This window comes from Streptomyces sp. 549 (assembly GCF_030124175.1).
In the GTDB taxonomy this organism is placed as follows: domain Bacteria; phylum Actinomycetota; class Actinomycetes; order Streptomycetales; family Streptomycetaceae; genus Streptomyces.
This window is the reverse complement of the sequence record NZ_JASKMT010000034.1, coordinates 1-54,383: the sequence shown is the minus strand read 5'-3', so window position 1 is coordinate 54,383 and position 54,383 is coordinate 1. Positions and strand designations below refer to the sequence as shown.

Annotated in this window: 49 protein-coding genes, 4 pseudogenes and 1 riboswitch; of the genes and pseudogenes, 23 read left to right on the top strand and 30 right to left on the bottom strand. The window is 72.4% G+C overall.

Annotated elements, in window-relative coordinates; all coding sequences use genetic code 11:
* Nucleotides 1–268 precede the first annotated feature (268 nt).
* From QNO07_RS25265 to QNO07_RS25250, 4 genes and pseudogenes are all read right to left on the bottom strand, one after another.
* A complete protein-coding gene (locus QNO07_RS25265) occupies nucleotides 269–691 on the bottom strand; it encodes a hypothetical protein (protein ID WP_283994745.1) in 423 nt (140 codons plus the stop codon).
* 90 nt (nucleotides 692–781) lie between these two features.
* Nucleotides 782–991, bottom strand: a pseudogene (locus QNO07_RS25260) (hypothetical protein); the annotation flags it as partial.
* 242 nt (nucleotides 992–1,233) lie between these two features.
* A complete protein-coding gene (locus QNO07_RS25255; protein ID WP_283994742.1) occupies nucleotides 1,234–1,677 on the bottom strand; it encodes a PIN domain-containing protein in 444 nt (147 codons plus the stop codon).
* Nucleotides 1,674–1,934: a ribbon-helix-helix domain-containing protein gene (locus QNO07_RS25250; protein WP_283994740.1), complete on the bottom strand. Its 261-nt coding sequence runs from the start codon at nucleotides 1,932–1,934 to the stop codon at nucleotides 1,674–1,676. Before QNO07_RS25250 ends, QNO07_RS25255 begins: the two co-directional genes overlap by 4 nt.
* Nucleotides 1,935–2,346: 412 nt before the next feature.
* Between QNO07_RS25250 and putP the strand changes: the two genes are divergently transcribed.
* The 8 genes from putP to QNO07_RS25210 all read left to right on the top strand — a co-directional run bounded on the left by putP (nucleotide 2,347) and on the right by QNO07_RS25210 (nucleotide 12,406).
* A complete protein-coding gene (putP, locus tag QNO07_RS25245) occupies nucleotides 2,347–5,925 on the top strand; it encodes a sodium/proline symporter PutP (RefSeq protein ID WP_283994739.1) in 3,579 nt (1,192 codons plus the stop codon).
* Nucleotides 5,926–6,269: 344 nt separating this feature from the next.
* Entirely contained in the window at nucleotides 6,270–6,518 is a 249-nt protein-coding gene (locus tag QNO07_RS25240; RefSeq protein WP_283994737.1) for a hypothetical protein, read from the top strand.
* Nucleotides 6,518–7,360 carry a serine hydrolase domain-containing protein gene (locus QNO07_RS25235; RefSeq protein WP_283994736.1) on the top strand — a complete coding sequence of 281 codons (843 nt, stop codon included), beginning with the start codon at nucleotides 6,518–6,520 and terminating at the stop codon, nucleotides 7,358–7,360. The genes QNO07_RS25240 and QNO07_RS25235 overlap by 1 nt, the downstream gene beginning before the upstream one ends.
* A gap of 527 nt (nucleotides 7,361–7,887) precedes the next feature.
* Nucleotides 7,888–9,651 carry an ATP-binding protein gene (locus QNO07_RS25230; RefSeq protein WP_283994735.1) on the top strand — a complete coding sequence of 588 codons (1,764 nt, stop codon included), beginning with the start codon at nucleotides 7,888–7,890 and terminating at the stop codon, nucleotides 9,649–9,651.
* Nucleotides 9,652–9,776: 125 nt separating this feature from the next.
* The gene (locus QNO07_RS25225; RefSeq protein ID WP_283994734.1) at nucleotides 9,777–10,196 is read left to right on the top strand and encodes a roadblock/LC7 domain-containing protein; all 420 of its coding nucleotides are present in this window, start codon (nucleotides 9,777–9,779) and stop codon (nucleotides 10,194–10,196) included.
* The gene (locus QNO07_RS25220) at nucleotides 10,193–10,552 is read left to right on the top strand and encodes a DUF742 domain-containing protein (RefSeq protein ID WP_283994733.1); all 360 of its coding nucleotides are present in this window, start codon (nucleotides 10,193–10,195) and stop codon (nucleotides 10,550–10,552) included. The genes QNO07_RS25225 and QNO07_RS25220 overlap by 4 nt, the downstream gene beginning before the upstream one ends.
* Nucleotides 10,533–11,144, top strand: coding sequence for a GTP-binding protein (locus tag QNO07_RS25215; protein ID WP_283994732.1), 612 nt, complete (start codon nucleotides 10,533–10,535; stop codon nucleotides 11,142–11,144). The genes QNO07_RS25220 and QNO07_RS25215 overlap by 20 nt, the downstream gene beginning before the upstream one ends.
* A complete protein-coding gene (locus tag QNO07_RS25210; RefSeq protein WP_283994731.1) occupies nucleotides 11,141–12,406 on the top strand; it encodes a cytochrome P450 in 1,266 nt (421 codons plus the stop codon). Before QNO07_RS25215 ends, QNO07_RS25210 begins: the two co-directional genes overlap by 4 nt.
* A 63-nt stretch (nucleotides 12,407–12,469) precedes the next feature.
* Here the strand turns inward: QNO07_RS25210 and QNO07_RS25205 are convergent, their stop codons facing one another.
* Complete coding sequence (locus QNO07_RS25205; protein WP_283994730.1) at nucleotides 12,470–13,696, bottom strand: cytochrome P450; 1,227 nt, start codon at nucleotides 13,694–13,696, stop codon at nucleotides 12,470–12,472.
* Nucleotides 13,697–14,223: 527 nt separating this feature from the next.
* Between QNO07_RS25205 and QNO07_RS25200 the strand changes: the two genes are divergently transcribed.
* On the top strand, nucleotides 14,224–15,909 hold the full coding sequence (locus tag QNO07_RS25200; RefSeq protein WP_283994729.1) for a ribonuclease J: 1,686 nt from the start codon (nucleotides 14,224–14,226) through the stop codon (nucleotides 15,907–15,909).
* Between the two features lie 125 nt (nucleotides 15,910–16,034).
* On the opposite strand, the gene QNO07_RS25195 is transcribed toward QNO07_RS25200, so the two are convergent.
* The 3 genes from QNO07_RS25195 to QNO07_RS25185 all read right to left on the bottom strand — a co-directional run bounded on the left by QNO07_RS25195 (nucleotide 16,035) and on the right by QNO07_RS25185 (nucleotide 18,909).
* Nucleotides 16,035–17,528, bottom strand: coding sequence for a DEAD/DEAH box helicase (locus tag QNO07_RS25195; RefSeq protein WP_283994728.1), 1,494 nt, complete (start codon nucleotides 17,526–17,528; stop codon nucleotides 16,035–16,037).
* 343 nt (nucleotides 17,529–17,871) lie between these two features.
* Nucleotides 17,872–18,075, bottom strand: a complete 204-nt coding sequence (locus tag QNO07_RS25190; protein ID WP_283994727.1) for a cold-shock protein — start codon at nucleotides 18,073–18,075, stop codon at nucleotides 17,872–17,874.
* Between the two features lie 489 nt (nucleotides 18,076–18,564).
* A complete protein-coding gene (locus QNO07_RS25185) occupies nucleotides 18,565–18,909 on the bottom strand; it encodes a MerR family transcriptional regulator (RefSeq protein ID WP_283994726.1) in 345 nt (114 codons plus the stop codon).
* Between the two features lie 557 nt (nucleotides 18,910–19,466).
* Here QNO07_RS25185 and QNO07_RS25180 point away from each other — a divergent pair.
* Nucleotides 19,467–20,297: an isocitrate lyase/PEP mutase family protein gene (locus QNO07_RS25180; RefSeq protein WP_283994724.1), complete on the top strand. Its 831-nt coding sequence runs from the start codon at nucleotides 19,467–19,469 to the stop codon at nucleotides 20,295–20,297.
* Between the two features lie 57 nt (nucleotides 20,298–20,354).
* Here QNO07_RS25180 and QNO07_RS25175 read toward each other — a convergent pair whose 3' ends face one another.
* Together QNO07_RS25175 and QNO07_RS25170 are read right to left on the bottom strand one after the other, a co-directional pair.
* Entirely contained in the window at nucleotides 20,355–20,747 is a 393-nt protein-coding gene (locus QNO07_RS25175) for a RidA family protein (RefSeq protein ID WP_502961935.1), read from the bottom strand.
* A gap of 56 nt (nucleotides 20,748–20,803) precedes the next feature.
* Nucleotides 20,804–21,913 (bottom strand): acyl-CoA dehydrogenase family protein, encoded by a 1,110-nt coding sequence (locus QNO07_RS25170; protein ID WP_283994721.1) that lies wholly within the window; start codon nucleotides 21,911–21,913, stop codon nucleotides 20,804–20,806.
* A 116-nt stretch (nucleotides 21,914–22,029) separates the two neighbouring features.
* Here QNO07_RS25170 and QNO07_RS25165 point away from each other — a divergent pair, with 116 nt between their 5' ends.
* From QNO07_RS25165 to QNO07_RS25155, 3 genes are read left to right on the top strand one after another with little or no spacing between them, the layout of a single operon-like run.
* Nucleotides 22,030–23,643: an AMP-binding protein gene (locus QNO07_RS25165; RefSeq protein ID WP_283994719.1), complete on the top strand. Its 1,614-nt coding sequence runs from the start codon at nucleotides 22,030–22,032 to the stop codon at nucleotides 23,641–23,643.
* 9 nt (nucleotides 23,644–23,652) lie between these two features.
* A complete protein-coding gene (locus QNO07_RS25160) occupies nucleotides 23,653–24,495 on the top strand; it encodes a PaaX family transcriptional regulator (RefSeq protein WP_283994718.1) in 843 nt (280 codons plus the stop codon).
* Nucleotides 24,492–24,746, top strand: a complete 255-nt coding sequence (locus QNO07_RS25155) for a DUF3099 domain-containing protein (RefSeq protein WP_283994716.1) — start codon at nucleotides 24,492–24,494, stop codon at nucleotides 24,744–24,746. The genes QNO07_RS25160 and QNO07_RS25155 overlap by 4 nt, the downstream gene beginning before the upstream one ends.
* 183 nt (nucleotides 24,747–24,929) lie before the next feature.
* On the opposite strand, the gene QNO07_RS25150 is transcribed toward QNO07_RS25155, so the two are convergent.
* Nucleotides 24,930–25,847, bottom strand: coding sequence for a S41 family peptidase (locus QNO07_RS25150; RefSeq protein ID WP_283994714.1), 918 nt, complete (start codon nucleotides 25,845–25,847; stop codon nucleotides 24,930–24,932).
* Nucleotides 25,848–26,079: 232 nt separating this feature from the next.
* Between QNO07_RS25150 and QNO07_RS25145 the strand changes: the two genes are divergently transcribed.
* Together QNO07_RS25145 and QNO07_RS25140 are read left to right on the top strand one after the other, a co-directional pair.
* Entirely contained in the window at nucleotides 26,080–26,487 is a 408-nt protein-coding gene (locus tag QNO07_RS25145; RefSeq protein ID WP_283994713.1) for a hypothetical protein, read from the top strand.
* 82 nt (nucleotides 26,488–26,569) lie between these two features.
* The gene (locus tag QNO07_RS25140) at nucleotides 26,570–26,887 is read left to right on the top strand and encodes a DUF6191 domain-containing protein (protein WP_283994711.1); all 318 of its coding nucleotides are present in this window, start codon (nucleotides 26,570–26,572) and stop codon (nucleotides 26,885–26,887) included.
* 271 nt (nucleotides 26,888–27,158) lie between these two features.
* Here QNO07_RS25140 and QNO07_RS25135 read toward each other — a convergent pair whose 3' ends face one another.
* The 10 genes from QNO07_RS25135 to QNO07_RS25090 all read right to left on the bottom strand — a co-directional run bounded on the left by QNO07_RS25135 (nucleotide 27,159) and on the right by QNO07_RS25090 (nucleotide 38,274).
* Nucleotides 27,159–29,441 (bottom strand): bifunctional salicylyl-CoA 5-hydroxylase/oxidoreductase, encoded by a 2,283-nt coding sequence (locus QNO07_RS25135; RefSeq protein ID WP_283994710.1) that lies wholly within the window; start codon nucleotides 29,439–29,441, stop codon nucleotides 27,159–27,161.
* On the bottom strand, nucleotides 29,420–30,253 hold the full coding sequence (locus QNO07_RS25130; RefSeq protein WP_283994709.1) for an enoyl-CoA hydratase family protein: 834 nt from the start codon (nucleotides 30,251–30,253) through the stop codon (nucleotides 29,420–29,422). Before QNO07_RS25130 ends, QNO07_RS25135 begins: the two co-directional genes overlap by 22 nt.
* Before the next feature lie 97 nt (nucleotides 30,254–30,350).
* On the bottom strand, nucleotides 30,351–31,352 hold the full coding sequence (gene argF / locus QNO07_RS25125; RefSeq protein ID WP_283994708.1) for an ornithine carbamoyltransferase: 1,002 nt from the start codon (nucleotides 31,350–31,352) through the stop codon (nucleotides 30,351–30,353).
* Between the two features lie 196 nt (nucleotides 31,353–31,548).
* Nucleotides 31,549–32,769 carry an arginine deiminase gene (arcA, locus tag QNO07_RS25120; protein ID WP_283994706.1) on the bottom strand — a complete coding sequence of 407 codons (1,221 nt, stop codon included), beginning with the start codon at nucleotides 32,767–32,769 and terminating at the stop codon, nucleotides 31,549–31,551.
* A 137-nt stretch (nucleotides 32,770–32,906) separates the two neighbouring features.
* On the bottom strand, nucleotides 32,907–33,944 hold the full coding sequence (gene mmuM / locus QNO07_RS25115; protein ID WP_283994705.1) for a homocysteine S-methyltransferase: 1,038 nt from the start codon (nucleotides 33,942–33,944) through the stop codon (nucleotides 32,907–32,909).
* Nucleotides 33,941–34,864 (bottom strand): LLM class F420-dependent oxidoreductase, encoded by a 924-nt coding sequence (locus tag QNO07_RS25110; protein ID WP_283994703.1) that lies wholly within the window; start codon nucleotides 34,862–34,864, stop codon nucleotides 33,941–33,943. The genes mmuM and QNO07_RS25110 overlap by 4 nt, the downstream gene beginning before the upstream one ends.
* Nucleotides 34,865–35,126: 262 nt before the next feature.
* On the bottom strand, nucleotides 35,127–35,504 hold the full coding sequence (locus QNO07_RS25105) for a nucleotide pyrophosphohydrolase (protein WP_283994701.1): 378 nt from the start codon (nucleotides 35,502–35,504) through the stop codon (nucleotides 35,127–35,129).
* A complete protein-coding gene (locus tag QNO07_RS25100; protein WP_283994699.1) occupies nucleotides 35,501–36,766 on the bottom strand; it encodes an AAA family ATPase in 1,266 nt (421 codons plus the stop codon). The genes QNO07_RS25105 and QNO07_RS25100 overlap by 4 nt, the downstream gene beginning before the upstream one ends.
* A 51-nt stretch (nucleotides 36,767–36,817) precedes the next feature.
* Entirely contained in the window at nucleotides 36,818–37,207 is a 390-nt protein-coding gene (locus tag QNO07_RS25095; RefSeq protein WP_283994698.1) for a cell division protein SepF, read from the bottom strand.
* Nucleotides 37,208–37,362: 155 nt separating this feature from the next.
* Nucleotides 37,363–38,274 carry a TVP38/TMEM64 family protein gene (locus QNO07_RS25090; protein ID WP_283994697.1) on the bottom strand — a complete coding sequence of 304 codons (912 nt, stop codon included), beginning with the start codon at nucleotides 38,272–38,274 and terminating at the stop codon, nucleotides 37,363–37,365.
* A 271-nt stretch (nucleotides 38,275–38,545) separates the two neighbouring features.
* On the opposite strand from QNO07_RS25090, the pseudogene QNO07_RS25085 reads away from it, so the two are divergent.
* Nucleotides 38,546–39,616: pseudogene (locus tag QNO07_RS25085) on the top strand (YihY/virulence factor BrkB family protein); the annotation flags it as partial.
* A gap of 282 nt (nucleotides 39,617–39,898) precedes the next feature.
* Complete coding sequence (locus QNO07_RS25080; protein WP_283994695.1) at nucleotides 39,899–40,363, top strand: GNAT family N-acetyltransferase; 465 nt, start codon at nucleotides 39,899–39,901, stop codon at nucleotides 40,361–40,363.
* 98 nt (nucleotides 40,364–40,461) lie between these two features.
* On the opposite strand, the gene QNO07_RS25075 is transcribed toward QNO07_RS25080, so the two are convergent.
* Nucleotides 40,462–41,340, bottom strand: a complete 879-nt coding sequence (locus QNO07_RS25075) for a sugar phosphate isomerase/epimerase family protein (protein ID WP_283994694.1) — start codon at nucleotides 41,338–41,340, stop codon at nucleotides 40,462–40,464.
* Nucleotides 41,341–41,419: 79 nt separating this feature from the next.
* Nucleotides 41,420–42,529 (bottom strand): LacI family DNA-binding transcriptional regulator, encoded by a 1,110-nt coding sequence (locus QNO07_RS25070; RefSeq protein WP_283994693.1) that lies wholly within the window; start codon nucleotides 42,527–42,529, stop codon nucleotides 41,420–41,422.
* 153 nt (nucleotides 42,530–42,682) lie between these two features.
* Here QNO07_RS25070 and QNO07_RS25065 point away from each other — a divergent pair, with 153 nt between their 5' ends.
* The 5 genes and pseudogenes from QNO07_RS25065 to QNO07_RS25045 all read left to right on the top strand — a co-directional run.
* Nucleotides 42,683–43,834 (top strand): Gfo/Idh/MocA family protein, encoded by a 1,152-nt coding sequence (locus QNO07_RS25065; RefSeq protein ID WP_283994692.1) that lies wholly within the window; start codon nucleotides 42,683–42,685, stop codon nucleotides 43,832–43,834.
* A complete protein-coding gene (locus QNO07_RS25060; protein WP_283994690.1) occupies nucleotides 43,831–45,009 on the top strand; it encodes a dihydrodipicolinate synthase family protein in 1,179 nt (392 codons plus the stop codon). The genes QNO07_RS25065 and QNO07_RS25060 overlap by 4 nt, the downstream gene beginning before the upstream one ends.
* A 29-nt stretch (nucleotides 45,010–45,038) precedes the next feature.
* A complete protein-coding gene (locus tag QNO07_RS25055; RefSeq protein WP_283994749.1) occupies nucleotides 45,039–45,833 on the top strand; it encodes a sugar phosphate isomerase/epimerase family protein in 795 nt (264 codons plus the stop codon).
* A gap of 254 nt (nucleotides 45,834–46,087) precedes the next feature.
* Nucleotides 46,088–47,206, top strand: a complete 1,119-nt coding sequence (locus QNO07_RS25050; protein ID WP_283994689.1) for an NADH:flavin oxidoreductase — start codon at nucleotides 46,088–46,090, stop codon at nucleotides 47,204–47,206.
* Between the two features lie 225 nt (nucleotides 47,207–47,431).
* A pseudogene (locus tag QNO07_RS25045) lies at nucleotides 47,432–48,004 on the top strand (carbohydrate ABC transporter permease); the annotation flags it as partial.
* 54 nt (nucleotides 48,005–48,058) lie between these two features.
* Here the strand turns inward: QNO07_RS25045 and QNO07_RS25040 are convergent.
* The gene (locus QNO07_RS25040; RefSeq protein ID WP_283994687.1) at nucleotides 48,059–48,472 is read right to left on the bottom strand and encodes a YunG family protein; all 414 of its coding nucleotides are present in this window, start codon (nucleotides 48,470–48,472) and stop codon (nucleotides 48,059–48,061) included.
* Nucleotides 48,473–48,704: 232 nt separating this feature from the next.
* Between QNO07_RS25040 and QNO07_RS25035 the strand changes: the two genes are divergently transcribed.
* Nucleotides 48,705–49,094 (top strand): hypothetical protein, encoded by a 390-nt coding sequence (locus tag QNO07_RS25035; protein WP_283994686.1) that lies wholly within the window; start codon nucleotides 48,705–48,707, stop codon nucleotides 49,092–49,094.
* 35 nt (nucleotides 49,095–49,129) lie between these two features.
* Here the strand turns inward: QNO07_RS25035 and QNO07_RS25030 are convergent, their stop codons facing one another.
* From QNO07_RS25030 to QNO07_RS25005, 6 genes and pseudogenes are all read right to left on the bottom strand, one after another.
* Nucleotides 49,130–49,546 carry a hypothetical protein gene (locus QNO07_RS25030; RefSeq protein ID WP_283994685.1) on the bottom strand — a complete coding sequence of 139 codons (417 nt, stop codon included), beginning with the start codon at nucleotides 49,544–49,546 and terminating at the stop codon, nucleotides 49,130–49,132.
* A 270-nt stretch (nucleotides 49,547–49,816) separates the two neighbouring features.
* On the bottom strand, nucleotides 49,817–50,602 hold the full coding sequence (locus QNO07_RS25025) for an ABC transporter ATP-binding protein (protein ID WP_283994684.1): 786 nt from the start codon (nucleotides 50,600–50,602) through the stop codon (nucleotides 49,817–49,819).
* Nucleotides 50,599–51,612: a FecCD family ABC transporter permease gene (locus QNO07_RS25020; protein WP_283994683.1), complete on the bottom strand. Its 1,014-nt coding sequence runs from the start codon at nucleotides 51,610–51,612 to the stop codon at nucleotides 50,599–50,601. The genes QNO07_RS25025 and QNO07_RS25020 overlap by 4 nt, the downstream gene beginning before the upstream one ends.
* Nucleotides 51,609–52,643: an ABC transporter substrate-binding protein gene (locus QNO07_RS25015; RefSeq protein ID WP_283994682.1), complete on the bottom strand. Its 1,035-nt coding sequence runs from the start codon at nucleotides 52,641–52,643 to the stop codon at nucleotides 51,609–51,611. The genes QNO07_RS25020 and QNO07_RS25015 overlap by 4 nt, the downstream gene beginning before the upstream one ends.
* 37 nt (nucleotides 52,644–52,680) lie before the next feature.
* A riboswitch (cobalamin riboswitch) is annotated at nucleotides 52,681–52,878 on the bottom strand.
* Nucleotides 52,879–52,964: 86 nt separating this feature from the next.
* Nucleotides 52,965–53,333: pseudogene (locus QNO07_RS25010) on the bottom strand (iron chelate uptake ABC transporter family permease subunit); the annotation flags it as partial.
* A 39-nt stretch (nucleotides 53,334–53,372) separates the two neighbouring features.
* Nucleotides 53,373–54,020: a TetR/AcrR family transcriptional regulator gene (locus QNO07_RS25005; RefSeq protein WP_502961934.1), complete on the bottom strand. Its 648-nt coding sequence runs from the start codon at nucleotides 54,018–54,020 to the stop codon at nucleotides 53,373–53,375.
* Nucleotides 54,021–54,383 lie beyond the last annotated feature (363 nt).

The following is a 54,383-nucleotide window of genomic DNA, read 5'->3' as shown; positions in this document are numbered from 1 at the left end:
GCCAGCGATCAGTCACACGATCGAGCGATCACGAACCGAGGAAGATCGGACTTAACGTCCACTGAGATCCCGTGAAAGTGGCGCCGCCACACCCCATCTGAACTACGAAAGCGCGGGAGTTGGGTGGCGCGGGGGCGTCTCTGGGGCTTTGAAACAGCCCTGCACGCCGACCTCTTCGCACCGCGTGTTTGTGTTCGTACTCGGCTGAGCACTGCGGGCTGCGGGCGGAGCGCTGCGGTGCCGAGTGTCACAGTGCGCCCCGACAACCCTACGCGCCGGTCCGGATCTCCCAGCGCCATGTACCGCCCCGGCAGGACAGGACGACGCCGCCGTCCCGTATATGCAGGACGTCGTCGTCCTCGTCCCACGCCATGCGTAGGACCTCGTCGCGCGGGTCTCCGCGAAGCACCCTCTTCCACACCGGGTCGGAGGGCGCTCCCGGCATGTGCAGCGCGATGGACCGTACGTCGTCGAGCGTCAATGTCACCTGCCCCAGAGGTCGGTACGGCTCCGTCTCCGACTCGGCGTACGCGGCAGCGAAGGCCAGCTCCACACGCAAGGTCTCACCCGTGGGGAGCACGGACAGCCGAAAACCCTCGGACTCGACGTCGATCTCACCGACGCCGGGAACTCGCCACCCCGAGATCGCCCGCCCGGCCGGGCTCGTCGTCGAGGACCGGTGTGCAGTCATGCCACATGGGGACGACCTTTCAGTTCACAGCACTCGGGCAGCGCGGGGCGGGAGGGTCCTGTCCGTCTGCCCCACGCTCCCCGAGTCTCACGACAACTCAGTCGTCAGGCTGCCGTCCTTGTCCGCCCACGTCGTCGAGGTCTCCGTCCGCTCCGACAGAGCCTCGACCCGCTTGCCCGACCGGGCCGCGACCTTCGCCGAGGCGATGTCAGCCGCCTGCGTCACAGCGGGCTTCGACTTCTCCGGCGCCGACTGCTGCGGCGAAGCCGCGCTCGTGCCCTCGACCAGAGTGACGGACATCAGCGGAGCGAGGCCGCCGCCAGTCCAGCGCATCCGCCTGCTCCCCGATCCTCAGGGGCTGGGGGACGGATTACCCGGCACTCCACGTGGTTCGTCATCGGAAGGTGTCGGCCTGGACGGGTTGCGGAAACCCCTGGTCAGAGCCAGTTGTTCTCGACTCATCGCCATTCGCGCAGGCGCCCAGAGCGTCAGATGCGCGTCACAGCCGGCGAAGACGACGCCTCAGGAGCGCGCCTTCGACTTCAGAGGGGAAGATCGTCTGGGAGAACCCGGAACGCCTTGTGGCGACCCAGCGGGTGCACCGCACGGAAGTCGCGGCGGTCGAGAGTGAGGACAGCGTCAGTGTCGTAGTCAGCGGCGAGGGCCACGTTCACGGCGTCCGCCAGATCCAGGTCAAGGTCCCGATAGCGGGCACGAACGGACTGGGCGACCCCCAAGTGGTCCTCCGTGACTTCAGGGACGACGATGCGACCGCGACGCATCCAGTTCCGCATGTCATCGACCGCGCTGAGCGCAGCTTCACGACCGAGTTCCCGAGTGGCTACATGATCGATCTCCGCAAGCAGCAGAGGCGACATCACCAGGAGGCCGGCGGCCATGATCGCTTCGTTGGACGCCTGGTGCTCGGGATGGGTGGAGTCGAGCGCCGCGAGGAGCCCGGACGTGTCCGCGATGACGATGATCACGCCGCAGTCGCGGTCCCGGTCTCGCGGCGCACGGCGTCGGCCACGGTGTCACGCACTTCGCGCTTGCCGGGAGTACGGCCGGCCCCCTCGAAGGTGCGGGAGAAGAGGGGTTCGTCCCAGACGCGATTGGCCATGGCCGCGAGATGGATGCCCTGCCGGATGATCTCGGCTTCGCTGATGCCGCGCCGCTTGGCCGCCTCCTTGATGATGGCGAGGTCCTCGGGGTCGGCGTAGACATTGGTTCGCTTCATGGACATGTACCAAGGTTAGCGTATGTACCAGTCTGATGTATACGCTGGCGAACGACGGTCGACGGTGCAGCAGTCCCGTCCCAGCATCAGGCTGTCCAGGTCAAAGGGGCGGTCTCTCCGTCGCACTCCCCGCCCGCGCCGGCAGCGAGGCGGGTCAGGAGCAGCCGGCGGCCCGGTGGCGGGACCTGGGGCGGCTCAGAGGCCCCGGCCATCACGAAGCCGCAGCAGGGCGCCGCCGCCCATGCGCAGTGCACCCGGACAACCCCGCTCTCACACGTGCGAGCACGTTCGAGGCGTCGTTCGGGGCCGGGCCACGAAGAGCAGGCCTGGACCCGAAGTCGGTACATTTGTAGCAGGGCGTGCTGCAGCTCAGCCGACGTTGCTGCCTGTGCTCACCAGCCTCCGGAGCGGGGAAGACATGTCCGACCTGAGTGCGCCGGTTCTGGCCACGTTCATCGTCTACACGGTGGCCGTGATCGCGGTGGGAGTCTGGGCCTACACCCGGACCCGCACCTTCGCCGACTTCGCGCTGGGCGGGCGGAGGCTCAGCGCGCCGGTAGCGGCGCTGTCCGCCGGCGCGAGCGACATGTCCGGCTGGTTGTTCCTGGCCCTTCCCGGGGCCGTCTACGCGGTCGGTGTCGGCGCGGGCTGGATCGCCGTGGGTCTGGCCGCCGGCACCTATCTGAACTGGCTGCTCGTCGCGCCCAGGCTGCGTACCTACACCGAGCGGGCCGGTAACGCCGTCAGCCTGTCGGCCTACCTGGAGGAACGTTTCGAGGACCGCACCCGGACGCTCCGGATGGTGTCGGCCGCCGTCACCGTCGTGTTCTTCACCGTCTACGTCGCCAGCGGCCTGGTGGCCGGTGGACTGTTGTTCGCCCAGGTGTTCGGGATCGTCTTCGAGCTGGGGGTGGTGCTGACCGCTCTGGCGATCGCGACCTACGCGTGCCTCGGCGGCTTCCTCGCCGTCAGCCTGACGCACGTCATGCAGGGCACCCTGATGTTCCTCGCCCTGCTGGTCCTCCCCGTGGTCGGTATCGCGACGCTCGGGGGCCTGGACTCCCTGGCGGACTCCCTCAACAGCAGGACGCCGGCACTGCTGGACGTCGGGACCGAGGCCAGCTTCGTCGACGACCGGTGGACGGCGGGCGGGTCGCTCGGCGCGGTGGCCGTCGTGTCGCTCCTCGCCTGGGGCCTCGGTTACTTCGGCCAGCCGCACATCCTCGCCCGCTTCATGGGGATCCGCAGCCCCCGGGCCGTCCCGGCGGCCCGGCGGATCGGAACGGCCTGGGTGCTGGTCGTGCTCACCGGCGCCATCCTCGTCGGCCTTGTGGGCATCGCACAGCTCGACACCCCGCTGGAGAACCCGGAGACCGTCTTCATCGTCCTGAGTGAGACCCTGCTCAACCCCTGGATCGCCGGGTTGATGCTGGTCGCGGTACTGGCCGCGATCATGTCGACGGCGGACAGCCAGCTCCTGGTGTCGTCCGTCGCCCTCACGGAGGACTTCTACCGGGCGTTCTTCAGGCGGAGCGCCTCGGACAGGACGCTGGTGTGGGTCGGTCGCGGAGCCGTGGTGGCGGTGGTCATGGCCGCCTGCCTGGTCGCGCTGGAGGGTGGCGGCGTACTGAACATCGTCGCCTACGCCTGGGCGGGCTTCGGCGCGGCCTTCGGACCCGTCGTCCTCCTGTCGCTGTACTGGCCCCGTATGACCTGGGCGGGGGCCATGGCCGGAATCGTGTCGGGCGCGGCCACGGTGCTCCTGTGGGACAGGATCAATCCGCTGCTCGGGCCGTTCGAGTCGGACCTCTACGAGATGGTCCCGGGCGTGCTGGTCGCCACGGCCGCCGCGCTGGTCTTCGGCAGGTTCGTCGGCCGGGCACCGCAACGTGCTTTCTGGCGCATGCCGGGAGGCGGGGTCAGCCAGCTGCTGCTCGTGCCGTTCCTGTCCGACGCACCGGTCGGTGTGGCCGTCCTGGACACCGATCTGCGCTACGTCTGGGTGAACAAGGTGCTGGGGCGGATGATCCCACCGGAACGACGGCTGGGGCGCCGGGTGAAGGAGGTGTTGCCGGGGCCCACGGCGGAGGCGTTCGAGGAGACGATGCGGACCGTCCTGCGGACCGGAGCTCCGGTGATGGACCACGAGTTCCGCGGCTTCGGCCATGGCGAGCCCTACCAGGAGCGGGCGTACTCGGCCTCGTTCTTCGGGATGAAGGACCGCCGCGGCCGGCAGGTGGGCGTCTGGTACATGATCATCGACGTCACCGAGCGCCGGCGGGCACAGGAGCGGCTCGCCCTCCTGAACGACGCCAGTGCCCGTATCGGCAGCGCGCTGGATGTGCAACTGACCGCGCAGGAACTGGCCGACAACGCCGTGCCCTCCCTCGCCGACTTCGTCGCCGTCGACCTGCTGGAATCGGTCATCAGGGGCGAGGAGCCCGCCCCTGGGCCGGTCGATCTCGGACCCGTCATCCGGCGCGCGGGACAGAGGTCGGTCCGCAAGGGCAATCCGGAGGCGCGCCTGGCCGTGGGGGAAGTGGTCCAGCGCGCGCCGTCCTCGCCCGTCGCCCGCTGCCTGCTGGAGAGCAGGACCCTGGTGGAGGACCTGGAGCACTCCCCCGAGGCGTGGGTGACCATGGACCCGTCGCTGGGACCCGCCATCCGTCGGTTCGACCTCCGCTCGGTGATGGTGGTGCCCGTCCGGGCCCGCGGCGTCACCCTGGGCGCGGCGACGTTTGTCCGGTCCGGGCGCATGTGCCCCTTCGAGGAGGACGACGTACGCCTCGCCGAGGAACTCGTCTCCCGTGCCGCTGTGGCCGTCGACAACGCACGCCGCTTCACCCGCGAGCGGACCGCGGCCCAGTCGATGCAGCAGTACCTGCTGCCGCAGGAGGTGACCGGAGGGTCCGCTCTGGAGGTGGCATCGTGGTACTGCCCCGCGGACGCGCCGACCGGCGTGGGCGGTGACTGGTTCGACGTGATCCCCCTTTCCGGGGCCCGGGTCGCACTGGTCGTCGGGGACGTGGTCGGACACGGCATCCATTCCGCGGCGACCATGGGGCGGCTCCGCACGGCGGTGCGCACGCTGGCCAACCTGGACCTTCCCCCCGACGAACTACTGGCCCACCTGGACGACCTGGTCATCGGCCTCAGCGAGTCGCGCGGCGGCGGCGAGCCGGCATCGGCTGAGAGCGAGCGTGTGAGCGCCGCGATGGTGGGGGCCACCTGCCTGTACGCCGTGTACGACCCGGTCACCGGGCTGTGCACGCTGGCCCGGGCCGGTCACCTCCCGCCTGTGATCGTCAGACCGGGCGGCGCCGCCGACCTCCTGGACCTGCCCGCCGGGCCACCGCTCGGTCTCGGTTCGCTGCCCTTCGAGTCCGCAGAGGTGGAACTGGCCCAAGGCAGCCTGATCGGGCTGTACACCGACGGCCTCGTGCGGGCTCCGGACCACGACATCGACATCGGGCTCTCCCGGCTGAGCAGCACACTCGCGGTGCCCGGCCTGTCGCTGCAGGAGACGGGCGACCACGTGGTCGACGCGCTGCTGGCCGTTCCACCGAACGACGACGCCGCCCTGCTTCTTGCCCGGACCCACCTGCTGGGCTCCGACCAGGTCGTGTCCTGGGACCTGCCCTCGGACCCCGCAGCCGTCGCACACGCCCGCAGCGTCGCCGGCCGGCAACTGACGGCGTGGAGCCTGGACGACCTGACGTTCACCACGGAGTTGATCGTCAGCGAACTGGTCACCAACGCCATCCGCCACGCGACCGGTCCGATCGTGCTGCGGTTGATCCGGGACCGCGCCCTGATCTGCGAAGTGTCCGACGCGAGCAGCACCTCGCCCCGCCTGCGCCACGCCCGGACCACCGACGAGGGAGGGCGGGGCCTGCTGATCATCGCGCAGCTCGCCCGGCGTTGGGGCACGCGCTACACCAAGACGGGAAAGATCATCTGGACGGAGCAGGTGATTCCGGATCCACCGCCGACATGAGTGCCCACCTCGTCTTCAGCCGTCAGCCGTCAGCCGTCAGCCGTCAGCACAGGAACTCGGGTCGCCTGCGCCCCAGGACGACAAGGGGGTTTCCCTGAACGGGTGCCTTTCCGCACGCTCACTCGGAAAAGGCCGATCAGTGAAATGCGACGTGTGCCGCCGCGCCCCGGGAGCGAGAACACGCCAGCCCGCGTCGCTGAATGGCCGAAGGCCTACCAGGCACGCCGCCGGGTGCCGAACCGGCAGCCTACGCGACCGGATAACCTGACGATCACCGGGCCGAACGCACAATGCGCACAGGCCCTTTGCTCGTCGCGACAGCAGAAAGAGGACTCGCTCACGTGATGCTTCTGGCCGAGTTAGTCTCCTACTTCCTCCCCGAGGAAGTGAAGACCCGGCGCGCTTACCTGGTCTCCTGCGCGGTCACCGCCGTCCTCGCGGGCCTTGTCGTCTCCACTCTCGCCCGGCACCTCGCGCAGCCGTCCACAGCGACCCTTCTGTGGTGGTTCACCGGGGCAGCCGGGTGCGTGGGTGCCGGATACCTACTGGCGTATCCCTTCGCGAGCAGGGCTCTGATGAGGGAGGAGAAGTGATGCGCACAGTGCCCATGTGCATCCTCTCCAGCCCTGGCATACAGGCCTCACGAACTGTCGGCGGCCATGACCCCGACGCCTTCGTGGAGATCGGCTCGCTCACCAAGGTCCTCACCGGTACCGCGGCGATGCGGTTGGCCGCCGAGGGAACACTGGCCCTGGACGACCCCCTGGAGCGCTGGCTCACGCGCACACCGCCCACCGGGATCACCCTGCGCCACCTGCTCGACCACACGTCCGGCCTGCCCAGACTCCCTCCTGGCACCGCGCGGTTCCGTGATCCCTACCGCTCCTTCACCGAGCACGCGCTGGACGGACTCATCCCCCGGCTCGACGTCCTCCTCGTCGGCGAACCGGGGCGCAGCCAGGAGTACTCCAACTTCGGATACGCCGTCCTCGGCGCCGCGTTGGCCGCCGCCGACCGGCAGCCCTACGAGCAGCTCGTCCGCGAGCGGGTGCTGTCCCCTCTCGGCCTCGCCGATCACTTCGCCGCCCATCCACCCCCGGACCGCGCCCTGAGGGCCACGGGGTTCCTTCGCCGCAGCCGCAGGACGTGGACCCTGGACGGCGCCATCCTGCCCGCGGGAGGGATGTGGGCCACCTCCGCGGGCGCGGCGGCCCTGCTCACCCGACTGATCGTGGACCGGGTGCTCGGCGACCCCGCACCCACCTGGCAGCGCGCCGGGAAGCTGCTCTGGCACAACGGAGGCACCCGCCACGCCTCCACGTTCGCCGGCGCCTTCCCCGGCGGGGAATGGATCTTCATCCACCGCCTGGGCGGGTCCGCCGACAGGACCGACCAACTCGCAGCCTCCTACCTCAAGGCAGTGCGGCGATCGTGAACCACGGTCCGCTGTCCGGCCGACCGGTCCGCTTCCCCTGGGCGGGCTCGGCAGCGGGGCCGGAACCGGCACCGCCGGCTTCCGGACTCCCCTGCCCGTTCAGCGCTCATCGTGTCGCCGGTGTCGTGGGACACCAGGCGGTCATGTGACGGCGGCACTTCCCCCGGTTGGCTGAAATCCACCACCCACAGGACCAGTTGCGTCCGCGAGTGGGCAGCAGCGGGCCCGTGCGGGCAGGCAGCAGAAGGGGTCCGGTCAGCGTACGGGCAGGTAGGGCGGGACTCGTGCCGCGGTGGCCAATACCACGCTGTTCCGCGTCGAGGGCGAGTTCACGACGAAGTCCTCCATTGTGCGGATCGCGGGTCGCGGTCGGCGGGTTCACGCCCTCCGACGTGACTAGCATGAGCGCCATACGAGGGGCCGGAAGATCACGTTCTGTTCGAGGGCCGGCATCCGACCATGCCGTGTCGCACAGATCGGCGGCTCCCTCCTGGAACGCACCGCACTCACGACCGAGGGACCGCGGAATGTCAGTGCCTGTCACCTCCCGCCCGCGCCGGACGACTGCGGCACGGCGCCTATCGTTCGCCGTACCCCTGGTCCTGCTGGTGGCGGTGGGAGCAGTCGGCGGCGCGGTGGTCGCCGCCGCCCCGGCCGCGTCCCGCGGCTGGGTCCTGGCGGTGGTGCTGGGTGCGTGGGCGTGCCTGGTCGCCGCCGTGCTGATAGCCGCCGTGGGCGTGCAACGCGCCCGCCGGGACGCGGTGTCCGCCCATGAACGAGCCGAATCGCTGCAGGCCCAGTGGTCGCGGCACGAGGCCGAGACCGCCCACCTGGTGCACGTCACGATGCCGGCGGTCGTCAAGCGCCTGCGCGACGGGGCGAGCGCCGGTGAGGCGCTGAGCGGCAACCAGTCACCCTCGGACGGGTCGCTGCGCCGCGTGCTGCAGTCGTTCGCCACCGAGTTGGCCGCCGGGGAGGACCGTGCGGCGTCCGCGGTCGCCGCGGCCGAAGCCGCCAGGCGCCAGGAGGCGTACCTGGCCGGGGAGCTCGACCGGCTGACCACGCAGACCCTGCCGAGCGCACTGGAGATCCTGCGCAGGGGGTCGTCCGCGAACACCGTGCTGGCCGGGGTGGAGTGCCCGGAGGACGAGCGGGTCCGCGTCCTGGTCGAAACCGTCGTCCGGGAGTTCGCGGTCAGTGAGCGGCGCGCCTCGGCCGCCCAGGCGGCGAGCGCCAAGGCACTGAGCCGGGTGCAGGCGAAGGCCGTCAACATGCTCGCCGACCTGCGCGAGATGCAGGACCGGCACGGCGAGGAGGTCTTCGGCGACCTGCTGCGCCTTGACCACAACACCTCCCAGCTGGGCCTGATGACGGACCGTCTGGCCCTGCTGATGGGCGGCCGGACGAGCCGGGCGTGGAACAAGCCGATCGGCATGGAGAGCATCCTGCGCGGCGCGGTCGGCCGCATCGCCGCCTACCAGCGGGTCCGGCTGCACTGCTCAAGCACCGCGGCGATCGCCGGGTTCGCGGCCGAGGGTGTGATGCACCTGCTCGCCGAACTGATGGACAACGCCGCGAACTTCTCGCCGCCCATCGACGAGGTGCACGTCTACGTCGAGGAGCGCACCGCGGGCATCGTGGTCACCATCGAGGACAGCGGCCTGAAGATGGCCGCCGCGGCGATGCGCCGGGCCGAGGAGTCGGTCTCCGGCCGGGTGACCGACCTGGCGGCCCTCCAGGGCACCCGCCTGGGACTGGCCGTCGTCGGACGGCTGGCCGCCAAGTACGACATCGGTGTCAACTTCCGGCCGTCCTCGCGCGGCGGCACCGGCGTGGTGGTGCTGTTCCCGCCGCAGCTGCTGGCCCAGCAGCGCGTCGCGCCGCACCTGCAGCCGCACCGGCAGCCGGTGACCGCGCCCGCAGCACGCGTGGCGGAGCCCGCGGCGCAGGCAGCAGCCCCGGCGGCGCCCGCGGAGCGGGCCGTCGAGCCGCTGCCGCAGCGGGTGCCGCAGCCGCAGCCCGCGCCGCGCGCGGAGACGACCGAGCCGCGACTGCCCGCGCAGGACGCCGGCTCGCAGACGCCCGGCGGCCTGCCGGTGCGTCCGCCGGGCCGGACGATGGCGTCCGCCGGGCACGAGCGGGCGCAGCGGCCCGAGCCGCCCGCCCGTCCCATCCGGCCGTCGCAGGCCGGCCGGGACGCGGGAACCCAGTTCGGCGCGTTCCACCGGGGGCGGAACGCGTCGGGTGACACCGCGGCGGCGGAGCCGGACGACGCACCGCCGCACGACTAGCGGCACCACAAGCTTCCACAGGGCGCACCCGGGGTTGCCCGCCCTACTTCCACGCACGAGAAAAGTCAGATTGGAGGCACGGGCAGACAGCCGCTTCCACGGCGCCCGTCTGTCCCACGCACACCATGCAGACCACTGACAACAGCCTGACCTGGCTCCTTGAGAGCCTGCTGGAACGCACACCCGGCACCCGGCACGCCCTTGTGCTCTCGCGTGACGGCCTGAAGCTCTGCTGGAGCGGCGCGCTCTCCCTGGACCAGGCGGACCAGCTGTCGGCCATCTGCTCGGGCATCCAGGCCCTCGCGCAGGGCGCCTCGGTGGAGTTCGGCAGCGGTTCGGGGGGTGTGCGGCACTCCATGACGGAGTTCCACGGCGGCCTGCTGTTCATCGTCGAGGCCGGGGACGGCGCTCATCTGGGAGTGGTCGCGGACGAGGGCGCGGACCCGAGTGTCGTCGGCCACCAGATGACCGAGCTGGTCGAGCAGATCGGTGAGCACCTGCGGGCGGAGCCGCGGACGGCACCGCAGGAAGGCCTGCCCTCGTGAAGCGCAGGCCGGTGGACACCGGCGATCCAGACCGGCTGTACACCGTCACGGGTGGCCGCAGCCGGTCGGACGACGGCACCTTCGACCTGGTCACGCTGATCGTCCGCGAGTCCGAGGCGTCGCCCGGCATGCAGGGTGAGCACGTGCGGATCCTGGACATGTGCCGGCATCCCACCGCCGTCGTGGAGATCGCCGCCGAGCTGAAGCTGCCCATCACCGTGGTGCGAATCCTGCTGAGCGACCTCCTGCTGACCGGGAAGATCACCGCCCGTCAGCCGCGCGCGGCGCGGTCGGTCGCCTCGATGCCCGATTCCGACCTCTTGAAGGAGGTGCTGCATGGACTCCGCAACCTCTGAGCTACCGGGCCGGACACCGCTGGACGACGCCGCCGAGACGGGGCTGAAGATCGTCGTGGTGGGTGGGTTCGGGGTGGGCAAGACCACCCTGGTCCGCTCGGTCAGCGAGATCCGGCCGCTGAACACCGAGGAGGTGATGACGCAGGCCGGTGTGGGGGTCGACGAGACCTCCGCGGTGGCTTCGAAGACCACGACGACGGTGGCCTTCGACTTCGGGCGCATCAGCCTCAACGAGCGCATGGTGCTGTACCTGTTCGGCGCGCCGGGCCAGGAGAGGTTCTGGTTCCTGTGGGACCGGCTGTTCTCCGGCACCCTCGGCGCGGTGGTGCTCGTCGACACCCGCCGGATGAGCGACTCCTGGTACGCGATCGACCGGCTGGAGCATCACCGCACCCCGTTCGTGGTGGCGGTCAACCGGTTCGACGACGCCTCCGCGCACTCGCTGGAGGAGATAAGGCAGGCTCTGGCGCTGCCCGAGCACGTGCCGCTGATCGACTGCGACGCACGGGTCAGGTCGTCGGGCAAGGACGTCCTGATCACCCTCGTGGACCACCTGTACGAACTGGCCATGGCCCGGGAGATGACACCGTGACCGACCCCACCGGCTCCTCCACCGAGCAGGACGCGCCCCCGGGCTGCCCCGCGCACGCGGGGGCGGTGCGGCTGAGCGGGCTGGAGTACCAGCAGGCGCCGTCCGAGCTGTACCGCACTCTGCGCCGGGAGCACGGCTCGGTGGCCCCGGTGCTGCTGGACGGGGACGTGCCCGCCTGGCTGGTGCTGGGGTACCCCGAGGTCAGCTACGTCACCAGTCAGGACCAGCTGTTCGCCCGGGACTCGCGCCGGTGGAACCAGTGGGACGCGATCCCGCCGGACTGGCCGCTCATGCCGTTCGTCGGCTACCAGCCGTCGGTGCTGTTCACCGAGGGCGACGAGCACCAGCGGCGGGCCGGGGTGATCACCGAGGCGCTGGAGACGGTGGACCAGTTCGAGCTGGCCCACGAGTGCCGGCTGCTCGCCGACCAGCTGATCGACGCGTTCGCCGGCAGCGGCCGGGCGGAGCTGATGGGTTCCTTCGCGCACGCGCTGCCGATGCGGGCGGCGGTCCAGATGTGCGGCATGCCCTCCGGCGCGGAGGACACCGAGGACCTGGTGCGCGACCTGCGCATGTCGCTGGACGCCGGGGAGGGCGACGACCCAGTCGCGGCGTATGTGCGGGTGCAGGAGCGCATCCAGCAGCTCGTCAAGGACAAGCGCCAGTTGCCGGGAGCGGACGTCACCTCGCACATGCTGCTGCACCCGGCGGAGCTGACCGACGAGGAGGTGGTGCAGGACCTGATCTCGATCATCGCCGCGGCACAGCAGCCGACGGCGAACTGGATCTGCAACACGCTGCGGCTGCTGCTGACCGACGACCGGTTCGCGCTGAACGTCTCCGGGGGCCGGCTCAGTGTCGGTCAGGCGCTCAACGAGGTGCTGTGGCTGGACACGCCGACCCAGAACTTCATCGGCCGCTGGGCGGTGCGGGACACCCAGCTGGGCGGGCGGCACATCCGGGCCGGTGACTGCCTGGTGCTGGGGCTGGCGGCGGCGAACACCGACCCGCAGATCTGGCCGGACTCGCATGTGGGCGCGGAGAACTCCGCGCACCTGTCCTTCAGTAACGGCGAGCACCGCTGCCCCTACCCGGCGCCGCTACTGGCGGACGTGATCGCGCGGACCGCGGTGGAAACGCTGCTGGAGCGGCTGCCGGACGTGGTGCTGGCGGTCGAGCCGGAGGAGCTGACCTGGCGGCCGTCGATCTGGATGCGCGGGCTGACGGCGCTGCCGGTGGAGTTCACCCCGGTCGTGCACTGAGCCGGCCCGGTCCGGCGGCCCCAGCGGGGCTGCCGGACCGGGGCACCGGACGGTGGGCGCTCGTCAGGAGGTGACGGGGGTGAACACGACCGGCAGGGACTGCGGGCCGCGGGTGAAGACGCCCTCCTCGGTCGGCTCGAAGCCCGGGGCCAGCCGGAGGTCGGGCATGGCGTCGAGCAGCTGGTCGACGCCGATCTCGACCTCGGCCTTGGCCAGCAGGGCACCGACGCAGAAGTGCCGCCCGAGCGCGAACGCGAGGTGGTCGGCGGCTGCGGAGAACGCGGTGGTGGTGGTCAGGTCGTCGCGGTGGATGTCGAAGCGGTCCGGGTCCCGGTAGCGCTGCTCGTCCCGGTTGGCCGCGCCGATGAGGCAGGTGACGGTGGCGCCCGCGGGTATCGTGCCGCCGCTCAGCTCCACCTCGCGGGCCGTCTGCCGCATGATCATGTGGACCGGCGGGGTGAACCGCAGCGTCTCGGCGAAGGCGCGGGCGATGAGGCTGCGGTCCTCCCGTACGGCGGCGAGCTGCTCGGGATGGGTCAGCAGGTTGGCGAAGATGCTGGCGATGGCCTTGTCGGTGGTCTCGCCGCCCGCCGCGAGCAGCAGGCTGCAGAATGCCTTGATGTCCTCGTCGCTCATCCGCACCCCGTCGACCTCGGCGCGGCAGAGTGTGGACAGCAGGTCGTCGCCCAGGCTGTCGCGGCGCTGCTGGATGATGGGGATCATGTACTCGGCGAACTCGACGCGGGTACGCTCCCCGGCGGCGGCGACCTGGGGATCACCGGCGAGGTTGCCCAGGAAGGCGATGACGGTGGTGTACCAGCCGTGGAACCGGGCGTGGTCGGCCTTGTCCAGGCCCAGCATGTCTGCGATGACGTTGACGGGGAAGCGGGTGGCGTAGTCCTCGACGAGGTCGACGGCGCCGGTGTGGCGGAAGGCGTCGACCAGTTCCCGCGAGTTGCGCTCGATGACCGGCAGGAACTTCTGCTGGAGGTCGCTGCCCCGGAAGGCGGGGGCGACGAGGGCCCGGCGCACGGCGTGTTCACGTCCGCTGAGCTGGAGGATCGTCTTGCCGTGGACGGGTTCGACCTGCCAGTCGTAGTTGTCGGTCGTGAACTCGTTCTGCTTGTCCTTGAAGACGCGTTCGACGTCCTCGTAGCGCGAGACGATCCAGCTGCTGGTGGCCTCGTGCCAGATCATCGGTGCGTGCTCGCGCATGATCCGGTAGGCCGGATAGGGGTTCGCGGCGAACTCCGGGGAGAGTATGTCGGGGACCTGTTGCGCGGTGGACATGGAGCTCCCTCGGTCGGTATCAGGCAACGCGCCCCAGGCTATTGATCATTCAATGGCAAAAACAGCCTCGTCCTGGCCGACCTCGTGACGCCCCGGCGGGGACGGGCGGGGCGGGGTGCCACCCCCGGGACGCACGCCACCCGGCCGCGCCGCTCGCCCCGGCCGGGCCGGTGTTGCGGGACGCGGCAGCCGCAGGGCCGAGACGCGCGGTTCGGCATGGTTTCTCCGACAAGCCGCTGGGTGCGGCGTGCTACGGCGCACGCCGCGCACGGTGACGGGCCGCCGCGGCCGTCTCCGGCCACGGTGGCCGACGAGGGCCGCGCACCGCCGCCGCGTTGGCCGAAAACCGCCCTGGGGCCCGGCGGCCGGAGCGTCCGGTTCCACCCGCGGGGGTGCGACTTCCGGCGCGAGGGACACGCTGCGGGGAGGCCGGTGGCGGTGCGGCGTCACCCGTCCCGCTGACCTGTGTGCCGCCGAGTGCAGGTGGGGAGTGGGGGACGGGTGGGACTCTCCGGTAGCGTCGTCGCATGAGTCATCCCCATCCCACACTCGGACCGCCGCCGCGACTGCCCGCCGGAGGGCTGCGGGTCATTCCCCTCGGCGGGCTGGGCGAGATCGGTCGCAACATGACCGTCTTCGAACACGACGGCAAGCTCCTCATCGTCGACTGCGGTGTGCTGTTCCCCGAGGAGCACCAGCCCGGGGTGGACGTCATCCTCCCCGACTTCACCGCCATCAGGGACCGCCTGGACGACGTGGTCGCCGTGGTCCTCACGCACGGCCACGAGGACCACATCGGCGGTGTGCCCTACCTGCTGCGCGAGCGGGCCGACATCCCCGTGGTCGGCTCCAGGCTGACGCTGGCCTTCCTTGACGGCAAGCTCAAGGAACACGGCATCAAGCCGCGAAAGGTGCAGGTCAAGGAGGGCGACCGCCGCAGTTTCGGACCGTTCGACTGCGAGTTCGTCGCCGTCAACCACTCCATTCCCGACGGCCTCGCCGTCGCGCTGCGCACCGCGGCCGGGCTGGTGCTGCACACCGGCGACTTCAAGATGGACCAGTTCCCGCTGGACGAGCGCATCACCGACCTGCGTGCCTTCGCCCGGCTCGGCGAGGAGGGCGTGGACCTGTTCCTCACCGACTCGACCAACGCGGAGGTGCCCGGCTTCACGACATCCGAGCGCGATCTGGTGCCCGCGATCGAGCAGGTGTTCCGCACCGCGCCCCGGCGGGTGATCGTCTCCAGCTTCGCCAGCCATGTGCACCGCATCCAGCAGGTGCTGGACGCCGCACACGAACACGGCCGCAAGGTGGCGTTCGTCGGCCGGTCGATGGTGCGCAACATGGGCATCGCCCGTGATCTTGGTTACCTGAAGGTGCCGCAGGGGCTGGTGGTGGACACCAAGGCGCTCGACAAGCTCGCGGAGAAGAAGGTCGCGCTCGTCTGCACCGGCTCTCAGGGTGAGCCGATGGCCGCGCTGTCCAGAATGGCCAACCGCGACCACATGATCCGCATCGGCAAGGGCGACACCGTCCTGCTGGCCAGCTCGCTCATCCCCGGCAACGAGAACGCCATCTACCGGGTCATCAACGGGCTCACCCGCTGGGGTGCCAACGTCGTACACAAGGGCAACGCCAAGGTGCACGTCTCGGGCCACGCCAGCGCGGGCGAGCTGGTGTACTGCTACAACATCGTGCGTCCGCGCCACGTGATGCCCGTGCACGGCGAGTGGCGCCACCTCCAGGCCAACGGCGACCTCGCCGTCCGCACCGGCGTGGACCGCGACAACGTGCTGCTCGCCGAGGACGGAGTGGTGGTGGACCTGGTCGACGGCCGGGCGTCCATCACCGGCAAGGTCCCGGCCGGGTACGTCTACGTCGACGGCATGACCGTCGGCGGCGCCACCGAGGCGTCGCTGAAGGACCGCCGCAACCTCGCGGAGGAGGGTGTCATCACCGTCGTCGCCATCGTCGACGCGGACACCGGCGCCCTGGTGGAGCCCCCGGACTTCCTGGCCCGCGGCTTCGTGCACAGCGAGGACACCTTCGCCGGCGTGGTGCCGGTGATCGAGAAGACGCTGGCCAAGGCCGCCGAGGAGGGCGTGGGCGACGCGGTGCAGCTGGAGCAGCTCATCGTCCGCTCGGTGGGCAACTGGGCGTTCCGCACGTACCGCCGCCGCCCGATGATCATCCCCGTGATCATCGACGCCTGAGTCCCGCACGGCACCACGGGAAACGGCAGACGCCACCGGCCCTCAGGGCCGGTGGCGTCTGCCGTCGGTGGTGTGAGCGGGTTCCGCCGCCCGGTGGTGCCGGGCGGCGGCTGCTCAGCCTCTGGTCAGGCTGCGCCGGTAGCGGTGGTGCGGCGACGGGCCTGCGAGGGGCGGCTGCGCCGGCCCCGCGAGGAGGAGGCGCTGCGCTTGGGGCGGTCCGCCACCGGCACCGTGATGGTCACCGGCACGCCGGACGGCGCACGGGCACCGGTCACGCGGCTCAGCTCGGCCTCGCCGGAGCGGACCTGGGCGCTGGAGGGCGTGATGCCCGCGTCCATCATGAGGCGCGTCATGTCGCGGCGCTGGTTGGGCAGGACCAGCGTCACGACGCTGCCGGACTCACCCGCACGGGCGGTGCGCCCGCCGCGGTGGAGGTAGTCCTTGTGGTCGCTGGGCGGGTCCACGTTGACGACCAGGTCCAGGTTGTCCACGTGGATGCCGCGGGCGGCGACGTTGGTGGCGACCAGCACGTTGACCAGGCCGTTCTTGAACTGGTCCAGCGTGCGGGTGCGCTGCGGCTGCGACTTGCCGCCGTGCAGGGCCGAGGCCCGCACACCGGAGTTGAGCAGGTCGCGGGTGAGGCGGTCCACCGCGTGCTTGGTGTCCAGGAACATGATCACCCGGCCGTCGCGCGCGGCGATCTCCGTGGTCACGGCGTGCTTGTCGGCGCCGTGCACGTGCAGCACGTGGTGCTCCATCGTGGTCACCGCACCGGCGGAGGGGTCCACCGAGTGGACCACCGGGTCGGTCAGGTAGCGGCGGACCAGCAGGTCCACGTTGCGGTCCAGGGTGGCCGAGAACAGCATGCGCTGCCCCTCCGGGCGCACCTGGTCCAGCAGGGCGGTGACCTGCGGCATGAAGCCCATGTCGGCCATCTGGTCGGCCTCGTCGAGCACGGTGATGGCGACCTGGTTGAGGCGGCAGTCACCCCGGTCGATGAGGTCCTTCAGCCGACCCGGCGTGGCCACGACGACCTCGGCGCCACCGCGCAGCGCACCGGCCTGGCGGCCGATGGACATGCCGCCGACGACCGTGGTGAGCCGCAGGTGCAGCGCACGGGCGTAGGGGGTGAGCGCGTCGGTGACCTGCTGGGCAAGCTCGCGGGTGGGCACGAGGACCAGGCCGAGCGGCTGACGGGGCTCGGCGCGCTGACCGGCGGTCCGGGCGAGCAGCGCCAGGCCGAAGGCGAGCGTCTTGCCCGAGCCGGTGCGGCCCCGGCCGAGCACGTCGCGACCGGCCAGCGAGTTGGGCAGCGTGGCGGCCTGGATGGGGAACGGCTCGACCATGCCGAGGCTGGTGAGCGTCTTCATCAGCGCCGCCGGCATCTCCAGGTCCGCGAAGGACGCGACCGGGTCGAGTGCGGGCGTGGTCGTCACCGGGAGAGCGAACTCACCCTGCGGGGCGGACGGGCGCCGGCCGAAGCGGCTGGAGCCACCGGAGCGACCGGAGCCGCCGGAGCGACTCTGGGGCTGGGCGCCGAACCGGCTGCGGCCGGAGCCGGACGAGCCGCCCGAGCGGGTGCGGGAGTAGCGGTCGTTCGTGCGAGTGCTGCGGTTCATGCAGAACCTTTCCTCGATGCGGCACGTATCGAGGAACTCTCTCGGCGGTGGTGAGCCGCAAGAGGAGCCGCAAGAACGAGCCGGACAAATGAAGAACGAAGCCGGGCGGCAAGCCGCAGCCCGGTGTTCGAAAGGGAGAGTGGCGCCGACCGCGCCGTGTGGGGCGGTCGTGCTGCCGGGCCTCCGGGGCCGGGGCGGGCGCAGACGTGCCAGCCGCGGGGCGGCGCGCTGCGCCGCCGGTCGCCGCCGTCGTGGCGGCCCTCGGCCCTCCGGAGGCCAAAAAGCAGCGAGCTGGGGCCCGCACCCAAGGTGCGGGCCCCAGCTGCTGTGTTACGCGTCAGCGTCAGGCAGGAGTGATGTTCTCGGCCTGCGGGCCCTTCTGGCCCTGCGTGACGTCGAAGTTGACCTTCTGGCCTTCCTGGAGCTCACGGAAGCCCTGCGCAACGATGTTGGAGTAGTGGGCGAAGACGTCAGCGCCGCCGCCGTCCTGCTCGATGAAGCCGAAACCCTTTTCGGCGTTGAACCACTTCACGGTACCGGTAGCCATATCAATTCTCCTTCGGGGCAGTGCCCGGAGACCGCACTGTGCGGACTCCGCGTCGCCGCGATGATTGCCCCCTCCGGAAACAAGTACCGGAAATACAAAAGTGCACCCACCGGAATGGAGAACCGGTGCGAGCACTTGAAGTCTTTGGGAACCACAACTGCAACTGAGATCGACAGTAGCACGGTGAGAGCGGATGAGCGCGGTGGGCTTCCTCACGCCACTCGCGGGAACAAGAATCTTCTCCGCTGATTAGTCTGAATTCTACCCGCGCGATGACAGATATCCATGCACGCGCAGGGCAGTTCACGGGCGACGGGCCCAGAACGGTGGGCCCGCACGCTCCTGCGGCCCGGCGGACTCCCGGCTGCCAGGCGGCTCTGAACCCAGACGCAACAGGTGAGCGGCGGAACCTGACCGCCGGGCGTGTCGCCGGGCGGCCAGGCCCTCGCGCAGGAGTCGCGGGATGCCGGCCCGGCTCCACGCGTCGCCTTAGGCGTCGGCTTCGGCATCGACACGGGAAGGCCCGCGCAGCTGCTCGTTGAGCCGCAGCGCCTCCTCCAGCTGGTCCTCCAGGATGACGATGCGGCAGGCGGCGTCCACGGGGGTTCCCGCGTCCACGAGTTCACGGGCGCGGGCGGCGATCCGGAGCTGGTAGCGCGAGTAGCGGCGGTGTCCGCCCTGCGAGCGCAGCGGAGTGATGAGCCGCGCGTCACCGATGGCGCGGAGGAAGGCGGGGGTGGCACCGATCATTTCGGCGGCCCGGCCCATGGTGTAGGCGGGATAGTCGTCGTCGTCGAAAGGGTCGGCGGCCTGCTGGTGGGTCCTGGGGGGCACTGGTACCTCTGGTGGGACGCGTCGAGGGCCCGGTGCCGTGCGGCACCGGACTCGAGGGGGACGCCGCCTGCCGGCGCTGCGCGCCGTCCGTACTGCGCACCGCCGCCGCAGGGGCGGGCGGTGCCCGGATCACCGTCGCGCGGCCGAGACCGCCGTCCTGGGCGGGCTGCGGTACCCGAGCGCAACGCTGCGCCGCTCAGGCGATCCGGATGGCGTCCACTCCTCGTTCCTCTTCGGCGTGGGCGGGAACTGATACGTGCGGTAGCCCCCGTTCGACGTTCCGGACGGGGCACCACCCGGGTGAGACCCCGGGCCCACCGGCAGAGCCGGCTGCCGCACGCGGAAACCCTAACCAGGCCCGCCTCACATGTCTACTACGGTCGGGGTAGATTTCACCGATCGCCGAGAACAGGATCGGGCTCGTTCATGCTTCTGCCCCAGTCGTTCCGGGCTGGGGCGGGCGGTACGGGCCGGTGCGCGGTGGCCTGGGCGATGTCAGAGGCGGCGGGCAGGATCGGGGCAGCAGAGCATGCCGCGACGACCCGAAGGCACCGCCGATGACCTCCCTGTCCCGAGCTGAGACGTTCCGCGCCCTGCACCGGCCCGGCCACCCGTTGCTGCTGCCCAGCGCCTGGGACCACGCCTCGGCCGCCGCGCTGCACCGCCGGGGTTTCGCCGCGATAGGCACCACCAGCCTGGGCGTCGCAGCGGGTGCGGGCCTGCCGGACGGCACGGGAGCAGCCAGAGAGGTCACGGTCCGGCTCGGCAGGCTGCTGGCCGCACTGCCGGTGCCGGTCAGTGTGGACGTGGAGGGCGGGTTCAGCGACGACCCGGCCGAGGTGGCGGCGACGGTGTCGGAGCTGGCCGCCGCGGGTGTGGTCGGCGTCAACCTGGAGGACGGGCGCGCCGACGGGTCACTCTCCGACCCCGAACTGCACGCGGACAAGATCACCGCCGTTCGGGAGGCCGCCCCGGGCGTCTTCGTCAACGCGCGCACCGACACCCACTGGCTGCGCGCCGCGCCCACCGTCCGTGCCGCCCTGGACCGGGCGGAGCGCTACGTGCGGGCCGGCGCGCACGGCCTGTTCGTGCCCGGGGTGAAGGACCAGGACACCGTCACGGCTCTGACCGGCTCACTCCCGGTGCCGCTCAACGTGCTCCACTCCCCCGGCGGGCCGTCCGCCGCGCAGCTGGCCGAATGGGGCGTCGCGCGTGTCAGCACCGGGTCTCTGCTGTCCCGGGCCGCGCTGCAGCGCGCGGTGGACGTGGCCTGGGCGGTAGGCCACACCGACGCGCCTCCGCAGCCTGTACCCGGGTACGCGGAGGTGCAGAGTCTGGCTACGGGGTCCACGGGCGGGTCGGGAGCCGGGCCCGACTGCCGGGGGTGAAGCTGTGCCCGGTCGTCGCGGTCGGGCCCGGGATCGACACGGGGTGGGCGCGGGCGGTCAGGGCAGGACGGCGATGCCGTCGAGTTCCACCAGCGCGGTGTCGTCCCAGAGGCGGACGACACCGACGAGGGCCATCGCCGGGTAGCGGCGGCCAGCCGCGCGCTGCCAGACACGGCCCAACTCGGCGGCGTTCCGCCGGTAGCCGGCCACGTCGGTGGTGTAGACGGTGACCCGCGCCAGGTGCTCCGGGCCGCCGCCCGCGGCGGCGAGCGCGGTGAGCAGGTTGTGCAGCGCCCGCTCGAACTGGGCCGGCAGGTCGTCGCCGACTATGCGGCCCGCCCCGTCCAGCGCGGTCTGACCGGCCAGCAGCACCAGGCGGGTGCCGGTGGCGCTGACCGCATGGGTGAAGCCGACGGGAGGCGCGAGTTCCGGGGGGTTGATCCGGTCCAGTGCGGCGGCCGGCGGACGCGGCGGGTCCGGCTGGGGGGCGGGTTCGGCGTCGGGGGTCACCGGTACAGCTCCTTCGCGATGATCGACCGCTGGACCTCGGTCGCGCCCTCGTAGATGCGGGGTGCGCGCACCTCGCGGTAGAGATGCTCCAGCAGGTGCCCGCGCTCCAGTGCCGCGGCGCCGTGGATCTGGACCGCGTGGTCGACGACGTACTGGGCGGTCTCGGTGGCGTGGAGCTTGGCCATGGCCGCGCGCAGCACCACGTCGGCGTCGCCCCGGTCGTACGCGGCTGCGGCGGCGTACACCAGCAACCGTGCGGACTCGGTGCGGGTGGCCATCTCCGCGAGCCGGTGGGAGACCGACTGGAGGTCGCGCAGCACGCCGCCGAACGCCCGCCGCCGGCCCGCGTGGGCGAGGGCGGCGTCGAGGGCTGCCTGAGCCATGCCGACAGCGAAGGCGCCCACACTGGGCCGGAACAGGTTCAGGGTGCGCATCGCGACGGCGAAGCCGCCGCCGGGTTCGCCGAGCACGTCCGCCTCCCCCACGGGGACGTCCTGGAACTCCAGGGTGCCCAGGGCGTGCGGGGACAGCATGTCCAGGGGGGTGCCCGTGAGGCCGTCCCGGTCGGCGGGGACAAGGAACGCGGTGACACCCCGGGACCCGGCGTCCGCGGTGGTGCGGGCGAAGACGGTGTAGAAGTCGGCCGCCGGGGCGTTGGAGATCCAGGTCTTGGTGCCGGTGAGGCGCCAGCCGGCGCCGGCGGGGCGGGCCGCCAGGGTGAGGGCCGCCGCGTCGGATCCGGCGTCGGGCTCGCTCAGGGCGAAGCCCGCGACGGCACGGCCCTCCGCGGTGGCGGGCAACCACCGGTCCTGCTGCTCGGGCGTCCCGGCGAGCTGCACCGGGGTGGCGCCCAGTCCCTGCAGGGCGAGGGCCGTCTCCGCCTCGGTGCAGCCGTGCGCGAGCGACTCTCGCAGCAGGCACAGGTCGAGCGCCCGGGCGGGGAAGAGGCGCCGCAGCAGGCCCAGCTCGCCGAGGGCGGCGACCAGGGGCCGGTTGACGGTCCCCGGCGTGCCGGAACGGGCGATCGGCCCCAGCCGCTCCGCTGCCAGGGTTCTGAGTTCGGCGCACCAGGCCGTCTGCTCCGGCGTCAGGGCGAATGCGGGCACCGCCCACCTCCACTATCGCGGACCGTTGACTGTCGTCACCATCACGCTACGCTCATCAGCACATCGGCACGCCCGGAACCACCCTTCTCGGTACCGCCGCAAGGGGAGAACCCGCCATGCAGCTCAGCCGCTCAGCACACGTGGACTCCTTCACCCGCGACCACCTGCCGCCACCGGAGCAGTGGCCGCGGCTGCTGCTGGACGAGCCGTGGCTGCCCAGGGGAGACCGGCTCAACTGCGGCACGGAGCTGCTGGACGCCACCGCGGAACGGCTGGGCGGCGACCGCGTCGCGGTGGTGGACGCGCGGGGCGGCACCTGGTCGTACGGCGAGCTGCGCGAGCGGGTGGACCGCATCGCCCGGGTGCTCACCGAGGACCTGGGCGTGGTGCCGGGCAACCGGGTGCTGCTGCGCGGCCCCACCTCGCCGTACCTGGCCGCGTGCTGGCTGGCGGTGATGAAGGCCGGCGCGGTCGCGGTGACCGTGCTCGACGCGCAGCGGCGGACCGAGCTGCGCACGGTGTGCGAACTGGCCCGGGTCGGGCACGCGCTGTGCGACAGCCGCTCGCTGACGGAGCTGTACGCGGCCGGGGTGGACGGACTGCGGGTGACGGCCTACGGCGGCGCCGGACCCGGCGACCTGCTGGCGCTGGCCGCCGCGAAGCCGGACGGGTTCACCGCCGTGCCCACCGCCGCGGACGACGTGGCGCTGATCGCCTTCACCTCAGGGACCACCGGCCGCCCCAAGGGCTGCATGCACTTCCACCGCGACGTGCTGGCCGTCGCGGACACCTTCGCCGCCCACGTGCTGCGGCCCACCGGCGACGACGTGTTCGCGGGCAGTCCGCCGCTCGGCTTCACCTTCGGCCTCGGCGGGCTGCTGGTCTTCCCGCTGCGAGTCGGGGCGCGCACCGTGCTCGCGCCCTGGGACGGCGCCGCGGGACTGCTGGACGGCGTGCGGCGGCACCGGGTGTCGGTGATGTTCACCGCCCCGACGGCGTACCGGGCGATGCTGGAGCACCTTCCCGGCGCCGACGTCTCGTCGCTGCGCCGCTGCGTCTCCGCCGGGGAGAACCTGCCCGCGGCCACCTGGCACGACTGGCACCGGCGCACCGGTCTGCGGCTGATCAACGGCATCGGGGCCACCGAGATGCTGCACATCTTCCTGTCCGCAGCCGACGAGGCGGCCCGGCCGGGCACCACCGGGGTGCCGGTACCGGGGTTCCGGGCACGGGTGGTCGGCCCGGACGGCGCCGAGGTGCCGGACGGCGAACCGGGCCGGCTGGCGGTCCGCGGCCCGGTCGGCTGCCGCTACCTCGCCGACCCGCGCCAGGCGGAGTACGTACGGGACGGCTGGAACCTCACCGGCGACACCTACATCCGCGAGCCCGACGGCTACTTCCGGTACGTGGCCCGGGCCGACGACATGATCGTGTCGGCCGGCCACAACATCGCCGGCCCCGAGGTGGAGGAGGCTCTGCTGCGGCATCCGGACGTGCGGGAGGCCGCGGTGGTGGGACGGGCCGACGACCGCCGGGGCCAGCGCGTCGTGGCGCACGTGGTGCTGCGTGACGGCGTCCCACCCGGGTCGGCGACGGCGGACCGGCTCCGGGAGTTCACGCTCGCCGAGATGTCCTACTTCAAGTGCCCGCGGGAGTTCGTCTTCGCCCAGTCCCTTCCGCGCACCCCGACGGGCAAGCTGCAGCGCTTCCGGCTGCGGGACGCGCCCTAGAGTGATCACGTGGCAGAGCAGCAGAGTCCCGGGTCCCTCATCGTCACCTTCTTCGGGGCCCACGGCCGCGAACTGACCCCTGACGGGCGGGTCCCCATCGCCGCGCTGGTCAGGCTGCTGGGGGACGTCGGCGTGGACGCACCCGCGGTCAGGTCGGCGGTGTCACGTCTGAAGCGCCGCGGGCTGCTCACCGTGCACCGGTCCGGCAGCCGTGAGTCGGGCTACGCGCCGTCCGAGGCCGCCCGCCAGCTGCTGGAGGACGGCGACCGGCGCATCTACCAGCACACCCGGCACGACGGGCAGTGGCTGCTCGCGGTGTTCTCCGTACCGGAGAGCGAGCGCAGCCGCCGCCACGTGCTGCGCTCCCGGCTGGCGCGCCTGGGCTTCGGCAACGCCGCACCGGGGGTGTGGGTGGCTCCCGCCCATCTGGAGGCGGAGACCCGGCACGCTCTGGAGCGGCTGGAACTGAGCGCGTACGTCGTGCTGTTCCGCGGTGTGCACGCCGGGTTCGAGCCGACCTCCGAGGCGGTGGCGCGCTGGTGGGACCTGGACGCCCTCGCGGAGCTGCACCGGGCCTTCCTCACCGTGCACGAGCCGGTGCTCGCCTCCTGGGCGCGGCGCCGCGGGACACCGGAGGAGGAGGCGTACCGCGACCACCTGCTGGCGCTGGACGCCTGGCGCCGCCTGCCGTACGCCGACCCGGGCCTGCCCGCGGCGCTGCTGCCCGGCGACTGGCCGGGCGCCCGCTCGGCCCGGGTGTTCACCGCCCTGCACGAGCGGCTGGCGCCGGCCGCGTCCCGGTTCGCGGCCGCCCGGCTGGACGAGGTGCGGCGCCGTAGCCTGGAGGCATGACGGACCGGCCGCCCGGCGCTTCCGGAGACGGCGTCCCGCGGCGCACGTACGGGCGCCGGCGGCGCCGCTACCTGGCGCTGATGGCGGTCTGCGTCGTCCTCTTCGTCTGCGCGTGGGGCTTCGTTCGGCTGGTTTCGGTGCCGCTGGCCGTCGGGATGTGCGTGGTGGCGGCGCTGATCCCGCCGGTGGCGGCCGTGGTCGCGAATCGCCGTGGCCCGGACGACCCCTGGTGGGACGACCCGCGGCGCTGACCACGTCGTGCCCACCCGGAACCGCGCCGGGGCGGTGACGGACCGGGCTGTACAGGGCTGTACGGGGCTGTACGGGGCTGTACGGCAGGGTGCCGCATCCTCCTGCACGCGACGACGGAGCTGGGAGTGCGTGTTTCTGATCCTCGGACCCGATCACAGCGGCCTTGGGTTCTCGGCTGTGCCCTACCCGCAGGCAGCCTGGCTGGACAGCCAGGCTGTCGCAGCCTCCATCACCGGATCCTGTCTGCTGCCTCGGCCATGGTTGTCGGCTACTTCTTCGTCGGGTGGGATGGCCTCGTCGTACGTGCGGCCGGTGCGGTCAGCATCCTTGGCCACGGTCAGGTTCAGGACGGCCCCATCGGACAGTCGATGCGGCCTGTTGCTGGTGGGGACACCGGCAGTGGCCTCTCCGAAGGACCGCGTAGCCGGACGCCCGCGGAAGGCCACCGCCACCGCCTCACCGGAGCTGGCCGTGGAACTGTTGACGAGTACGGCGACTGGCGCCGTTCCCTCTCCGATCGGATCGCTCGGCCCCCAACCCGTGGACTCTCCGTCAAGTCGCGGAATCCCGCTCTCCATCGACCACACGAGCTTCTTGCCGCGGGCATCGACAAAAGCACCGACGTCACCGTCGCCGAGAACCGGGCCCACGACAGCCAGCATCGGCCACATGTTTCCACCATGGTTCCGGCGAAGATCGACCACCCAGCCACATGCCTTCGGCCGATCGGCCTTCGCCAGGGCGGCCCGGCCTTCCCTCACGTACTGCTGAGAGACCTCCTCCGATCCCTGCACGCCGGGAAGCGACAAGTACCCCACGCGGCCAGGCAGCGCACGCCCCTCCACCGGCACGCGGACAGGCGCCTCGTCCTCCAGGTAGTTCGCGACGCTCTCCGGATCGTAGAAGCGGCTATGGCCGTCTTCCAACGCGCTCAGGGCCGCTTCGACCGCCGGATGGGTGTCGACCGGACGCTTGGCACTGCCGGCCTGCGCGAAAGCCGCCCGTCGCACGTCCGCCCAGTCGACGTCGTCTCGACGCAGGGCGTTGTCCTCCATGATGGTCAGCGCTTCGGAGAGATAGGACCGGGCCTCGGCAGACATCTGTGCACCGGGCGAAGACGGCTCCGCTCCGGTGCACCCGCTCCCAACAGCCAGAACACAGGCCAGCCCGACAGCTCTCAGACGCAGCGAACGCCCCTGTCTCACACGCCCCCCACTGCCGGCTCCTTGGGTATTCGCCGACCCTAACGTCTGACACCCTTCCGCCATAGGTCGTCCGGTCCGGAAGCAAGCGCTGAGGACCAACCCGTGGAGGTTCCTGGACAGGAGGGTCATGGAGTTGTTTCCATCGATGTCGAACCGCCTGGCGAACAGCGCCCTAGGCGTTCTTCCGGCAGTCGGAGGCCTCGCTTACGCGGTCCAGGCAGAGGGCGGCGTCCAGCGACTTGTGGCCTGGCTCGCCGTGATCGGCTCGACCAGCCTCGCGGCTCGCGGATACCGACTCGGCGTTACGTGTGACCGCACCACGGCGACGATCCGCGGCTACCTGCGGACGAGGGTGATCGAGAAGGAGCGCATCACCGGAATCACGGACTTCCCCGCCGTCAGCTGGACGACTCGGAGCGGGCGCCGCCGGTGGACTCCGATCTCGGCATTCCTGACCAGCCCGGCCGAGACCGCGGGAACCCGGATGTCGAAGGAGCAGAACACCGCGAAGCTGCGGCGATGGGTGAGGTCGTAGCCGATCGAGGTCGGACGGTTGATCGAGGTCGGACGGTTGTGCGTCGCACTGGTCTGGACCAGACTGGGGTCGGGAGGGACACATGACCGGTTTCATCGTGTTCATGACGCTGCCGGGGCTGGTCATCCTGCTGGTGGCGGTGGCGTTCGTCGACCAGCTGATGCTGCGGGCCGGGCGGGCCGGCATCCTGCCCTGGTTCGGCCCTGCCCGCGGGGGACGTGTGTCGGCGACGGGGTTCGAGATGCTGCACGCCAGCCTGCTCCCCGGCAAGGAACACGAGTTGCAGCAGCGGGAGACGATGACGATGCTCCGCGACGAGGAGGGTGACGGCGCTCCCCCGGTGTCCGAGGTCGACCTGGACCAGGGTGTCGCCCTCATCCGCGTCGAACGCCGTTCCTGACCGCGGAGCCAGCCGCAGCCCGCCGTCGGACAGCACGCGAGAACACCCACGGCTCCTCCCAGGCCGGGCGCTGCCGGTGCGAGGGGACGCGGCGGCTGGCCGGTCGGCGGGCGGGTAACCAGCCGGGACGAAAGGCTCAGACCGAAGGTCGATCGTCTTGCCCTTCTTCACCTCTTCCAGGCGTGGCGTCGGCCGTCAGCCTGGAGTCGTGCAGGACCTTCGCTTTGATCACGGCCCCGCCGTGCGCATCTCGTGGCCGACATGCGCACCCTCACAGTGCGAGGCGGGGCTTCGGGGCGTCGGTACGGCCGGTGGGCGGGGGGCGGCGGCCCGCTCGGTAGGGGTAGGGCCAGGGTGCGCCGGGGCCCTCGTAGCCCTGCTCCGCGGCGGCGTGCAGCGTCCATTGCGGGTCGTACAGATGGGGGCGGCCGAGCGCGCAGAGGTCGGCGCGGCCCGCGAGCAGCAGCGAGTTGACGTCGTCCCACGAGGAGAGGGCGCCGACCGCGACGACGGGCACGCCGAGGGAGTTGCGGATGCGGTCGGCGAACGGCGTCTGGTAGGACCGGCCGTAGTCGGGTGCCTCGTCGGCGACCACCTGGCCGGTGGACACGTCGAGCGCGTCGGCGCCGTGGGCGGCGAACGCGGCGGCGGCGGTGAGCACGTCGTCGAAGGTGATGCCGCCCTCCGCCCAGTCGGTGGCGGAGATGCGCACGGTCAGCGGACGGTCGGCGGGCCAGGCAGCGCGTACGGCGTCGAGGACCTCCAGGGGGAAGCGCAGCCGGCCGGCGAGGTCGCCGCCGTAGGCGTCGGTGCGGTGGTTGGTCAGCGGGGAGAGGAAGCTGGACAGCAGGTAGCCGTGTGCGCAGTGCAGTTCGAGCAGGTCGAAGCCCGCGCGGGCGGCCCGTTCGGCGGCGGCGGCGAACGCCTCGCGGACGGCGTCCAGCCCGGCCTGGTCGAGTTCCTGCGGGACCTGGCTGACGCCGGGGCGGTAGGGCAGCGCGGAGGGGGCGACGAGCGGCCAGTTGCCACTGGGCAGCGGGTCGTCCATGCCCTGCCACATCAGCCGGGTGGAGCCCTTGCGTCCGCTGTGGCCGAGCTGCACGCCGACGGCGACACCGGGTGACGCCCGGTGTGCGAAGTCGGTGACGCGCCGCCAGGCGGACTCCTGGTCGCTGTTCCACAGGCCGGTGCAGCCGGGGGTGATGCGTCCCTGCTCGGTGACGCACACCATCTCCGTCATCACCAGACCCGCCCCGCCCATGGCCCGGGTGCCCAGGTGGGCGAGGTGGAAGTCGCCGGGCACCCCGTCCTCGGCGGAGTACATGTCCATCGGGGAGACCACGACCCGGTTGCGCAGTGTCAGACCGCCGAGCCGGAAAGGAGTGAACATCGGCGGCGTGCCGGCCGGTACGCCGGCCTCGCGTTCCACGGCGGCGGTGAACAGCGGGTCGCGTAGGCGCAGGTTGTCGTGGGTGACGCGGCGGCTGCGGGTGAGCAGGTCGAACGCGAACCGGTGCGGCGGGCGGTCCAGCCGGTGCGCCAGTTCCTCGAACCACTCCAGGCTTGCCCGCGCGGCCCGCTGGGTGGACGCCACGACCGGGCGGCGCTCCTGCTCGTAGGCGGCGAGCGCGTCCGGGACCCGGTCGTGCTCCCGCAGGCAGGCGGCGAGGGCCAGCGCGTCCTCGACGGCGAGTTTGGTGCCGGAGCCGATCGAGAAGTGCGCGGTGTGGGCGGCGTCGCCGAGCAGCACGGTGCGGCCGTACGACCAGCGCGCGTTGGTGACGGTGCGGAACGCCGACCAGCGGGAGGTGTCGCCGCGCAGCGGCCGTCCGCCCAGGGCGTCGCGGAACAGCTCGGAGCACCAGCGGATGGAGTCGGGCACGTCCCGGCTGTCGAGGCCGGCGGCCCGCCACACCTCCTCGCGCATCTCGACGATGACGGTGGAGGCGTCAGCCGCGTACGGGTAGCCGTGCAGTTGCACGGGACCGTGGGCGGTGGTGGCGATCTCGAAGCGGAAGGCGTCGAAGGCCAGGTCGGCGGCCAGCCACAGGTAGCGGCAGCGGTGGGTGGTGGAGTGGGGCCGGAACACGTCCCGGTGGGCTTCGCGGGTGGCGCTGTGCACACCGTCCGCGCCGATCACCAGGTCGTGTCCGTCGGCGAGGCGCGCCGCGGGCGGTGCGGGGGTGCCGAAGCGCAGCCCCACGCCCAGTTGCCGGCAGCGCGCGTGCAGCACGGCGAGCAGCCGGCGGCGGCTGAGGGCGGCGAAGCCGTGCCCGCCGGATCTCAGGGTGCGGCCGCGGTGCACGATGTCGATGGCGTCCCAGCGGACGAACTCGGCGCGCAGCGCGTCGTGGACGACGGGGTCCGCGTGCTCGATGCCGCCGAGGGTCTCGTCGGAGAGCACCACGCCGAAGCCGAAGGTCCGGTCGGCAGGGTTGCGTTCCCACACGGTGACCTCGCGGTCAGGGTCGAGCCGCTTGAGGAGGGCCGCGGCGTACAGGCCGCCGGGGCCGCCGCCTACGACGGCGATCCTCACGGCGTGCCGTCCTGCCATTCCGGCGGGCGCCGCTCGGTGAACGCGGCGTGGAACTCGGCGTAGTCGGCGCTATGCATCAGCAGGGCCTGGGTGGCGGCGTCCATCTCGACGGCGGCGGAGAGCGGCAGGTCGAGTTCGGCGGTGAGCAGGGCCTTGGTCTGCGCGTGGGCGAGCGCGGGGCCGTCGGCCAGGCGCCGGGCCAGCCGGCGGGCCTCCTCGTCGGCCGTGCCCTCCGCCACCGCGTAGCTGACCAGGCCGATGCGTTCGGCCTCCTCGCTCCGGACGGGTTCGCCGAGCATGAGGATCCGGGTGGCGTGCCCGAGTCCGACGACGCGCGGCAGCAGGTAGGCGGCGCCCATGTCGCCACCGGACAGGCCGACCCTGGTGAAGAGGAAGGAGAACCGGGCGGTCGGGTCGGCGACACGGAAGTCGGCGGCCAGTGCCAGCACGGCTCCCGCCCCTGCGGCGGCCCCGTGCACCGCCGCGATCACCGGGAACGGCGCTTCGCGCAGGGCGCGGACGACCTGGCCGGTCATGCGGTTGAAGTCCAGCAGCGGACCGGTGTCCAGTTCCAGGGTGCGGCCGATGATCTCCTCGACGTCGCCACCGGAGCAGAAGCCGCGCCCGGCCCCGCCGAGTACCAGGGCCCGGGTGCCGCCCTCCCGGGCGAGTTCGCCGAGCAGGTCGCGGAGGTCGGCGTATGCCTCGAAGGTGAGCGCGTTGAGCTTCTCCGGACGGTCCAGGGTCACGGTCACCACACCGCGGTCCCGCCCGACTCTCAGGTGTCGCCATTCTTCGGTGCTGCGCGCGGAACCGGTGAACGGGCTCATACCGTCGAAGGTATCACCGGTTCCTGACTGTCGTCACGAGTGCGCGATACACGGCGCCGACCGGCGGGTGCGCGGGCCGCGCCTACGGACCGGACGGTCAGTCGGCCAGGGTCGCCACCAGGACGGCCTTGATGGTGTGCAGCCGGTTCTCCGCCTCGTCGAAGACCACCGAGTGCTCGGACTCGAAGACCTCGTCGGTGACCTCCAGCGAGTCGAGGCCGTGCCGCTCGTGGATCTCGCGGCCGAGCGCCGTGCCGAGGTCGTGGAACGCCGGCAGGCAGTGGAGGAAGCGCACCGAGGGATTGCCGGTGGCCCGCAGTACCTCCATGGTGACGGCGTACGGGGACAGCAGGGCGATGCGCTCGTCCCACACCTCCTTGGGCTCCCCCATGGACACCCACACGTCCGTGAGGACGAAGTCGGCACCCCGCACGCCCTCCTCGACACCCTCGGTGAGCGTGATCCGGGCCCCGGTCCACTCGGCCAGCTCACGCGCCCGCGCCACCACCGGCTCGGCAGGCCACAGCTCCCGGGGCGCGACGATGCGCACGTCCATGCCGAGCAGCGCACCGGTCACCAGGTAGGAGTTGCCCATGTTGCTGCGGGCGTCTCCGAGGTAGGCGTAGGCGATGGCCTTCAGCGGCTTGTCGCAGTGCTCGGTCATGGTGAGCACGTCGGCGAGCATCTGCGTCGGGTGCCAGTCGTCGGTGAGCCCGTTGAACACCGGCACCCCGGCGTGGGCGGCGAGTTCCTCCACGACGTCCTGACCGCTGCCCCGGTACTCGATCCCGTCGAACATCCGGCCCAGCACCCGGGCGGTGTCCTTGATGGACTCCTTGTGGCCGATCTGCGAGCCGGAGGGATCCAGGTAGGTGGTGGACGCGCCCTGGTCGGCGGCGGCGACCTCGAAGGCGCAGCGGGTACGGGTGGAGGTCTTCTCGAAGATCAGCGCGATGTTGCGGCCGGTCAGCCGGGCGCGCTCGATACCCGCCCGCTTGGCGGCCTTCAGCTCGGCAGCCAGGTCGACAAGGTGACGGAACTCCTCGGGGGTGAGGTCCAGCTCCTTGAGGAAGTGGCGGCCCTTGAGGTCTGTCGCCATGCGGAGGCTCCTAGGTCGGGATGCGGGTACGAGGGCGAGTGGAAGTATATACAGTGGAGCGTATCTGTATACGGAGGGGTGGCGGAGCCGGGCCGAGGCAGCGAACGACCCGCACCGGCGGGCGGTGCGGGTCGGCCGCCGCTGGTAGCGCAGCGAGTGCCGCTTGTGTCACAGGCGTCACACAAGCGACGCCGCGTCACACGGCGTCGCGCTGCACGGGGCAGCTCATGCAGCGCGGGCCGCCCCGGCCGCGGCCCAGCTCACTGCCGGGGATCTCCAGCACCTCGATACCCTGCTTGCGCAGGTGCGTGTTGGTGGTGACGTTGCGCTCGTAGGCCACCACCACTCCCGGCTCCACTGCCAGCACGTTGCAGCCGTCGTCCCACTGCTCCCGTTCGGCGGCGTGCACGTCCTGGGTGGCGGTCAGCACGCGGATCGAGTCCAGGCCGAGTGCGGCGGCGATCGCCCGGTGCATGTGCTCGGCAGGGTGGTCGGTGACCTTCAGCTCCTGCTCACCGCCGGGTTCGATGGTGTACGACGGCAGCATGCCCAGCCCGGCGTACTGGGTGAATGTGTCCGCGTCGATCATCGTCATCACCGTGTCCAGGTGCATGAACGAGCGGCGCTTCGGCATGTCCAGGGCGACGATGGTCCTGGCCGCACCCGCGGCGAACAGCGAGCGGGCGAGCGTCTCCACGGCCTGCGGCGTGGTGCGTTCGCTCATCCCCACCAGCACCGCCCCGTTGCCGATGACCAGCACGTCACCGCCCTCGATGGTCGACGGGTGGGTACTCTCCCCGCGCGACCAGAAGGTGAACCCGCCCTCGCTGAAGAGGGGGTGGTGCCGGTAGATCGCCTCGAAGTGCACGGTCTCGCGCTGCCGCGCGGGCCAGCGCATCGCGTTGATCGCCACCCCGTCGTAGATCCACGCCGAGGTGTCCCGGGTGAAGAGGTGGTTCGGCAGCGGGTTCAGCAGGAAGTCGTCCGGCTCCATCACGTGGAAGCGCACCGAGGCGGGCTCGGCGTGGCGGGTCAGGAACTCCCTCTTCGTCGCACCGCCGATCAGCGCCTCCGCCAGTTCCGCCACCGGCAACTGCTCGAAGGCCTCCCGCAGGTGGCCGGTGGCGAGCGGACCGTACTCCTTCTCGTCGAAAACGCGGTCCATCACCAGGGCACGCGCCGCCGGCACGTCCAGGGTCTCCGCCAGCAGGTCGGCGAAGAGGTGCACCTCCACGCCGCGCTCCCGCAGGAGCGCGGCGAAGGTGTCGTGCTCCTGCTGCGCACGGCGCACCCACAGCACGTCGTCGAACAGCAGGTCGTCCATGTTGGTCGGGGTGAGCCGCTTGAGCTCCAGCCCCGGGCGGTGCAGGATGACGCGGCGCAGCCGCCCGGCTTCGGAGTCCACGTGGAATGCCATCCCCCCATCCTGGCGGAGCCGGCAGGCGAACGCTCGTGCATCGGCGACCCACCTGGCGCCGATCCGCCGGGCGGGCGCCTCGGGCGGCGAGGGCCACCGGGGCCGTGCCCGGCGGCGGCAGGGCGGACGGCCGCTGCTCAGCGCGGCTTGCGTCCGGCGGCCGGGCCGCCCAACTGCGCGGCGATGCGGGCGATGTGCGGGGCTCCGACGCGGCAGCAGCCGCCGATCAGCCGGGCTCCGGAGGCACGCCAACGCGCTGCGGCTGCCGGCTCGAAGGTGGGCGTGCCCTGCCAGCCACGCCTCACCGCGTCCCAGTGCTCGCCGCTGTTGGGATACACCACGGCCGGCTTGCCGCTTGCGGCGACGGCGAGCGGCACCGCCGCGTCGGCGTCCTCGGGCAGGCAGCAGTTCACCCCGACCGCGATCACCTGGTCGATGCCCGCCGCGACGCCGAACGCCTCCTCCAGCGACTGCCCGGCCCGGGTCCGGCCGTGCGCGACGGTGTAGCTCAGCCACACCGGCAGCCCGCAGCCCTCCACCGCCCGCAGCAGCGCCTCGGCCTCACGCACGTCCGGCACCGTCTCCAGCGCCAGCACGTCCGGCTCGGCCGCGGCGAGCGCGGCCACCCGGGGCCGGTGGAACCGGACCAGTTCCGCGGTGCTCAGCCCGTACCGCCCGCGGTACTCGCTGCCGTCGGCGAGCACCGCGCCGTACGGACCGACCGACGCGGCGACCCACCCGGCTTCCGGGCCCGGGACGGAGGCGGGGTCCCGGTGTGGGAACGGGCCCGGGTATGGGAACGGGTCCGGGTCAAGGGAGGGGTCTGTTGCCGACTCCCGTCCTGGGGCGTGGCCCGCCGGGGTGGCGAGGGCCGAGCGGGCCAGGTGCACGCTGCGGGCGAACAACCGTTCCGCGTCAGCCGTGTTGATGCCGCGGCGTGCGAACCCCTCGAAGGACGCCTGGTAGCTGGCGGTGATGTGGACCCGCGCCCCGGCCCGCGCGTAGGCGGCGTGAGCAGCGGCGATCTGCTCGGGCGCGTCGGTGAGCAGCCGGGCCGACCAGAGCTCGTCGGAGAGGTCGTTGCCCATCTCGGCGAGTTGGTGGGCCAGTCCGCCGTCGAGCACCTGCGGCCCCTGGGCGAGCGCGTCGGCGAGCGGGAGCGCGGGGCGGGTCATGACAGCTGCGACTGGACCTGCGAGGAGATCAGCTCCAGGTGGTCGAGGTCCGCCAGGTCCAGCATCTGCAGGTAGACGCGGGAGCAGCCGATCTCCTGGTAGCGGCCGATGCGGTCCACCACCTCGTCCGGTGATCCCGCCAGTCCGTTCTCCTTCAGCTCGGCCACGTCCCGGCCGATCACCGCCGCCCGGCGGGCGATCTCGCGGTCGTCCTTGCCGACGCAGGCGACCAGCGCGTTCGAGTACACGAGGTCGTCGGCCTTGCGGCCGTGCTCGACCGCCGCAGCCCGCACCCTGCCGAACTGGCGGTCGCTGTCGGCGACAGACGCGAACGGGATGTTGAACTCGTCGGCGTAGCGGGCGGCGATCCGCGGAGTGCGGGTCGCACCGTGCCCGCCGATGAGCACGGGAATCCTGGACTGGGCGGGCTTGGGCAGGGCGGGTGAGTCGGTGAGCTGGTAATGGGTTCCCTCGTAGCTGAACTTCTCCCCGGCGGGCGTGTTCCACAGCCCCGTGATGACGGCCAGCTGCTCCTCCAGCCGGGCGAACTTGGCCTTCGGGAAGGGAATGCCGTACGCGGTGTGCTCGGCCTCGAACCAGCCCGCGCCCAGACCGAAGTCGACCCGGCCGCCGGACATCGCGTCGACCTGCGCGACCTGGATGGCGAGCACCCCCGGCAGGCGGAACGTGCCCGCCGTCATCAGCGTGCCCAGCCGGATGCGGCTGGTCTCCCTCGCCAGGCCCGCCAGCGTGATCCACGCGTCCGTCGGGCCGGGCAGCCCGTCGGCGTCGCCCATCGCCAGGTAGTGGTCGGAGCGGAAGAAGGCGTCGAAGCCGAGATCCTCGGTCGCCTTGGCGACCTTGAGCAGGGTCTCGTAGTCGGCGCCCTGCTGCGGTTCGGTGAAGATACGTAGGTCCATGCCCCCATCCTGCCCCCTCACGCTGCGAGGACCCGTGCGCGGGGCGGTCGCCGCCCGCTCCGCGCGAGCAGCGGTCCAACGACGGGAAGGCGCCCCGCCGACGGTGACGTTCCGCGAAGTTCTGCGGAGTTCCGCGACGTCCCCCCATGCCCGCTCCCCCGCACCTCGCCCGTCCGGTCACGACCCAGGGTGCATCTCTTCGGCAGCACTCGCACGGACCGCGTGGAATCTGTGGACAACAGGCCGGTCGTGGACAGTTCCCTCACTCGAACGAGTGGTTACCGCCTACCGGGAAGCGCTGTTCGTTGCGCTCGATCTTCGCCTCCAGGGCGGCCAGCGGGTCGATACCGAGCGTCTCGCAGAACTGCAGCAGGTACGCCAGGACGTCGGCGACCTCGTCCTCCACGCGCGCCGCACGGGCCGGGTCGGACATGACACGTGCCGACTGCTCCGGGGTGAGCCACTGGAAGATCTCGACCAGTTCGCCCGCCTCCACGCTGAGCGCGGCGGTCAGGTTCTTCGGGGTGTGGTAGCGGCCCCAGTCACGGGCGGCGGCGAACGCGGCCAACCGCTCCTGGAGTGCGGGGACATCGCGGGGCGGGCCGGGTGAGGCGGGGTCCGGGGACGCGGCAGTGCTCATCCCCCAGGTGTACCACTGCGTGCGGCGGCCTCCTCGGCCGCCGGGTACTCCTCCGCGCAGGCAGGGCCGTCCGGGGCGGCGGCCGAGCCGTCCGGACGGGCTGCCCGGGCGCCGCCGAGCCGCAGCACGCACGCCCCGGGGACGGTCCGGGCCGCCGACACGTCGAAGAGCGTGCCCAGCAGACGCAGGTCCCCCTGCGCGCAGACGCGTCCGGCCAGCGCCAGCAGCGCCTGCGTCTGGCGCTTGTCGAGGCCGCGGTCGAGACCGTCGGCGAGCACCAGCACCGGCAGCCCCGCGTCCGGCACCCGGCCGACCGGGCCGGAGTCGAGCAGGTCGGGGCCGCCCAGCAGCGCCAGCACCAGCGCCGTGTAGCGCAGCTCACCGTCGGCGAGCCACTCCAGCGGGGTGCGTCCCGCCCGGCCGCGGTCGGCGACGGCACGCACCAGGCCGCCCTCCGCGCCCTCGCAGCCCTCGGCCCGCAGGTCCCGGACGTCGGGGCCCGCCCACCCGGCGCTGGCCGCGGCCAGCAGGGCCGCGTGTGCGGCGGCCGACCCGGTGCGGTGGCGGCGCAGGACCGCCGCAAGGTTGTCGCAGCAGCCCCGCAGCAGAGCGTCTCCGGGGGCGACCGCCGCCCGCATGCGCTCCGGACGGGGGTCGCAGCGGAACACCGAACGCAGGGCCAGCACCGTCTGCTCGGCGGCGGCGAGGACCTGGCGCTGGCCCTCGGTGGTTCCGGCCACCCGCAGCGGGAGCAGCGCGGTCGCCAACCGGTCGTCGGGCAGCGGCGCCCGGGTCACCGGGTTGCTGCCCGCCGTGTGCCAGGCGGCCTGGACGGTGCGCCTGCCGGGGTCGCGCAGGGCGGTGGTCAGCAGGGTGCGGTCACCGCAGACGAGCCGTTCACCGACGACTCTCAACTGCGGTTCGGCCTGCACCGCGATGTCGAGGTGCACCTGCCCCGCCGGCCCGGTCACGGTGCAGCCCAGACGGAAGCCGCGACGTCCGGTGCCGTCGGGCCTGGCGGTCAGCGGCACGCAGGCCGCCGACCCGCCCGGTGCCGAGTCGAACACCTCGTGCACGGTGTCGCCGGCCGCGAGGCGGGCCAGGGCGGTGTGCGCCTCCAGCACGGTGGACTTGCCGCTGCCGCTGGGGCCGGACAGCAGCGTCAGCGGGCCCAGCGGCAGACGGGTGCCGCACAGTCCGCGGAAGGCCGAGAGGCGCAGTTCGGTCACGGCCGGCCGCGGTGCGGCACCGGTTTCGCTCATAGCCGGGGAAGGTATCGGCGGCCGGGTACGCCGAACCGTTACGGCGGATGATCATTCCTGCGAACGGGTGACGGCTGGCTCCTCCACCTCCGTACCGGCGGGCGTCAGCAGGAAGACGTTGGTGTCCACGCGGTGCATGCCGCTGGCCCGGCCGAAGACGACGCCGCTGCAGAAGTCGAGGATGCGGCGGGCGACCTCACTCTCCGCGGCACTGAGGTCCAGCAGCACCGGAATGCTCGCCATGAGGTGCTCGGCGACGTCCCTGGCGTCGGAGAAGGTCTGCACCCGCAGCACCACGAACTGGCGTGGCTGGGCTTCGGGTTCGGGCGCCGGGCGCGCGGAGTGGGCGGGCCAGGTGGGCCACTCGTGGTCACCGCGCAGAGGGACGACCTGGGCAAGGCCCTCCCACTGCTCGTCGGTCGCTTCGCTGGATATCCGCATCCCGCGAGTGTAGGGAAAAGCAGATCATTCCCGCACACATCCGGTGTTCCGCTCCGGCGTGTCGCCCGTGGGCGACAGTCGCGTCCGACGACGTCCCGCCGTCTGCCCGCCCCTGCCACCGCCATGCGGGCGCGGTGCGCCAGGCGTGCACGAGGTCAGCTCGCGCCGGGCGCGCCGGGGCCGTCGGGGTGGTCGGAACGGGGCGCGGGTGCGGGGGCAGCGGCGGGTGCGGTGGGGGTGGCCGGCGCGCTCCGGGCCGCCGGACCTGCGGCGGGCCCGGGGGTGGGCAGGGGCCCGGCCGTCGGGGAGGGGTGTCCGGGGGCGGTTCGGCGGGCCAGCCACCAGCCCCCGACGGTCAGCGCCAGCAGCCCCGCCATCGACCACCACAGGGCGGGCGAACCCGGGTCGGTCAGCGAGCCGCCCAGGCCCGCGTAGACCACGGTGGCGGGGGCCGTGCCGACCACGGTGGCGGCCAGGTAGGGGGTGAATCGGACCGCGGTGACGGCCGCCCCGTAGTTCACCGCGGCGAACGGGAAGACGGGGACCAGGCGCAGGACCAGCACGGCGGCGAAGCCGCGGCGGGACAGCCGCTCGTCAAGGTCCGCGAGACGACCCGAACCGGCCAGTCTGGCCACCGCCGGACGGCCGAGCCAACGTGCCAGGCCGAAGCAGAGGGCGGCGCCCACCGTGGCCCCCACCAGCACGGTCGCCGAACCCAGCGCGACGCCGAACAGCACCCCGGCGGACGCGGTCAGCACGGACCCGGGAACGAACGCCGCCTGTGCGACCGCGAAGACCAGTGCGTACATCAGCGGGGCCCAGAGCCCCAGTGAGGCGACCCAGGTGTTCAGCCCGCTCAGCGTCTCTCCGCCGTCCTTCACCGCCCAGTAGCCCAGTCCCGCGACGAGCAGGAGCAGCAGCGCCAGCCGCAGTGCCGTGCCGCGCGTCAGCGCGGGCCGGTCCGGGGCGGCAGCGGAGCGGTTCGCGCCGGCCGGGCGGGCACGCGGGTCCGAGGCGTCCGCGCCGTCCTGCCCGGCGGGGCGAGCGTGCCGCTCCTTCCGATGCACAGCGGTGGCTCCTTCTTGTGCGCGTCTTCTTGTGCGCGTCTTCTTGTGCGCGTCTTCTTGTGCGCGTTCTTCTTCACGCGGCCGGCGCGGGACCGGACCGGGCCCCGTCCTTCGTTCGTCCCTCCGCATGTGACATGGCAACGCCTGAGTTCCCCGATTATCCGGAACTAGTGCGTCCACTTCCATTCGGACCACCCGCTCAGCCGTGGCGGACAACTCTCGCGACGCAGTCGGGAAGGTAGAGAACGCACCGCTGGGAAAGACGCCGTACATGACGCCCCACGCCAAGGACCCCCAGAGCCCGCCGCCCTCCGAGCGTGACGCGGACGGATCACGACGACCGGCATCCGATGCGGCCCGGGAGGCAGCCCCGGAGCCCGACCAGGCCGCGGACCGCGAGGCGCCCGACCAGCCCGGGGAGCTGCCCACCCGGTCGTGGTGGCAGGTCGCGCGCCGGACCGCGAAGGAGTTCCTGGAGGACGAACTGCCCGACCGCGCGGCGGCTCTGACGTACTACGGCGTGCTGTCCATCTTCCCCGCCCTGCTGGTGCTGGTGTCGTTGCTGGGTGTCGTCGGCGAGCGGGCGACCGACGCGGTACTGGAGAACCTGCAGCAGATCGCGCCGGGTGCCGCCCGCGACCTGCTGGAGAACGCCGTCACCAACCTGCGGGAGAACGGCGGCACCGGAGGCGTGATGGCCGTCATCGGCCTGCTGGGCGCCCTGTGGTCCTCGTCCGCGTACGTGGCCGGCTTCATCCGGGCGTCGAACAAGGTGTACGACCTGCCCGAGGGGCGGCCGGTCTGGAAGATCACCCCGTTGCGCGTGGGGCTGACCGTGCTGCTGGCGCTGCTGCTCGCCGCCGGTTCGGTGATCGTCGTCCTCACCGGCCCGGTGGCCGAGCAGGTGGGGCAGCTCCTGGGGCTCGGCGACGTGGCGGTCGCGGTCTGGTCGATCGCCAAGTGGCCGGCGCTGGTACTGGTCGTGATGTTCGTGATCGCACTGCTGTACTGGGCGGCGCCCAACGTGCGCGGGCCCGGTTTCCGGTGGCTGAGTCCAGGCAGTTTCATCGCGGTGCTGCTGTGGCTGGCCACGTCCGGCGCGTTCGCCTTCTACGTCGCCAACTTCGGCTCCTACAACCGCACTTACGGCACCCTGGCCGGTGTCATCGTCTTCCTCGTCTGGCTGTGGCTGTCGAACCTCGCGATCCTGCTGGGCCTGGAGTTCGACGCGGAGCTGCGCCGTGCCCGCGCGGTGGCGGCCGGGCACCCGGTGGACGAGGTGCCGTACGCGGAGCCGCGCGACACCCGCAAGTGGCCCGACGACGTCCGCGAGGAGTACGAGCAGCGCGTCGAGGACGAGGAGGAGCGCGAGGAGGCGGCAAGCGAGCAGGACGCACGCGAGGACGAGTCGGGCGGGAATCCGGGGGACGGCAGCGGGGGCGCACCCGCGGAGGCGGACCCGCCTCGCGGCACCGGCGGACTGCCCCGGCAGGGGCGGGCGCCGGACGACTCCGGGCAGTCGTCCCGCCGCCCCGCGAACGGGGCCCAGGGGGCCTGAGGAGCCGACGCCGGCGTCTCACCGCACGCCCTCACGCCCCCTCAGAGGGGGGAATAGGCTGGCGACATGCCTACGTCGCTGCGCCTGCAAGAGGTCACCGCCGACAACCTCGACACCGCGATCAACCTGCAGGTCCGCGCCGACCAGGAACACCTGGTGGCGCCGGTGGTGAAGTCGCTTGCCGAGGCGTACGTCCATCCGGGCGTCGCCTGGCCGCGACTCATCTGCGACGGCGACGAGGTCGTCGGCTTCCTCATGGCCTTCCACGACATCGACTGGACCGGCAAGGGCACAGACTTCCGCTCCGGCCTGTGGCGCCTCAACATCGCCGCCGGCAAGCAGGGGCGGGGCTACGGCCGTTTCGCCGTGGACTCGGTGGCCGCCGAGATCAGGCGGCGGGGCCGAACGGAGCTGACGGTCACCTGGCACCCGGGCGCGGACGGCCCAGGTGACTTCTACCTGGCGCTGGGGTTCCGGCCGACCGGCGAGGTCGTCGAAGGCGAGACCGTCGGCACACTCGACCTGACCTGAGGCCGGGCCGCAGCGGCCGGATCACGGACACCGGGTCACGGGCGGCCGGGTCGCGGCGGCCGGGCGCTCGCCAACGCCGGGTGTCATGGGCGGGAGTGTCAGCGGCGCCGGGCTTCACGGACGAGGGTTTCGAGGTGGGCGCGGCCCGGGGCCAGCAGCGCCGGCAGGTCGGCCGCATGCCCGTACCAGCGGCGTTCGTACTCCCAGCACAGCCAGTCCGCCCCGCGCATACCGCTCGACTCCTTCGCGAACGCCACGCAGGCGGCGAGCGGAAGCACCCCGGCGCCCAGCGGCAGCGGTGTCAGGTCGACCGCCGACGCGACGTCCTTGACCTGCGTGTAGCCCGGGTAGGGGGCGAGCGCGGCATGAGTGGCGGCCGGTGACTCGCCACCGAGCCAGGTGTGCAGGACATCCCAGAGCGCGCCCGCGCCGGGGTGGGCGACGGCCCCCAGGATCCGGGCGGTGGAGGCACCGGTGCGGTGCGAGTCGTGGGTCTCCAGCAGCACCCGCACGCCGGTCCCGGCCGCCTCCCGGGCGGCGGCCGCCAGCCGCCGGACCGCCGTGCGGTCCGCCGCGTCCCGGCGGCCCGCACAGGTGGCCTCGGCCGCATCCGTGACCTCGGCCACGTCCCAGCAGCGGTCCTCGCCCGTGCCGAGGTCCGCGCCCGGGAAGATCCGGACGTAGGGGGCGCCCAGGTCCCGGGCGAGCCGGGAGAGTTCGCGGATCTCGTGCAGCACGTGGGCGTCGGCGCCCGGCGCCGCGACCCGCGCGTAGCCCGCGACCGCCAGGACCTGCACCCCGACGCGCCCGAACTCCCCGGCCACCGCGGCGCGTTCGTGTCCGCTGAGGGCGGGGTGCACGGGCTCCTCCGGGTGGGCGCGCAACTCCACTCCGTGGTAGCCGGTGTCGGCGGCCAGCTCGGCCACGTCCCGGACCGGCATGCCGGGCACACCGAGTGTCGAGAAGGCGTACCTCACGTCCCAACGCTCCCCTGGCCGCGCCCGGTTGCGGCTCCGCACCGGGCACTCACGCCGGCCCGCCGCGACGGCGTGCGCGTCACGGTTTCCGGGGCGCGGCGGTGGAGGCGCGCACCACCAGCTCCACGGGGACGGTGGCGCTGCCGCCGGGCGGCGGTTCCAGCAGGCCCATGGCGAGCCGGCCCGCGCGCAGTCCGGCGTCCTGGAGCGGCACCCGGACCGTGGTGAGGGCAGGCACGGCGTCGACCGAGAACGGCAGGTCGTCGAATCCGGTGACGGACAGGTCCTCCGGCACGCGCAGGCCGCGGTCGCGCAGCGCCGCGCACACGCCGAGCGCCACCGTGTCGTTGGCCGCGGCGATCGCGGTCAGGTCCGGGTCGCGCTCCAGGAGTTGCACCGTGGCCGCGTAGCCGGAGGAGCGGTCGTAGGAGCCCTGCACCGCGGCCTGCCCCTGTTCCGCGGCAGGGGCGGCGGAGGGGTCGGCGGTGCCGGACTCCCCGGCGGGCGGGGTCAGCAGGCCGGCCGCCGCCAGGGCCTCGCGGTGCCCCTCCCAGCGCTGCCGGGTGGTCGTGCGGCCGGCCGGACCCGCCACGTAGCCGATGCGGCGGTGGCCGAGGCCGACGAGGTGTTCGGCGAGCAGCCGGCCCCCGGTGCGGTCGTCGAAGCTCAGCGTCGCCGCGACGGACGCGCCGGGCATCGGCGGACGTCCGCACAGCACGACGGTGGTGCCGGCTTCGGCGAGCCGGGCCAGCTTCGCGGTCATCGCGGCGGTGTGCGCCGCGTCCTCCGGCGCACCGCCGGTGATGACGACGGCGGCGGCCCGCTGCCGCTGGAGCAGCGTCAGGTACGTCAGCTCGCGCTCGGGGGAGCCGTTGGTGTTGCAGACCACGGCGAGCTTCTCGCCGCCGCCACGCCCCGAGGTGTCCTCGCCCACCGCCAGTTGCACGGCACCGGCCATGACGCCGAAGAACGGGTCGGCGATGTCGTTGACCAGGATGCCGACCAGGTCCGAGGTGGACGCGGCGAGCGAGCTGGCGGGGCCGTTGAGCACGTAGTCCAGTTCGTCGACGGCTCGCAGCACCCGGTCCCGGGTGGACGCCGCGACGGGGTAGTTGCCGTTGAGCACCCGGGAGACGGTCGCCGGCGACACCCGGGCCCGGGCCGCGACGTCCGCGAGTGTGACTGTCATGGCGTTCCTCTGCGGCAGAAGGGCTTTGCGCCCTTGTCCTGGTCGGTGGCGGCAGGTTATCTTCCCCAGGCATAGAAAGCGCTTTCTATCCGTTCGTGAGATGCCGGGGCAGCCCGCCGCCGCCACGACGGACCGCACCGTGGAGGTCGCAGCGTGAGTCGCAGAACCGTGCGTATAGCCATGAACGGGGTCACCGGACGGATGGGGTACCGGCAGCACCTCGTGCGCTCGATCCTCGCCATCCGCGAGCAGGGCGGCCTGGACCTGGGCGACGGCCAGACCCTCTGGCCCGAGCCGGTACTCGTCGGCCGCCGCGAGCACGCGCTGCGGGCGGTGGCCGAGCAGCACGGCCTGAGCGAGTGGTCGACCGACCTCGACGCCGTACTCGCCGACGACACGATCGACGTGTACTTCGACGCGCAGGTCACCTCCGCGCGTGTCGAGGCCGTCGAGCGCGCGGTCGCCGCCGGAAAGCACGTCTACACCGAGAAGCCCACCGCGTCGGACCTGGAGTCCGCCCTGCGGCTCGCCCGGCTCGCGGACGCGGCGGGCGTGCGGCACGGCGTCGTCCAGGACAAGCTGCTGCTGCCCGGCCTGCTGAAGCTCAAGCGGCTCATCGACAGCGGCTTCTTCGGCGAGGTGCTGTCCGTGCGCGGCGAGTTCGGCTACTGGGTGTTCGAAGGCGACTGGCAGGAGGCGCAGCGCCCCTCCTGGAACTACCGCGCAGAGGACGGCGGCGGCATCGTCGTCGACATGTTCCCGCACTGGGACTACGTGCTGCACGAACTGTTCGGCCGGGTCACGTCGGTCCAGGCGCACGTTGCCACCCACGTGCCCCGCCGGTGGGACGAGGACGGCAAGCCGTACGCGGCGACCGCCGACGACTCCGCGTACGGCCTGTTCACGACCGAAAGCGGCGTCGTCGCGCAGATCAACTCCTCCTGGGCGGTCCGCGTGAACCGGGACGAACTGGTGGAGTTCCAGGTCGACGGCACGCACGGCTCGGCCGTGGCCGGACTGCGCCGGTGCCGTGCGCAGCACCGCACGGCCACCCCGAAGCCGGTGTGGAACCCGGACCTGCCGGCCACCGAGGCGTTCCGCGACCAGTGGCAGGAGGTCCCCGACAACGCAGAGTTCGACAACGGCTTCAAGACGCAGTGGGAGATGTTCCTGCGCCACGTCACGCTGGGCGAGCCCTACCGCTGGGACCTGCTGGCCGGTGCACGCGGCGTGCAACTGGCTGAACTGGGGCTGAGGTCGGCCGCCGAGGGACGCCGGCTCGACGTGCCGGAGCTGACGCTGTGACCCTGCGACTCCCCCTGCCCGGTGGCGGGCTCGACACCTACCAGCCCCGGTCGGCGCCGCGCACCGGAGTCGCCACCGGCCCGGCGGCCCTCTCGCTCACCTCCCGCACGGTGTTCGCCGCCGCCCACGTCGTGGCCGACCCGTACGCGGACGTGCCGCCGGACCGTGCGGCCGTCGACTGGGACGGCACTCTCGCCTTCCGGCGCCACCTGTGGGCGCACGGGCTGGGCGTCGCGGAGGCCATGGACACCGCCCAGCGCGGCATGGGCCTGGACTGGGCGGGCGCGGCGGAACTGATCCGCCGCTCGGCGGCCGAGGCGAAGGCCGTCGGCGGCCGGATCGCCTGCGGCGTCGGCACCGACCAGCTCACCGCGACGGACGCCGCGTCGGGAGCCGGCCTGGACGCCGTACGGGCCGCCTACGAGGAGCAGTTGGCACTCGTCGAGGACACCGGCGCGCAGGCGGTGCTGATGGCGTCCCGGGCACTGGCCGCCGCAGCCCGCACCCCGGACGACTACCTCTCCCTGTACGGCGACCTGCTGCGGCAGGCCGCGGAGCCGGTGGTCCTGCACTGGCTGGGGCCGATGTTCGACCCGCAACTGGCCGGCTACTGGGGCGACTCCGACCTCGACGTGGCGACCGAGACGTTCCTGCAGGTGGTGGCGGAACACCCGGACAAGGTGGACGGCGTCAAGATCTCGCTGCTCGACGCCGGACGCGAGATCGCACTGCGCCGCCGGCTGCCCAGCACGGTGCGCTGCTACACGGGTGACGACTTCCACTACCCGGAGCTGATCGCCGGCGACGGGCGGCACTTCAGCCACGCCCTGCTGGGCGCCTTCGACCCGCTTGCGCCGCTGGCCGCCGAGGCCGTCGCCGTGCTCGACACCGGCGACATCCCGGGCTTCCGCGAAGTCCTCGACCCCACCGTGGAGTTGTCCCGCCACCTCTTCGAGGCGCCGACCCGGTTCTACAAGACCGGGGTGGTGCTGCTGGCGTGGCTGGCCGGCCACCAGTCGCACTTCACCATGGTCGGCGGCCTCCAGTCGGCACGCCCCCTGCCGCACCTGGCGCGGGCCTACCGTCTCGCCGACGAACTCGGCCTCTTCCCCGACCCGCCGCTCGCCGAGCGGCGCATGCGGTCACTGCTCGAGGTGTACGGGGTGCCGCAGTGAATGACCTCCAGCGGCTCAGCCTGAACCAGATGACCGTCAAGTCGCTCTCCCTGCCCGAACTCGTCGACGTCTGCCGGCGATCGGGCATCCCGGGAGTGGGTCTGTGGCGGGAGCCCGTGCAGGAGTACGGCGTACGGGACGCGGCGAGACTGGTGGCGGAGGCCGGGCTGACGGTGACCACACTGTGCCGCGGCGGCTTCCTCACCGCCGTCGACTCCGGCGAGCGGCGGCGGGCCCTGTCCGACAACCGCGACGCGGTCGACGAGGCCGCCGCGCTGGGCACCGACACGCTGGTCCTCGTCTCCGGTGGCCTTCCGCCCGGCGAACACGACCTGGCCGCCGCTCGGCGGCGGGTGGCGGACGCGTTGGAGGAGCTGGTGCCTTACGCCGCCGAGCGCGGGGTACGGCTGGCCGTCGAGGCGCTGCACCCGATGTTCGCCTCGGACCGCTGCGTCGTGTCCACTCTGGACCAGGCGCTGGACCTCGCCGAGCCGTTCCCGGCCGCGCAGGTCGGTGTGGTGGTGGACACCTACCACGTCTGGTGGGACGACCGGGCCGCCGCGGCGGTCGCTCGGGCGGGCGCGGCGGAACGCATCCACTCCTTCCAGCTCGCCGACTGGGTGACGCCGCTGCCCTCCGGGGTGCTCACCGGCCGGGGCCAGCTCGGCGACGGCGTGATCGACCTGCGGACGTGGCGCGAGCGGGTGGACGACGCCGGCTACCGCGGGCCGATCGAGGTGGAGATCTTCAACGAGGAGCTGTGGGCCCGGGACGGAGGTGAGGTCGCCGCCGAGGTCGCCGAACGCTACCTCCGGTACAGCTGACCGGGCCGCGAGGCGGCACGGCGGAGGGGGTGCAGGGCGGGGACGGCGTACGCGGGCGCCGCCCTGCCCGGCGGACGCGGTCCCTTGCCCGGCAGCCCCTGCCCGGCGGACAGGCCCTGACCGGCAGACGCAACCCCTGACCGGCAACGCAGGTCCTGCCCGGTCAGGAATGGGCGGGCAGGGTGGCGGGTTGCACGAAGCGGACCACTTCTGACCCGGGGCGGTCCTGTTGCCGACCGAAAGTGGACTTCTTGATGCCCAGCAGTGCAGCGGAACGCGCCCAGGACGTACTCGTCCGCCCCGTCTCCATCGGGGACCTGACGCTCGCGAACCGGATCGCGATGGCGCCGATGACACGGCAGTTCTCGCCCGGCGGCGTGCCCGGGGCGGACGTCGCGGAGTACTACGCGCGGCGGGCCGCGGGCGGGGTGGGGCTGATCTTCACCGAGGGCACCTACGTGGCCCACGACTCCGCCGGCACCAGCGACCGCGTGCCGCGCTTCCACGGCGAGGACGCGCTGGCGGGCTGGGCCGAGGTGGCCGCGGCCGTCCACCGGGAGGGCGGCCGGATCATGCCGCAGCTGTGGCACGTCGGCATGGCGCGCGTCGCGGGCAAGGGGCCGGTCCCCGACGCACCCCGCGTCGGCCCGTCGGGCGTCCCGCTGGACGACTCCGAGCCGGGCCGGACCATGACGCGGCAGGACATCGACGCGGTGGTCGGCGCGTTCGCCGCCGGTGCCGCCGCGGCCGAGGCGGCAGGCTTCGACGGCGTGGAGATCCACGGCGCGCACGGCTACCTCGTCGACCAGTTCCTGTGGGCGCACACCAACCGCCGCACCGACGCCTACGGCGGTGACCTCGCCTCCCGTGCCCAGTTCGCCGCCGAGATCGTGGCCGCCTGCCGTGCGGCCGTCTCCCCCGGCTTCCCGATCGTGTTCCGCATGTCGCAGTGGAAGATGGGCGCCTACGAGGCCAAGGTCGCCGCGACGCCGCAGGAACTGGACGCCCTGCTCGCGCTGCTGACCGGGGCGGGCGCGGACGCCTTCCACTGCTCGACCCGCCGGTACTGGCTCCCGGAGTTCGAGGGCTCGGACCTCAACCTGGCGGGGTGGGCCAGGAAGCTGTCCGGCAAGCCGGCCATCAGCGTCGGCTCGGTCGGCCTGGACAACGAGTTCATCAGCGCCTTCCAGGGTGAGCGGGGCGGCGTGACGGACATCAACCGCTTGCTGGACCGGTTGGAGCGGGACGAGTTCGACCTGATCGCGGTCGGCCGGGCGCTGCTGGGCGACCCGGAATGGGTGGCCAAGATCCTCGACGGCCGCACGGACGAGCTGAAGCCTTTCGAGAAGGACATGCTCAGCGTTCTCTCCTGACCGGAGACCGGAGGACTCGCACCCCCGGGACGCAACCAGCCGCACCCCTCGGTGCCTCACGGCCGAGGGGTGCGGCTGTCCGACTCCCGGCGTGCAGGGTGCGCGCACTCCGGAACCGACTTCCCACGCTGCCACGGCGCCTACGTTGACAACGATGTCAGATTTGTGGAGCGCTCGGAGGCACGGACCGGGCAGGTCAACACGATCGACAACGCGGCGGAGATCGTGCTCATCGGTTCGATGACCGCCTACGCCATCGACCGGTTCCGCTTCCGCGCCAGGAAACCCGTGCTGGGCCTGTTCCTGGTGGCCGCGCTGGTGCCCGGGGTGACGACCCAGGTCGCCACCTTCCAGGTCGTCAACGGCTTCGGCCTGTTCGACACCCGGTGGGCCCCGATCCTGCTGTACATGGGGACGGACATCGTCTCCATCTACGTCTTCCTCCAGTTCATCCGCTCCATCCCGGTCTCCCTCGACGAGGCCGCGCGGCTGGACGGGGCGAACTCCTTCAGGATCTACCGCAGCGTCATCCTGCCCCTGCTGAAACCGGCCATCGCCACCGTCGTCATCATCAAGGGCATCACCGTCTACAACGACTTCCACATCCCGTTCCTCTACATGCCGTCGCAGGAACTGGGCACCGTCTCCACCGCCCTGTTCCGCTTCAAGGGCCCGTTCGGGGCGCACTGGGAGCACATCTCGGCCGGGGCGATCGTCGTCATCCTGCCCACCCTGCTGGTCTTCCTCTTTCTCCAGCGCTACATCTACAACGGCTTCGCCCAGGGCGCGACGAAGTGAGGCGCGCCGGAGCTGCCGGGCGCGATCCCGGGCCCGCTCCCCGCTCGGGCGCCCTCACACCATGGCGTCGGGCTCCGGCAGGTTCTCCAGCCGTGCGGCGACCCGACCACGGAAGCGAAGGTAGTCCTGCCAGCGGTGGGCCAGGGGCCCCGGCGGGCGGGTCACGACCCGCGCGGCGACGACGCTCTCGCCGAGCCGGAACTGCTCGCGGGTCAAGTCGAGTTCGACGCCTCCGGGCAACCGGTTCCACCAGTGGAAGCCGTGCTGCTCGCCGTCCAGACGAACTTCGCCCACCTTCAGATCGCCACCGAACACGTCGTGGACGACCAGCGCCGTGAGGTCGCAGTGGCCCCGGGCCGGGTTGTCCGGTTGCCAGCCGGCGCGTTCGAGGTCGTCGGGGGAGCAGGTGTCGACGGCCCAGGCGGCACGCAGGGCCGCGTCGAGAGAGCGCAGGTTCCAGGGTGTCATGCGGGCACTCTGGCATCGGCCACTGACAGCGCCGGCAGCTGTTCCCCCGGGGCCCCGGGGCCTGCCCGGCTGCCCCTGCGTCCGGCCCGGCGGCATCCGGGTGCATCGGGGACCTCGGGGGCGTCGGGGACCTTGGGGCGTCGGGGGCGCGTTTGCGCCAATCGCCGCGATCCGGCCCTGGATTCGGCTGGATGGGGCGTGGTATCCGACCGGGCGGCCTACGGTGGCAGGCATGAGTGCCGACGAGGACCGGCCCGAGGACGAGTGGCCCCTGCCGCCCGTCTGGATGTGGGGCTGTCACGACTGCGCGGTCCGCTACCGCTCCATGAAGCGCGCGCAGGAACTGGTGGAGGAGCGGCGCCTGGCCTGCGGCCCGGGCGTCGACCACGACCCGATGGACAGCATCGTCGGTACCCAGATCGCGCTCGCCGAGCACATGGCCGCCGCCCATGCCGCGCAGCTCACCGACTGGGTTCCCTCCTGCCCCGTCTGCAGCGGCCACCAGCAGGCCATCGCCACCGAACACGACGGATCGGCCCGGGCCAGGGCCCTCACCCGGATCGGCAACGAGCACCGCGCCCGCCACGTCTTCGCTCCGCCCCGCATCGTGGGGCTGTACTGACGCGGCGGGCACGGTGGGCGGCTCAGGCGGGCGGCTCAGTCGGGCGGGGTGGTCCCGGCGACGTTGCCGGGTATCGGAGCGACGCCGGGCAGCGGTGCCATCACCCAGCGCTCGTCCTCCCAGGCCACCGTCTCCGTGACCTCGACCGGGCGGTCCTCGGCCCGGGCCGTGCCGGTCAGCTCGATCCTCCACACCCCGGTGAACTCCGAGGTGCGGCTCCACAGGACGTCCCATGCCTGCCCGCCGTAGGCGTCCACCCGGGCTCGGGCATCCTGGGCGCCCTGGGGGTGGCTGTCGAGCAGCCGGGCCAGCCGTTTCTCGTCCGAGGCGTTGAGCGACTGCACGTACTCCCGCAGGAAGCGGTCCTGGTCGGCCATGTCCGGGGCCGCGGACCCGTTGTCGGAGCTTCCACAGGCGGCGAGCAGGAGGACGCAGACCGCAGCGACGAGCACCGCCGCTCGGCGCCGTACGCCGCGGTCAGGTGCGGAAGGCGTAGTACGTCGCCCTCGGACTGGACGCCACAAGGCTGGCCACCGACTTCCGGTAGGTGTTGGTCGAACGGTAGGTCAGGTAAGAGACCGGAGGAGAATCCCGCTTCGGCGGCCGTCACCCCTGCCCGGCCGGTCACAGCCCGGGGGCGCACCGTGTGCTTCTTCCGTGCAGCTCGGTGTGGTGTACGGAACGCCGCCGACCGGGCGGGGACCAGGCCCGGAGAGCGCCCGTCAAGGACCGGTGTCCACCGTGCCCAGTACGCGGATGTGGGGGCGGCCGTCCCCGTCCGGGTCCGGGCGGGTGACGTGCACGCGTACCCCGTACACCTCGGCGACCCGTCGCTCGGTCAATACCTCCTGCGGCGATCCGGCCGCGGCGACAAGGCCGTTGCTGAGCATGACCAGGTGGTCGCAGTACATGGCGGCGAGGTTCAGGTCGTGCAGGGCGACGACGGTGGTCACCGGCAGCGCGCTGACCAGGTTCAGCAGCTCCAACTGGTGCTGGATGTCGAGGTGGTTGGTCGGCTCGTCCAGGAGCAGTTCGCGCGGTTCCTGGGCCAGTGCCCGCGCTATCTGGGCGCGTTGGCGCTCGCCGCCGGACAGGGTGTGCCACCGCTGCTCGGCCCGCCCGGCCAGGCCCGTGCGCTCCAGCGCGTCACGTACCGCCGCCTCGTCGGCCGCCGAGGCGGGGGCCCAGGCACGCCGGTGCGGCACCCGCCCCAGGCGCACCACGTCGGCCACGGTCAGGTCCACCGACGTGTCTGCCTGCTGCTCGACCACCGCCAGGCGGCGCGCCACGTCCCGGCGGCCCAGCCCGCCGATGGGGCGGCCGTCCAGGGTGACGACGCCCGAGGTGGGTGCCAGCAGCGCGGCGAGCAGACGCAGCAGCGTCGACTTGCCGGAGCCGTTGGGGCCGAGCAGGCCGGTCACCGCCCCCGGGGGTGGTGCGATGCTGACGCCGTCGACGATCAGCCGTCGGCCGGCGGTGCGGGAGACGCGGTCGGCGCTGAGGGTCATCGGGAGGTCCTCCGGGTCCGGTGCAGCACGAGGACGAACGCGGGCACGCCGACCAGCGAGGTGACCACGCCCACCGGGATCTCCTGCGGGTCCAGCACGGTGCGGGCGAGGGTGTCGATCCACACCAGGAAGACGGCGCCGGCCAGGGCGGTGACCGGCAGCAGCCTGGCGTGACCGGGGCCGACCAGGGCCCGTGCGGCGTGCGGCAGCACCAGCCCGACGAAGCCGATGGCTCCGGCCGAGCTGACCAGCGCGGCGGTGAGCAGGGCGGTGACGCACAGCAGCACCAGCCGGGTGCGGCCCACGTGCACGCCGAGTGTCGCTGCCGCGTCCTGGCCGAAGGCGAAGGCGTCCAGCGTCCTGCTGTGGGCCAGGCACACCACGAGCGCCAGGCACAGCAACGCGAGGCACAGCCACACCTCGGTCCAGCCGGCGCCGCTGAGCGAGCCCAGCAGCCAGAACAGCACGCCTCGTGTCGTCTCGGCGTCCGCGGACACGACCACGACGAACGAGGTGAGCGCGGAGAACAGCTGCATGACGGCCACGCCGGACAGCACCACGCGGTCCGTGGTCCCGCCCAGGGCGTGGCTGAGGCCCAGCATCAGCGCGAACGAGCACAGCGCGCCGACGAACGCGCCGCCGGACAGGCCGATCGCTCCCCCGCCGACCCCGAGGACCACAACAAGCACCGCGCCGGTGGACGCGCCGGAGGAGACGCCCAGGACGAACGGGTCGGCCAGCGGGTTGCGCAGCAGGGACTGCATCACCGCGCCGCACAGCGCCAGCCCGGCACCGCAGACGGCGGCGAGCAGGGTCCGCGGCATGCGGAGGTCCCACACGATGCCGTCGCGGATCGCGGTCAGTCCCGACTCGCCGCCGCCCAGGTGGGCGCTGACGACGGACCAGACGTCGCCGACGCCGATGTCGGCCGGGCCGATGGTCACGGCGACCGCGACGGACAGGGCGAGCGCCACGAGCCCCGCCGCCGTCCGCAGCAGGGCGGCGGTCACTTCGCCAGGCCGTGCTCGCGGACCGCCTCGGCGACCTGCTCGATGCCCTCGACTGTGCGGATGGTCGGATTCATGGCCTGGCCGCTGAGCAGCACGTACCGCTTGTTGCGGACCGCGTCCATGCTCTTCGTGGCGGGGTTCGACTCCAGGAACTCGATCTTCTTCGCGGCGCTCTCGGCGGTCTGCGACTTGCGGGTGAGGTCGCCGATCACCAGCATGTCGGGGTTCCGGTCGGCGACCGTCTCCCAGTTGATCTGCGGCCACTCCTCGGTGGTGTCGTCGAAGACGTTCTTCGCCCCGATCTCGCGGGTGATGACGCCCGGCGCCCCGCAACAACCCGCCAGGTAGGGGGACTCGGCGTTGGCGAACCAGTAAAGGACGGTGACACCGGAGGCGTCGAGGCCCTTCGTGGCCTTCGCCACGCGGGACTTGAGCTGCCCGACGAGTTCGTCACCGCGCTCCTCCACGCCGAAGACCCGGGCCAGGTCGCGGACCTCGCCGTGGACGGTGTCCATGCTGAGCGGCTCGGTGCGGACCCCGTCGCCGCCGCCGCTGTTGTCCTTGCCCTGGCAGTCGGCCGGGGAGAGGTAGGTCGGCACGCCAAGCTTCTCGAACTGCTCGCGGGAGGCCACACCGCCCTTGCCGAGCACGGAGGAGAAGGACGCGGCGACGAAGTCGGGGTCCGCGTCGAGCACCTTCTCGAAGGAGGGCTTGCTGTCGGAGAGCCGGGGCACGCCCGCGTTGGCCTTCTCCAGGCCCTTCATCACCGGGTCGGTCCAGGTCGCCGTGCCCACCATGCGGTCCTGGAGGCCGAGCGAGAGCATGATCTCGGTGGTGCCCTGGTTGAGGGAGACGGCACGCTTCGGTGCGGCGTCCAGCGTGACGGTCCGTCCGCAGTTCTCCAGCGCCCGGCCCTTGTCCTCGCTGCTGGAGGGGCCGGTTCCGGTGCCGGAGGAGCCGGCGCAGGCGGTGAGCAGGAACGCACCGCAGGCGAGCAGGGCGAGGCGCGGGGCAGGGCGGGGCAGGGTCACGGCGGTTCCTCAGCGTCGAGGGCCCGTTCGCGGGGCCCGTCCGTACGGTCCGCCAGCAGGTCTTCGGACTCGGGATCCCCCGGGCGGTGGCGCCTTCCCGGGTCGCACCGCGACCCAGTGGCTTCGTGCCACGCCCGTCACCCTCACCGCTGCGCGTCAGTTCCGGATTCGCACCGGATTCCCTGACCCGTCCACGTCCACGTGCACGAGTTCGACTGGCGTCCGGAAGCTACCACGGGGTCCGGCTGCCCGGTCCGGTGGGTCGGGCAGCCGTTCCCGACCCAGCCCTCAGCGGCTGTTGCGCATCAGCAGGTGGAGGAATCAGGGCGTGCCGATGACCGCGGTCATCAGGACGGCGCCCAGTTGGGCCGGTGCGATCACGGTCCGTCCCAGCAGGTCAGCGGTGCACACGAGTACGGCCCCCAGGAGCACCGCGTCGGGCACCACCCGGGCGTGGCGGCGGCCGACGAGGGCCCTGGCGGCGTGCGGCGCGACGAGGCCAACGAAGCCGATCGTTCCCGCGGCGGCGACGGCGGTCGCGCTGAGCAGGACGCTGAGCGCGAGGAAGCCCAGGCGTTCCCCGGACAGGGTGATCCCGAGCAGCCTGGGTGTGTCCTCGTCGAGCGACACCAGGTCCAGCTCGCGGTGGCGGGAGAGCGCGAGGGCCAGTCCCGCGGTGACGACGACGGCCCTGTCCGGCGTCGCGAAGGGGCGGCGGCACGCAGCCGGTCAGTAGGGCAGGCCCTCCGCCGCCGCGCGCAGGGCGGCGTGCAGGCAGGCGGCGAGTTCCCCGGCGGAGGCGTCCGGGTTCTGGGCGTAGCGGGCGGCGAAGTCCTCAGCCGCGGCCCGCAGCGCGCCGTTGACCGTGGCGGCGTGCACCTTGACGCGCAACCCGCCGGGGTTTCCGCCGACCCGTCCGGCGAGGAGTTCGGCGATCACCGGCAGCGCGTCGTCGTGCGCCTGGAGCCAGACGGCGCGCAGGGCGGGCTCGTTCGGGGTCATGCGGATCAGGTCGAGTACCGCGGGGTCGGCACGCGGCAGGGTCCCGTGCCGGCAGGCACCTGCCAGGAACTCCACTAAGGGTGTGCCGGGCGGCCAGCGGCGAAGTGCCTCGGTGACCGCGTCCAGACCGACCGTCAGAAGCGGGCGCACGCAGCCTTCCTTGGTCGGGAAGTGCCGCCACAGCGTTCGGGTGGAGATGCCGACGGCCTGGGCTATCTCGTCGCCCGTGGTGGCGCTGACGCCCTGGGAGTTGAACAGGCGGACGGCCTCGCGGGCGATGTCGAGGCGCAGCGCCGCCCTGCGCCGCTCACCGAGCGACGGGCGCGGGGCCGACTCCGCGGTCAGCGCGTGCCCCGGCGCCGTCTTCGGCGTCACCGCCCACCACCCCTGTCGGTCGACATCCCGGGACCCGAGCATAGTCACTCACCCAGATGGCGCATGCAGACATCTTGTCACTGAGTGACAGGCGCTCTAATCTCCGGATGTGACCGCCGGTAACCCCGACGGTCGAACGTCTCACGTCACCGCCCCCGACTGTTGTGACGCGGGTGGCGGAGCCGCGGCCACGAGCCCCGGATCTCCGCCCTGCGCAGAGCACGACGCGGGCGCTCAACGCTCACTCGGACGCCGCTCATGACGGCACCCCCGAGCCCTGGGCGACCCCCCACCCCCCACACCCCCACGCAGCACTCCACCCCCCACGCAGTACCCCACCCCCCACGCAGTACCTCCTCACCC

What these genes read in the sequence shown, in the direction of transcription:
- QNO07_RS25265 (WP_283994745.1), bottom strand. Translation starts at nt 691, where the DNA reads ATGACTGCACACCGGTCCTCGACGACGAGCCCGGCCGGGCGGGCGATC.
- QNO07_RS25250 (WP_283994740.1), bottom strand. Translation starts at nt 1,934, where the DNA reads ATGTCCATGAAGCGAACCAATGTCTACGCCGACCCCGAGGACCTCGCC.
- putP (WP_283994739.1), top strand. Translation starts at nt 2,347, where the DNA reads ATGTCCGACCTGAGTGCGCCGGTTCTGGCCACGTTCATCGTCTACACG.
- QNO07_RS25240 (WP_283994737.1), top strand. Translation starts at nt 6,270, where the DNA reads ATGCTTCTGGCCGAGTTAGTCTCCTACTTCCTCCCCGAGGAAGTGAAG.
- QNO07_RS25235 (WP_283994736.1), top strand. Translation starts at nt 6,518, where the DNA reads ATGCGCACAGTGCCCATGTGCATCCTCTCCAGCCCTGGCATACAGGCC.
- QNO07_RS25230 (WP_283994735.1), top strand. Translation starts at nt 7,888, where the DNA reads ATGTCAGTGCCTGTCACCTCCCGCCCGCGCCGGACGACTGCGGCACGG.
- QNO07_RS25225 (WP_283994734.1), top strand. Translation starts at nt 9,777, where the DNA reads ATGCAGACCACTGACAACAGCCTGACCTGGCTCCTTGAGAGCCTGCTG.
- QNO07_RS25215 (WP_283994732.1), top strand. Translation starts at nt 10,533, where the DNA reads ATGGACTCCGCAACCTCTGAGCTACCGGGCCGGACACCGCTGGACGAC.
- QNO07_RS25205 (WP_283994730.1), bottom strand. Translation starts at nt 13,696, where the DNA reads ATGTCCACCGCGCAACAGGTCCCCGACATACTCTCCCCGGAGTTCGCC.
- QNO07_RS25200 (WP_283994729.1), top strand. Translation starts at nt 14,224, where the DNA reads ATGAGTCATCCCCATCCCACACTCGGACCGCCGCCGCGACTGCCCGCC.
- QNO07_RS25195 (WP_283994728.1), bottom strand. Translation starts at nt 17,528, where the DNA reads ATGAACCGCAGCACTCGCACGAACGACCGCTACTCCCGCACCCGCTCG.
- QNO07_RS25190 (WP_283994727.1), bottom strand. Translation starts at nt 18,075, where the DNA reads ATGGCTACCGGTACCGTGAAGTGGTTCAACGCCGAAAAGGGTTTCGGC.
- QNO07_RS25180 (WP_283994724.1), top strand. Translation starts at nt 19,467, where the DNA reads ATGACCTCCCTGTCCCGAGCTGAGACGTTCCGCGCCCTGCACCGGCCC.
- QNO07_RS25165 (WP_283994719.1), top strand. Translation starts at nt 22,030, where the DNA reads ATGCAGCTCAGCCGCTCAGCACACGTGGACTCCTTCACCCGCGACCAC.
- QNO07_RS25155 (WP_283994716.1), top strand. Translation starts at nt 24,492, where the DNA reads ATGACGGACCGGCCGCCCGGCGCTTCCGGAGACGGCGTCCCGCGGCGC.
- QNO07_RS25150 (WP_283994714.1), bottom strand. Translation starts at nt 25,847, where the DNA reads ATGTCTGCCGAGGCCCGGTCCTATCTCTCCGAAGCGCTGACCATCATG.
- QNO07_RS25145 (WP_283994713.1), top strand. Translation starts at nt 26,080, where the DNA reads ATGGAGTTGTTTCCATCGATGTCGAACCGCCTGGCGAACAGCGCCCTA.
- QNO07_RS25140 (WP_283994711.1), top strand. Translation starts at nt 26,570, where the DNA reads ATGACCGGTTTCATCGTGTTCATGACGCTGCCGGGGCTGGTCATCCTG.
- QNO07_RS25135 (WP_283994710.1), bottom strand. Translation starts at nt 29,441, where the DNA reads ATGGCAGGACGGCACGCCGTGAGGATCGCCGTCGTAGGCGGCGGCCCC.
- QNO07_RS25130 (WP_283994709.1), bottom strand. Translation starts at nt 30,253, where the DNA reads ATGAGCCCGTTCACCGGTTCCGCGCGCAGCACCGAAGAATGGCGACAC.
- argF (WP_283994708.1), bottom strand. Translation starts at nt 31,352, where the DNA reads ATGGCGACAGACCTCAAGGGCCGCCACTTCCTCAAGGAGCTGGACCTC.
- arcA (WP_283994706.1), bottom strand. Translation starts at nt 32,769, where the DNA reads ATGGCATTCCACGTGGACTCCGAAGCCGGGCGGCTGCGCCGCGTCATC.
- mmuM (WP_283994705.1), bottom strand. Translation starts at nt 33,944, where the DNA reads ATGACCCGCCCCGCGCTCCCGCTCGCCGACGCGCTCGCCCAGGGGCCG.
- QNO07_RS25110 (WP_283994703.1), bottom strand. Translation starts at nt 34,864, where the DNA reads ATGGACCTACGTATCTTCACCGAACCGCAGCAGGGCGCCGACTACGAG.
- QNO07_RS25105 (WP_283994701.1), bottom strand. Translation starts at nt 35,504, where the DNA reads ATGAGCACTGCCGCGTCCCCGGACCCCGCCTCACCCGGCCCGCCCCGC.
- QNO07_RS25100 (WP_283994699.1), bottom strand. Translation starts at nt 36,766, where the DNA reads ATGAGCGAAACCGGTGCCGCACCGCGGCCGGCCGTGACCGAACTGCGC.
- QNO07_RS25095 (WP_283994698.1), bottom strand. Translation starts at nt 37,207, where the DNA reads ATGCGGATATCCAGCGAAGCGACCGACGAGCAGTGGGAGGGCCTTGCC.
- QNO07_RS25080 (WP_283994695.1), top strand. Translation starts at nt 39,899, where the DNA reads ATGCCTACGTCGCTGCGCCTGCAAGAGGTCACCGCCGACAACCTCGAC.
- QNO07_RS25070 (WP_283994693.1), bottom strand. Translation starts at nt 42,529, where the DNA reads ATGACAGTCACACTCGCGGACGTCGCGGCCCGGGCCCGGGTGTCGCCG.
- QNO07_RS25055 (WP_283994749.1), top strand. Translation starts at nt 45,039, where the DNA reads ATGACCGTCAAGTCGCTCTCCCTGCCCGAACTCGTCGACGTCTGCCGG.
- QNO07_RS25050 (WP_283994689.1), top strand. Translation starts at nt 46,088, where the DNA reads ATGCCCAGCAGTGCAGCGGAACGCGCCCAGGACGTACTCGTCCGCCCC.
- QNO07_RS25040 (WP_283994687.1), bottom strand. Translation starts at nt 48,472, where the DNA reads ATGACACCCTGGAACCTGCGCTCTCTCGACGCGGCCCTGCGTGCCGCC.
- QNO07_RS25035 (WP_283994686.1), top strand. Translation starts at nt 48,705, where the DNA reads ATGAGTGCCGACGAGGACCGGCCCGAGGACGAGTGGCCCCTGCCGCCC.
- QNO07_RS25025 (WP_283994684.1), bottom strand. Translation starts at nt 50,602, where the DNA reads ATGACCCTCAGCGCCGACCGCGTCTCCCGCACCGCCGGCCGACGGCTG.